The following is a 57,314-nucleotide window of genomic DNA, read 5'->3' on the forward strand; positions in this document are numbered from 1 at the left end:
GCGGGGGCGCCCCGCCACCCGTCCGGGCGGCCCCCGCTGAAACCCCCCCCCCCGGGGGGGGCCCCCGCCGCTCAGCCCCCACAACGAGCGTTTCCACCCAGGAACCAAGGACTTCGAGGAGAGGGCATGTCCCCGCGTACGAACGACAGCGCGCCGGAGAGCGAACGCAGCGCCGAGCCCGTGGACCGCGCCGCGGAGGCCATGCCCGAGGAGAATCCGGCGGGTGTCGAGACGGCAGCGGCGCCGAGTCCGGCCTCCGATGACCTGACCGACGAGGTCACCGAGGTCACCGAGGTCATCAATGAAGCGCCCGACGACCGCGTCGCCGCCGTCCGGCGGCTGTCCGCGTCCGGGCGCCGTTGGCGTGCGGCCCAACTCGCCTTCTGCACATCTGCGTTGGCCGTCGCTCTCACCGCGGGGGCCATAGTGGTCGGGGCCCTCCAGGACGACGGTGGAGCGGCCACCCTCGCGGCGGCGCCCGCCGGCGTCTCGCCGCAGTTGCTCGCCGGCGCGGACCTCGACGCGAGCATCACCTCGTTGCAGGCTCATCTCCGGGCGCAGCCCAAGGACTTCGGCGGCTGGTCGACGCTCGGGCTCGCCTACATCGAGCAGGCCCGCACGAAGGGCGATCCCTCCCGGTACCCGCAGGCACAGCAGGCGCTCGCCCGTTCCCTCGAGCTGCGCCCGGACAACGATCCCGCGCTCGCGGGCCGTGCCGCCCTGGCCGCCGCCCGGCACGACTTCACCGGCGCCCTCAAGTACGCGGACCAGGCGCTCAAACAGAACCCGTACAGCGAGCGCGCCCTCGCCTCCCGTATCGACGCCCTGGTCGAACTCGGCCGCTACGACGAGGCGTCCAAGGCCGCCGACACGGCCGACTCGCGCCGCCCGGGCGTCCCGGTCTTCACACGGTACGCGTACGTCAACGAGTTGGACGGCGATGCGCAGACCGCCCGCCGCGTCCTGGAGCAGGCACTCGACTCGGCGACAACCCGTGGCGACGTCACGTACGTGGCCACCGCGCTCGGCCAACTCGCTTGGAATCAGGGCGAGTACAAGACGGCACTCACGTACTACGCCCGCGCGCTCGCCGCCGACGACACCTATCTCCCGGCCCTCGAAGGCCGCGCCCGCACGCAGGCCGCACAGGGCGAGCGCGCGGCGGCGATCAGCGGCATGGAGCAGGTGGTGGAGCGGTATCCGCTGCCCCAACCACTCGTGGAACTCGGGGAGTTGTACGAGGCGCGCGGCGCGGAGGGCGACGCCCAGAAGGCCCGCGACCAGTACGCGCTGGTGAACGCCTGGGTCTCGCTGGCCCGCGCCAACGGCGTCAACGCCGACCTCGACACCGCTCTGGCCGCCGCCGACCACGGCGACAAGCAGGCCGCGCTGAAGGCGGCCCAGGCCGAGTGGGGCCGCCGCCACACCGTGCACACCGCGGACGCCCTCGCCTGGGCACTGCACGTCAACGGCCGCGACGAGGAGGCCCTGCCGTACGCCGGCGAGGCGACGGCCACCGGCTACCGCAACGCGTCCTTCCTCTACCACCGGGGCATGATCGAGCGCGCCACCGGCCACGAGAAGGAGGCCGACGCCTCGCTGAAATCGGCCCTCGACCTCAACCCGGGCTTCTCACCGCTGGGCGCCGCAGAGGCCCGCAAGGCACTGGAGGCCGACAAGTGACCCCTGGACTCCGCCGCGCGCTCGGCTCCGCAACGGCCGTTCTCGCCGCTGCCTGCGCACTCGTCATCGTCCCCTCCGGACAGGCGAGCGCCCACCCGCTCGGCAACTTCACCGTCAATCGGTACGACGGTCTGGTCGCCGCCCCCGGGCAACTGCGGGTCGACCATGTCGAGGACCTCGCGGAGATCCCGGCCACCCAGGCCGAGCCGCAGATCGAGAAGCTCGGGCTGACGGACTGGGCACGTCAGCGGTGCGAGACGGCCGCGCGGGACAGTGCGGTCACCGTCGGCGGCGGCGAGGTCCCGCTCACCGTCGGCACGAGCGTCGCGCGCGTAAGGCCCGGACAGGCGGGGCTCAACACTCTCCGGGTGGAATGCCGGTTGACGGCGGCGCTCCCCGAACAGGACACCGTGGACGTCGAATTCCGGGGCGCCGGAACCGACAGGGGGCCGGGCTGGCGGGAGATCACCGCGCGCGGCGACCGGATGACACTCGCCTCCTCGGACGTACCCGCGGAATCGGTGTCGCGGCAGCTCACCAAGTACCCGCAGGAACTGCTCTCGTCGCCGGCCGACACCGCCTCCGCGTCCCTGCGGGTGCGGGCCGGTGGCCCCGCGCTGGTCGAGAGTGGCCGCGACGCTCCCGCCGACTCGGTCCTCCCGCGCGGCGCCGACCGCTGGACCCAGGCGCTCGACTCCCTGGTGGCCCACCACGACCTGACGATCGGCTTCGGCGCTCTCGCCCTGCTCATCGCGGTGGGCCTCGGCGCCCTGCACGCGCTCGCACCCGGCCACGGCAAGACCCTGATGGCCGCGACGGCAGCGGCCCGCGGCGGCCGGGCGGGCCTGCGCGACGTCCTGCCGCTGGCCGCCTCGGTGACGGTCACCCACACCCTGGGCGTGGTCGCCCTGGGCCTCCTGATCACGGCCGGTTCGGCCGCGGCGCCCTCCGTGATCGCCTGGCTGGGCGTCGCGAGCGGGCTCCTGGTGACGCTTGCGGGCGCGACACTCGTACGCCGGGCCTGGCGCAACCGGGGACACGGGCACTCCCACGGGAGCGGGCACACGCGCGACCACGGAGACGGCGGCACGCACGACCACGGCCACGCGCACCGCCACGATCACGACCAGGACCATGGCCACGCGCACCGCCACGATCACGACCAGGACCACGCGCACAGCCACCACCACGACCACTCGGAGCACCCGCACGCCGAGCACGAGCATGCGCACGAGCACCCGCACGCCGAGCGGCACGAACGCCACCTGGTCCTCGCGCACGCCCACGCGTCCGCGTCCGTGGAAGCCCGCCCCCGTCCCCAACTCCAAGCCCCCGTCCGCCGGCACAGTCACCCGCACGCCCCCGCCCCACAGGAGAAGCGGGCCCCCCTCGCACACACCCACGGCGGCTTCACCCACACCCATCCCACCGCCCCCACCCTCCGCGGCACGATCCTGCTCGGCTTCGCCGGCGGGCTCGTGCCCAGCCCCTCCGCCGTGGTCGTCCTGGTGGGCGCCGCGGCGCTGGGACAGGCGTGGTTCGGACTGCTCCTCGTCCTCGCGTACGGCGTCGGGCTCGCCCTGACGCTCACGGCGGCCGGGTTCGCCGTCGTGAAGCTGGGCGACGGGGTGAACCGGGCACTGGCCGGGCGCCCGCGGTGGGCCGACGGGCCGATCGTGGCCCTGCTACGCAGGACCGCACCGCTGGGATCGGCGTTGGTGGTCGTGGCGCTTGGGGCCGGCTTGGTGTTCAGGGGGGCGGCATCCGTCCTCGGCTGAGCTACTTTTGGGGAGAAATCACGCGGATGCACAACGGATACGAATGGGGGGACACCCGTGTCCGAAGATCCGGGCAGTGAACGTGTGATCGCCGGGCGCTACCGGCTGCTGTCGCCCTTGGGCGAGGGCGGCATGGGCACGGTGTGGCGCGCCCGTGACGAGGTGCTCCAGCGCGAGGTCGCGGTGAAGGAGGTCCGTGCGCCCGCCGGGATCCCGGCGTATGACGCCGAGCGGATGTACGCGCGGCTGGAGCGCGAGGCATGGGCGGCAGCCCGTATCTCCCACCGCAACGTGGTGACGGTGTACGACGTGGCCACCGATGACGGCCGCCCCTGGATCGTGATGGAGCTGGTCCGCGGTGTCGCCCTCGCCGATCTCCTGGACGCCGAGGGCCCGGTCGACCCGCCGCGCGCCGCGCACATCGGTGCCGAGGTGCTCACCGCGCTGCGTGCCGCGCACGAGGCCGGGGTGCTGCACCGCGATGTGAAGCCGGGCAACGTCCTGATGTCGAACGACGGACGGATCGTGCTGACGGACTTCGGCATCGCCATGGTCGAGGGCAGCTCCGCGCTGACCATGACGGGCGAGGTCATCGGCTCGCCCGAATTCCTCGCCCCGGAGCGGGCGTTGGGCCGGACTCCCGGGCCCGAGTCGGACCTGTGGTCGCTCGGGGTACTGCTGTACGCCGCGGTCGAGGGCAACTCGCCGTTCCGTCAGAACACCCCACTGAGCACCCTGCGCGCGATCGTCGACGAGCCGCTGCCGCCGCCGCAGCGCGCGGGTCCGCTCACCCCCGTCATCGAGGGGCTGCTGGCCAAGGACCCGGCCGAGCGGCTGGGCGCCGAGCAGGCCGAACACGAGCTGCGGATCGTCGCGGCGGGGGGCACCCTGGCCGGCCCCGGCTTCGGTCCGCCGCCCCTGATCGCGGAGGCGCCGACGCTCGCGGGGTTCCCCCAGACCTCCCCAGGATCAACACCGCCGATGCCGTACGGGCCGGCCGACGCCACTGTTGCCTCGGCCGGCACCACGGCCGAGCCCGACCGCAATCGCCGCGCGGCGGTCGTTCTGATCGCGGGGGTGGTGGCACTCGTCCTCGCGCTGGGAGGGCTGACGTACGCCCTGTTGAACCGCGACAACGGCGACGGCGGCGGCGGGGCCGCCGTCAGCAGCGGTTCGGGCGGCGTGAGTTCGACCCCGGAGACCAGCGACAGCGGGAGCGACCAGGGCGCGAGCGGCGGGAGCCCCTCCACCAGCGCGCCGGCCACCGAGAGCCGGACGACCACACCGCCGCCCGCCCAGACCGCACAGGTCACGGTCGCGGGTGCGCACACCGCGTACTCCGGCGCCTGCCCGCCGCCCGACGCGCAAGCACCCACGTTCACGGCGACGTTCACGGTCGGGCGGGTCCCGGCCGAGGTCGAGTACCGCTGGGTGACGGAGACCGGCGAGGTGTCGGACCCGGGCTGGAAGACCCTGTCGTTCCCCGCGAGCGGTGACAGGACCCAGCAGAAGACGGTGATCGTGACGACGTACGACGCGTCGGGGACCTACGAGAACGCGATCGGCGTGGAGATCCGCAGTCCCGTGCATGCGACGTCCAACTCGGTGCCGTTCTCGGTGACTTGCGTGACGGAGACCCCGACGGGCGAGGCCTCCGCTTCCGAGTCTCCCTGAGGCCTGTCCCAGATGGTCTCCCTCAGGCCTGTTCTAGGTGGTCTCCCTAGGACTTGTCCTGGGCGGTCACGCCGCGCTGTTGAACACCGGCAGGTATCCGCCGGACTGTCCCGACGCGGTCGGGTGGTACGACTCACCGATGTTCAGCAGGTTCAGGCTGTGCAGCCAGGCGCTGCCCGAGCAGATCTCGTGACCCGTGAACTTGCTCCTGACGTCGCCGAAGGTGAAGCCGTGGTCGGCGGCGCGCTTGGCGATCGCGGTGTCCAGATAGTCCGCGGCGCCGTTGATCGCGGCTCGCTCGGCCTCGGTGAGGCCGGTCAGGCAGCCGCCGTTGAGCTTGTAGAAGCGGGGATAGCCCAGGACGACCACATGGGCGGACGGGGCCTTCCTTTTGATCGCCGCGTAGACGGTGTCGAGCTTGCCGGGGAGTGTCGAGTCGACGTACGCCTTCGCGGTGGCGATCCGCGCGAGGCAGGAGCTCTGCGACTGGAGCACACACGTCGTCATGACGTCGGCGAAGCCCGCGTCGTTGCCGCCGACGCTGATCGAGACGAGGCCGGTGGAGGAGTTGAGGGGGGTCAACTGGTTGGCGACGACATCACCCGTACGAGCGCCGGAGCAAGCCGTGAAGTTGAACGACGAGGGTGAGTGGGCGGCCGCCCAGAGGTAGGGGTACGCCTTCGTGCTGCGCTTGCAGTTGCCGCTGGAACCGATGTAGCTGCCCGCGCCGACACCGGAGGAGTAGGAGTCGCCGAGGGCCACATAGCCGGTGGCCGCAAGGGCGGGGGACGCCTGCGCCGTCGCCGGCCCGGTGAGGGCGACGCCGAGAGCGAGGAGGAGCGAGGTCACGTATGCCGTAATTCGGGAACGTCTCATGGAACCTCCCTTTAGCAGGATCTCTGCATAACTTTCGTACCAGCTACGCGTGTTGACAGGAAGTGTCCATGCCAAGACTTTCGGGACCTTTTCGGGCCCCATCCTGTGTGTTCTCATTGAATTTGATTGCGTGTTCATGACAGCGTCGTGACAAGGGGTCAACTCCCTTGAGTCGCGCGGGGAGATCACCGAGTCTTTACCTCAGCCCGGGGTGGAACGCGACACTCCGAGCTGTGCGCCCGATCACGTGCACCCCCACACCGCGCGCGCCCCACCCAGGCGCCCGCCGCTCGAGGAGGACTCCCTCGTCATGGCACAACTCCGTAGCAAGAAGATCAGGATCGCCGCGATAACCTCCGTGGCGACCGCCGCCCTTGTAGGCGGATTCACCGCGCTCCCTGCCCAGGCCGCCCCGGCCACGGGCACGGTGCTCGCGGCCGGGTCCCCCACGGCCATCAAGGACAGCTACATCATCACGCTCGAGAAGACGGCCGGCTTCAAGGCCTCCTCGAGCGAGGGCAAGGGTCTGATCAGCGAGTACGGCGGCACGGTGAAGAGGACGTTCGGCGCCGCACTGAACGGCTACTCGGCCACTCTCTCGGCCCAGGAGGCCGCGAGACTCGCCGCCGACCCGGCGGTCGCCACCGTCGAGCAGAACCAGACGGTCCACGTCGACGCCACGCAGTCCAGCGCCCCCTGGGGCCTGGACCGCATCGACCAGACGTCGCTGCCGCTCTCCACCACGTACACCTACCCGGACACGGCGGGCGCCGGCGTGACCGCGTACGTCATCGACACCGGCGTACGCATCACGCACACCCAGATCGCCGGGCGCGCCACGAACGGCTACGACGCCGTCGAGGGTGACAACGTCGCCCAGGACGGCAACGGGCACGGCACCCACGTGGCCACCACCATCGCGGGCTCCACCTACGGTGTCGCCAAGAAGGCGAACATCGTGGCGGTCCGCGTCCTCGACAACGCCGGCTCCGGCACCACCGCCGGCGTCATCGCGGGCATCAACTGGGTGACCAGCAACCACAGCGGCCCCTCGGTCGCCAACCTGTCGCTGGGCGGCGGCGCCTCCACCACGCTGGACACGGCCGTCTCCAACTCCATCGCGAGCGGCGTGACCTACGCGATCGCAGCGGGCAACAGCAACGCCAACGCCTCCTCGTACTCCCCCGCCCGGGTCGCCACGGCGATCACGGTCGGCGCCACCACCAGCACGGACGCCAGGGCGAGCTACTCCAACTACGGCTCGATCCTGGACATCTTCGCCCCCGGCTCCTCCATCCTCGCCGGATACAACACCAGCGACACCGCCACCGCCACGCTCTCGGGTACGTCGATGGCCACGCCGCACGTCGCGGGCGCGGCCGCCATCTACCTCTCGAGCCACACCTCCGCCACCCCCGCGCAGGTCTCCACGGCTCTCGTGAACGGTGCCACGTCCAACCTGGTCACCAGCCCGGGTACCGGCTCGCCGAACAAGCTCCTCAAGATCGTCCCGTAAGTGCTTCAACTCGGCTGAGCCGAGGCACAGTTCCCCGGAGGCGGTCGGCGCCTCCGGGGAACTGCTGTTCGCGGACGGCGGTTCACGAACGGGGGTAGGTCGCACGGACGGCTTCCGCACCTTGACGACCCGCCGTACGCTGCGCGACATTGAAGCCCGGCATCCGGCGCTTCGGGGGGCAAAGTCGCCAATGCAGACCATACGACGCATCAAGGAACCTTCATCAGGCACCACGGAGGGGACGGGGCAGGATCCGGGGAGGGACCTGCTGCCGCTGCTCGGCGGTGCCGCGACGGTCGTCGCACTGGTCGGCGCGGTGCTCGCACTCGCCGACGTGGACTCGCCGCTGCGCGGTCCGTTCACTCTGTTCTTCCTGCTCGCCGCGCCGTCGGTCGCCGTCGCGGCCGCGCTGCACGGCCTGGAACCCTTCGGCCGGCTGCTGGTGTCGGTCGCCGGAGGAGTCGCCGTCAACATGCTGGTGGCCCAGGGAATGCTGGCCCTGCACCGGTGGTCGGTGCCCGGTGGGGTCGTGGCCGTGACCGCGATCAGCACCTTCATGCTCCTGCTGGTACTGGTACGGCGCCTGCGTGGCCGTGCCGCGAGAAGGCGGGCCTCCTGACGTGGACATCAGCGTGTACCGCCCGGGCGAGCTGACCGCCGCCGACCGGGCGGCGTGGACGGCTTTCCAGGTGAAGGCCCATCTGAACGGCTCGCCGGGTCTTGCGAACCCTTTCCTGTCCCCCGAGTTCACGCTCGCGATGGGCCGCTGCCGACGCGGCGTGCGGATCGCGGTCGTACGGGAGAACGGCGAGCCCGCGGCGTACTTCCCGTTCCAGCGCACCGGAGCCGGCATCGGCCGGGCCGTCGGCCTCGGGGTCTCCGACTGCCAGGGCGCCGTGCACCGGCCCGGCTTCACCTGGGACGCCCACGAACTGCTGCGGGCCTGCGGGCTCGCCGTGTGGGAGTTCGATCATCTGGTGGAAGGGCAGGCGCCGTTCGAGGCGGCAGCCTCCGGGACCTTCCCTTCCCCGGTCATCGACATCGACCAGGGTTACGAGACGTTCCTGCGCCAACTGCGCGAGCGGTCACCGAAGTTCACCAAGTCGACGCTGGCCAAGGAGCGCAAGCTCGGCCGGGACACGGACGGAATGCGCTACGTCCACGACGAACGCGACCCCGAGGCACTGCACACGCTGATGGACTGGAAGTCCGCGCAGTACCGCAGGACCGGGCGCAGCGACCGCTTCGCGCACCCCTGGATCAGCCATCTGGTGGAGCAGCTCTTCCACACCCGCTCCGAGCCGTTCGCGGGGATCCTGTCGGTGCTGTACGCGGATGGCAAGCCGGTCGCCGCGCACTTCGGGCTGCGCTCCGAGCGGGTGCTGGCCTGCTGGTTCCCGGCATACGATCCGGCGTTCTCGAAATACTCGCCGGGGCTGATCCTGCATTTGCGCATGGCCGAGGCGGCCGCCGCCGACGGAATCGCCTATCTGGATCTTGGGCGGGGCCAGAAGGAATACAAGGACTCCCTGAAGACACGGGAACTCGCCGTTTCCGAAGGGTGGGTGACACGACGTCATCCGATCGCCATCGGGCACAGGGCGCGCCGCGCCCCGGTCCGGGCACTGCGTAATGCGGTGCTGGCGAGGCCGGAGTTGTTCGAATCGGCCGACAGGATCCTCAAGCGGATGGGAAAGATCCGGTCGAGGGGTTAGGTAACGGTCAAACCAACAAAAACGTGAGGCCTCGTTCCAGGTCTTGCCATACGGTCTCATTCATCAATACCGTCGTACATCTCACCCGCATCGGTTCATCAAGGTATATGCGATCTAGGGGAGGGCTCAAGATCGCGACGATGGTCCGGCGCGGGGCGCGGTAGGGGGGTGCCGTGCTCGGTGACCAGTTGTGCCGAGTCGTCCGCGCGACCGGCTTTCGCGTTTTCCGAAAGCCGGCAGCTTTGCCAGCTCACCCGGCACGCACGGAGATCTATTTCGTTATGCCGTAAGTGAGAACCCCCCTTTCGAACCGGACAAAGAGCCGGACCGCCCAGGGGCGGGCGGTCCACCGGACGAGAGGGACCAGACTCATGAGCTCAGTCCTGCGCCCAGCGATTTCGGGCGAAGATCAGACCGCAGCCGGCAAGTACCGGCCGATCTCCTCTCACCTGGCCATAGCGCCGCCGGTGAGTGTCGTGATTCCGGCCATGAATGAGGCCGAGAATCTCCCGTACGTCTTCAAGACCCTTCCGAGCTGGATACACGAAGTGGTTCTCGTCGACGGCAATTCCACCGACAACACCATCGAAGTGGCCCGTGAACTGTGGCCGGACGTCAAGGTCGTCAAGCAGCACGGAAAGGGCAAGGGGGATGCCCTGATCACCGGTTTCGAGGCGTGCACCGGCGACATCATCGTGATGGTCGACGCGGACGGTTCGGCCGACGGCAGCGAGATCGTGTCCTATGTGTCCGCGCTGGTGTCGGGGGCCGACTTCGCCAAGGGCTCGCGGTTCGCCAACGGCGGCGGCACATCCGACATGACGCCGATCCGCAAGCTCGGCAACCATGTGCTGTGCGCGGCCGTCAACGCCAAGTTCGGGGCCCGCTACACCGACCTCTGCTACGGCTACAACGCGTTCTGGCGGCACTGCCTGGACAAGATCGACCTCGACTGCACCGGCTTCGAGGTGGAGACGCTGATGAACATCCGGGTCGTCAAGGCGGGTCTCAAGGTCCAGGAGATCCCGAGCCACGAGTACCTCCGCATCCACGGGTCGAGCAATCTGCGGGCCGTGCGGGACGGGATCCGGGTGCTCAAGGTGATCCTCAAGGAGCGCTCCAACCGGCGTGCGCTGCGCCGCACACCGCACGCCGCTCAGCTCAACTCGGGCCGGGGAGAGGTGTCTTGAGCGCGCGGAACTTCTCCGTGGTGATCTGCGTGTACACCGAGGACCGCTGGGAGGACATTCTCGCGGCGGTCTCCTCGGTGCGGGCGCAGTCCCTGCCCGCGCTGGAAACACTCCTCGTCGTGGACCACAACACCGCGCTGTTGGAGCGGCTGACCAGGGAGTACAAGGAGACCGACGGGGTGCGGGTGCTCGCCAACGCGGGCCCCCGCGGCCTGTCCGCGGGCCGCAACACCGGGATCGCCGTCGCGCGCGGCGCGATCATCGCGTTCCTCGACGACGACGCCGTGGCCGAACGGGACTGGCTGCGCCACTTCGCGTCGGGGTACGAGGATCCGCGGGTCATGGCCGTCGGCGGCCGTACGATGCCGATCTGGGCGTCGGGTCGCCGGCCCACGTGGTTCCCCGAGGAGTTCGACTGGGTGGTGGGCTGCACGTACAAGGGGCTGCCCCCCGGCCGGGTCCGGGTCCGCAACGTCCTGGGCGGCAACGCCTCGTTCCGCCGTACGGCCTTCGACGCGGCGGGCGGCTTCGCGACCGGCATCGGCCGGGACGGCGACAAACGTCCGCTGGGCTGCGAGGAGACGGAGCTGTGCATCCGTCTCACCCGCGCCCGACCGGACGCGATTCTCCTGATCGACGACCGCGCCGTCATCCACCATCGGGTGCCCAAGGTGCGCGAGCACTTCGCGTACTTCCGCACCCGCGCGTACGCCGAGGGTCTCTCCAAAGCCCTCGTCGCCCGAAGTGTCGGCGCGGAGAAGGGACTTGAGTCCGAGCGCCGCTACGCCACCCGTGTGCTGCCGGCCGGGGTCGTGCGCGGGCTGCGGGACGCGATGCTGGCCCGCCCGGGCGGCGCCGGACGCGCGGGCGCCATCGTGACCGGAGTGCTGACTGCGGCGGGCGGGTACGCACTCGGGAGCATCCGGGCGCGCAGGGGTGGCGCCACCTTCTCCGTCGTGGAGATCGAGGGGGTCTCTCCGGCAGCCGACGACAAGGGGGCCGCGGCATGAACGAGCCGGTGCCGATCCTCATGTACCACTCGATCGCGCGGGAGCCCAACGACGCGACGCGCGAACTGTCCGTCACCCCGGACGACTTCGCCCAGCAGATGGCGCTGCTCGACGCACAGGGGTTCACCCCCGTCGACACGGCTCAGCTGGCTGCAAGTTGGCGTACGGCCGGTCCGCTGCCGGAGCGGCCGGTCCTGGTCACCTTCGACGACGGCTACGAAGGCGTGCACCGGCACGGCCTGCCCGTACTCGCCAAGTACGGCTTCGCGGCCACGCTGTTCGTGTCGACGGGCTGGCTCAGGGGCGCGTACGACACCGGGGGCAGTCTCGACACCATGCTGGACTGGGACCAGGTGCGCAGACTCGCCGCGGAGCAGGTGGAGATCGGCGGGCACAGTCATACGCACCCGCAGATGGACCAGCTCTCCGAGGACGCGCTCCGGTTCGAGGTACGGCGCTGCCGGGAGATCATCACCGGCGAACTGGGCACCCGCCCCGCCTCGTTCGCGTACCCGTACGGCTACTCCAGCCGCCGGGTGCGCGAGGCGGTGCGCGAGGCGGGCTTCGCCCAGTCGCTCGCCGTCGGCAACGCCCTCGCCCGCCGCCGCCAGGGGCCGTACGCCCTGCGGCGCGTCACCGTGCGCCGGAGCACCGGTATCGAGGAGTTCGAGCGGCTGGTCCAAGGCCGCGCGATCGCCCTCAACTTCGCCAGGGACCGCGCCCTCACCAAGGGGTACGCCATGGTCCGAAGAGCAGATCAGGTCCGCCGGAAGGCCATCAGTTCCCGTGTCTGACACGACGACCACCGCCGAGGCTTCATCGCCCACGACCGAGGCGCCCGCACAGCGCACGGGCCGCCGCCTCCGCCTGCCCGGCCGGGGCAGGGGCGGGAGCGGAGGAAACCAGCTGTTCCGCAACGCCTACGCCCTGATGCTCAACACCGGTATCTCCGCGGTGCTCGGGCTCGGCTACTGGCTGATCGCCGCCCGCTACTACACCGAGACCGCGGTCGGCCAGGGCTCCGCGGCGATCGCCGCGATGAAGCTTCTCGCGGGACTCACCGCGGTGACACTGACGGGCGCCCTGGCCCGCTTCATCCCGGTCGCCGGCCGGGCCACGGGACGCCTCATCTTCCGTACGTACCTGGGCAGTTCGGTGGTCGTCGCGCTGGCTGCCGGCGTCTTCCTGCTCACGCTGAACATCTGGGGACCCTCGTACCGGTTCCTGCACGGATCACTGGCCGGCCTCGGCTTCGTCGTCGCGGTGGTCGCCTGGTCGCTGCTGACGCTCCAGGACGGTGTGCTGACCGGCCTGCGCAGCGCGCTGTGGGTGCCGGTGGGCAACACGGTGTTCTCCGCGGTGAAGCTGGTGCTGCTCGTCGTCCTGGCCTCCGTGATCCCCGCGACGGGGGTCTTCGTGTCGTGGGTCGCGGCGATCGCCATGTCCGCGGTGCCGCTCGGCTGGCTGGTCTTCCGGCGCCTGGTCCCCCGCCATGTGAAGGCGACCAAGGACGACACCAAACCGCCCTCGGTGAAGGAGATCGGGCGCTTCCTCGCGGGCGACTACACCGGCTCGCTGTTCTCGCTCGCCGTGGTCTACCTCGTCCCGGTCATCGTGGCCTCGCAGGTCAGCTCCGCGAACAACGCGTACTTCTACATCACCGCGACCATCGGCGGCACGGTCAACCTGCTCGCCATCAACATGGGCGCCTCCCTCACCGTCGAGGGTTCGCACGCCCCGGCACGCCTCGCCGCGAACACCCGGGCCGCGCTCAGGCGGATGGTGCGGATCATGCTGCCGGTGGGCGCGCTGCTGTTCCTCGGCGCGCCGTTCATCCTGCGCGTCTTCGGCCAGGGTTACGCGGACGCGGCGACGCCACTGCTGCGCTGGTTCGCGGTCGGCGGACTGCTGCGGGTCGTCATGGAGACGTACTTCGCGGTCCTGCGCGCACAGAGCCGCACGGCCGGACTCGCCTGGCTCCAGGGCCTGTTGTGCGCCCTGGTGCTCGGTCTGACGGTGGTCCTCCTGCCCCGCATGGGTCTGACCGGCGCGGGTGTCGCGGAGGTCGCCAGCCTCACGGTGATCGTGGCGATCTCCGCACCCCGGCTGTACAGGATTCTGCGGACCGCACCCGCCGAGCTGCCCGCGGGCGCAGCACCGGACGGGGACCTCGCCGACCTGGGGGCGCGCGAGGTCCCCACGCCCAAGCGCGGGCCCACGTGGGCGCTGGACTCGGACACCCTCGCGCTGGGTATCCATGTCGACTTCGACCACCTGGAGCGCCGGCCGGACGTGCGGCCCGGGCCGGGGACGCCGCCCACGGGGACACCGAAGGTACGGCCGGACCACCGCCCGACGTGGGCGCTGGGCAAGCCGGCGGTCGGGTTGCCCGTCGAGGCACGCGAGCCGGGTTCGGAGGCGTCGCTGGGCCCGGCCGAGGTTCCGGCGATAGATGCTCCCTTCGAGGCGGAGGAGGCGGAAAGCGCCCCTTCGGAGGTCCAGGGCAAGACACCCGGCGACTCGGGCGGGTGGGCGCGGCCGGCCACAGGGGTCCCGGTCCCGGCGGACGAGACGGGTGCCCCGCGCAAGCGGTTGATGCCCCCGACCAGACCAGGGTTGATCCTCGGCTGTCTGTTGATCGCCGCCCTGCTCCTCTACTGGGTCCCCGCACTCACTCTCAACGACGGCGCCCTCGACCGAATGGGGGGGCTCGGGCTCATCTCGGTGCTGCCCCTGCCGACCCTCGTCGGAGCCGCCCTCCTGGTCATCGTGTTCGCCTCGCTGCTCTGGACGGTCCGGGAGCACAAGGGGCTGCTGCTCGTCACGCTGCTCGCCACCGTGGTCTCGCTGCACGCGCTTCCCGCGGTGATCGAGACCGAGCCACGGTTCGCGACCGCCTGGCAGCACCTCGGGTTCCTGGACTACATCGACCGCACCGGATCCGCCGTACCCGACCTGGACGCCCGCTGGAGCTGGCCGGGCTTCTTCGCGGCGGCCGCGTTCGTCGCGAAGGCCTGCGGGGTCACCGACCTCACCGAGGTGATCCGCTGGTGGCCGCTGACCATGCAACTCCTCTACCTGGCACCGATGTTCCTGCTCGTCCGCTCGATGCGGGCGAGCTGGCGCGCCAAGTGGACCGGCATCTGGATCTTCGTACTCAGCGGCTGGGTGGGCCAGGACTACTTCTCCCCGCAGGGCTTCACCTATCTGCTGTACCTCGTCTTCGTGGCGATCCTCCTCGTATGGTTCCGGGCACCGCGGGTGCTCTGGACGAAGCGGCGGCCGGGCGAGGCGGAGGTCGAGCCGACGGACCGCCGCCAACAGGCCGTCCTGCTCATGGTGTTGATCGGCCTGTTCGCGGTGACCGTCCCGGCGCACCAGCTCACCCCGTTCGTGATGCTGGGCGTCCTCGCGGTCCTCGTCCTCGTCGGCCGCTCCGAACTGCGCGGCCTGCCCATCCTGTTCGCCGTCCTGGTCGCCGCCTGGGTCGGCTTCATGGCCGAGCCGTACTGGTCGGGCCACTTCGACGACCTGTTCGGCGGGATCGGCGGAGTCGGCGGCAATGTGTCCTCGTCGGTCTCCGGCCGTATCGAGGGCGGCAGTTCGACCCACAAGCTCGTCCTCTACACGCGCGTGCTGCTGGCCGGCGGCGTGATGACCCTCGCCTGCTACGGCTGGTGGCGCCGCCGCGAGAACAAGTACCGCGAACGCTCGCTGCTCGTCCTCACCTTCGTCCCGTTCCTGGGCTTCGGCATGCAGTCGTACGGCGGCGAAATGGCCCTGCGTGTCTTCATGTTCGCCCTCCCGGGCGCCGCCCTGCTCGCCGCACTCGCCCTGTTCCCGCGCACCGGCGTCACCGCGAAGGAACGGGACAGGGACCGTGTCAGCCTCGCGCCGCTCGCGGCTCTCATGGCGGGCCTGGTCCTCATGGGCGGCTTCCTGGTGGCCCGTTGGGGCAACGAGTCCTTCGAGCGGATCAGGCCTGGCGAGGTCGCCGCCATGAACTACGTGTACGCGCACGACGATCCGACCGCACGCCTGCTGTGGATGAGCAACGACACGGTTGAGAACGTGACGCCCTCGATCCCGTGGGGCTCACGGGACATGGAGAAGGTGGAGTATCTGCCCACCCTGGCGCCCGTCGACCCGGTCCTGGTGTCGAGCCTGGTCAAGGCGCTCAGGGACGCGGGCCCCAACTCATATCTGATGATCAACCGCAGCCAGGTGGTCTACCTCCAGCTCGACGTGGGCTACTCGCCGACCTGGGAGTCACGGCTCCTCAAGAACCTCGACCAACGGCCGGAACTGACGAAGGTCTTCGTCAACGACGACGCGACGGTCTACGCGCTGCGCGAGCAGCCCGCGGGCGAGATCCCGAAGGCCGATCCGGGGCCGATCGGGCCTCAGGTGACGTGGACACCGTGGTCGGTGGTGGGCGGCCTCGCGGCCGTCGCGCTCATCCTGATGCTGAGCACGCGGGAAATCGTACGGGTCGCCGTACGGCCCGGCGTGCGGCAACTCCGGTGGCTGCAGAGCAGTTTCTGGTTCGCACTGCCACTGCTGGCGGTACTGCTGGCTTCACTGGTGCAGCGGTTCCTGACGATGAAGTAGTTCCTTGAAGGCGTACGAGGGTGAAGTGGCTCAGCGTGCCAGCCACTTCACCTCGTACGCGCCCAACTCGACCTGCTGCCCGTCGATCTTCGCGTTGATCGACCGGTCCTGCGTGTTGACCACGAGGACCGTCGTGTCGGTGGCGAGGACGCGGACCCGGGGCACGTCGGCGGCGGCGACGGACACCGTCTCGTACGCGGTCCCCGGCGGGAACTCCGCGCCGAACCGGGAGAGGAAGCCGAACATCGGCATCGCCTCGCCCCCGTCACCGCTGCTCGTCGGCGTCCACAGGCAGCCCGCACAGTCGGGCCCCTTCTCCTTCTCCGGGTTCCAGTAGAAACCGGAGGTTGCACCGCCGCGTGCCATCGCGATCAGCCCGGCGGCCTGGACGGCGACCCGGCGTGTCTCGGACCACCCCTTGCGCTCGTCGTTGCCGTCGGCCGGTTCGACGTAGTACTCCGACCACCACAGCGGCAGATCACCCGTCCGCTCCCGCACCCATGCGCCGACGGCCGTGAACTTGTCGGTGGCCGCGAACTCGTCCGGCAGCAGGTCGTCGTCCTTGGTGTAGCTGGAGCCGTCCACGACGACGAAGTCCGCACCCACCTTGTTCATGTTCCAGTAGTCGAAGGCATCCAGGACGCGCTGGTCCATGGTGCCCCAGGTGCCCTTCACCGTCGGCGACGCGTCATGCGTCTGGCGCGGGTCGAGGCTGTCCATGACGAGATACGGCCCGCCGACCATGATGTCCGGGTTGACCTTCTTCAACGCCTTGTAGACCAGGTTGTAGAGCTCGGTGTAACCCTCGTAGTCCCAGCGGGCCTTCTCGTCGTTCCAGAAACCCTTGAACTCGTTCCAGACGATGAAGTGGCGTACGTCCGGATAGCGCTTGGCGACGGTCGCGGCGAGCGCGGCGAAATCGTCGTAGTGGGCGCGGTCCGGGGCGGTCTCCAGGGCGGCCTGGCTCCAGTCGGTGTCGCCGGACTCGCCGCCCTTCATCCAGTCCGGGGAGCAGCACAGGGTGACGACCGGGGTGCCGCCCGAGGCGCGCATGAAGTCGATACGGCGGTCCATCTCGACGAAGTCGTAACGCCCCTTGACCGGCTCGGGGTTACCGGCTCCCCAGCCCATGATGTGCTGGATCTGCGGCAGGGGCTGCCGGGCGAGCAGTCCCTCCACGCGCACGGTGGCCGCCGTACTGCCCTCGTCGGCGCTGAACTGGGTGTGCGTGAAGCCCCAGCCGACCGCCGGCTCCGCCGCCTTCGCCGGGGCGGCGGGGGTGCCGTGCACCTTGTCCCCGTCGAGGGTCGTTCCCTCGGTGCCCGCGCCGTCCCCGGGCAGGGTGTTGAGGAGGGTCACCAGCAGGGCCAGAGCGACCGCTCCCACGCCGAGCACCGCGGTGAGCCGCCACCGCCGAGTCCCCGAATTCCACCCATGCCGTCCCATCAAGGGCAACAGTAATGGCGGGAACAGGCGGTGGAACAGGTTCCGGATGGTCGTGGCCCCGCCTCTTCTCTCCGGCGGTCCTGACACCGGCGAGCGCGCGACGGTCTCTCGGACACCCGGCCGAAAGCCGGTTGAGCTGGGGCCCCTCGCGAAGGACACCCGGACCGGGCAGCGGAAATCCCGTGCACAGGCTCCCCCGGTGACGGATCATGGCGGCATGTCTGCCAACCCACACGACGCTCTGCCGATCCGGCTCAACGTCGATGACAGCGACTCGCCGTCGGACGTCATCGACGCGCTGTTCCTCGGCCGCTTCGCGACGGGCGAGCAGCCTCACTCGCACGCGGTCAACATCGACCGCGTACGGTCCGGGGCGACGCTGCTCCCGAAGGGCGCCCGCGTGTTGCGGTCCGCCCGCGACGACGACCGCAGCGCGACCCTCGCCGAGGGCGACGGCTGGACCCTCCTCGTCTCCCGCTGGAACCGCGGCGCCGACGTCACGGTCACCGCGACCAGCACCGAGCTGGCCGAGAAGATCCTCGACCAGGCGACGACCGGCGCGGCCGACGAGCCCGAACCCCAGCCGGAGAACGTGACGATGGGGTTCTGGTACGTGTCCCCGCGGCGAGGCCCGTACCGCACCACGCGACAGATCTCGGCCGGCACCTGGGACGAGGTCCGGCCGAACTACACCACTCCGGTCGCGGACGCGATGGACACCCTGATGAAGACGACGCCGGAGGACATCGCCGGCAGGCTGCTCCTGCTGCACGGGCCGCCGGGCACGGGCAAGACCTCGGCCCTGCGCACCCTGGCCCGTTCCTGGCGCGACTGGTGCCAGGTGGACTGCGTCCTGGACCCCGAGCGGCTCTTCTCCGACGTCGGCTACCTGATGGACATCGCGATCGGCGAGGAGGACGGCACGGGCAAGGGCCGCTGGCGGCTCCTCCTCCTTGAGGACTGCGACGAGCTGATCCGCGGCGAGGCCAAGCACACGGCGGGGCAGGCCCTCTCGCGCCTGCTCAACCTCACCGACGGCCTGCTCGGCCAGGGCCGCAACGTCCTGGTCGGCGTCACCACCAACGAGGACCTGGAGCGCCTCCACCCCGCCGTCGTCCGCCCCGGCCGCTGCCTCGCCCGCATCGAGGTCGGCCCCCTGACCCGCCGCGAGGCCGTGAACTGGCTCGGCACGGAGGAGGGCGTCGCCCGCGAGGGAGCGACCCTGGCAGAGCTGTACGCGCTGCGCCGGGGAACGTCTCCGACGCAGGTACCGGATCCGCGGGAGGGAGCGGACGCGGGGCTGTATCTGTAGGGACCTCCGGCATCTGTAGGGGCCTACGGTGTCTCTAGAGGCCTTGGGTGTCTCTAGAGGCCTTCGGCGGCGGCCAGTAGCCGACGGCCGTCTCGGACGCTGTGAGGTCGGCGGCCGCTTCGAATCCCGCCAAGGCGGCGCTATTCCTGATCCCACGAAACCGACGCCACCCCCGAACCCCACCAAGGCGACGCCACTCCCTGATCCCACGAAGCCGGCGCCACTCCCGAACCCCACGAAAGCGACGGCCAGTTGCACCCCGTCGCGGCGGCGATCGGCCACGAAGGCGACGGTGGCAGTGCCAGCGGCGTCGACGTCGGCGGTCCGGACTGGGCGGCAGCCACCGGACCCGGCAGAGGCTCCTGGGGCCCCGGGCACCCCATTCCCGTAACGCCGCCCGCCGCCGCGCCCGCGGACGGGCGCTACTCCCCGTAAGCCGCCCGCAGGGCATTGCGTGCCGCGTCCAGTGCGGCGGACTCCGTGAGACCGAGGCGGCGTACGCGCTCGGCGTAGGCCTGCGCCGCGACCGCGGCCTCGCGATCGGCGGCCGAACCGGCGGCAGCCACCAGCGTTCCGTTGCGGCCCCGCGTCTCGATCACCCCGTCCGCCTCCAGGGCCCGGTACGCCTTGGCGACCGTGTTGGGCGCGAGGCCGAGCGACTCGGCCAGCCCCCGCACGGTGGGCAGCCGGTAGCCGACCGGCAGCGCCCCGGACCGGGCCTGCTCGGAGATCTGGGCGCGCACCTGCTCGTAGGGCGCGGCCCCCTCATCGATGTGGATCTTCAACGTCACGGGCCGATTGTCCCGTACCCGGCGGAAAAATGAGAGGCACCCGCACACAGCCCCCGCGTAGCGTCGGACTCCATGACAGTGATCGTTCGCGATGTCCGCCCCGACGACCGGCGGGACGCCGAGGGCTTCGCCCGGGTCCGCACCCTCGCCCTCCCCTTCGTGCTCCACACCCCCGACTCCGTCGGGTACGACGTCACGCACGCCCACCCGGACGCCCGCTACCGGCCCCTGCTCGCCGAGCAGGACGGCGAACTGATCGGCACGGCCCAGGTCGGCATCGTGCACGACAGCCCGGAGCCGGGGCAGGGCTATCTCAACGTGTACGTCGCCCCGGACCGCACTCGGCGCGGCGCGGGCTCGCTCCTTGTTCGGGCCGCCGAGGAGCACCTGACGGCCCTGGGCGCCAAGAAGCTCTTCGCCTGGGTCCTGGACTCCCCCGCCAACCGAGCCTTCGCCGAGAAGCACGGCTACCGCGCGAGCCGCTCCGCGCACTTCCTCCGCCTGGACCTGGCGAACGGCACCCTGCCGCCCCGGCAGGCCCTCCCGCCGGACGTCGAACTCCGCAAGGGCTCCGACTACGCCGCCGATCCGCGACCCCTGTTCGACCTGGACGCGGAGACGATGGCGGACGAACCCAGCGACGTCGCCCAGGAGTTCACGGACTACGGGGCCTGGCTCCAGGAGACCTGGCAGCACCCCCTCTTCAGCCCGGAGCTGACCTCGGTCGCGGTGGTCGACGGCCGCCCGGCGGCGTTCAGCGCGGCCCGCACGGACGGTGGCACCTGCTACGGCACGGTGATGACGGGCACCGCCCGAGCCCACCGCGGCCGCGGCCTCGCCAAGCTCGCCAAGAACGACTCCCTGCACCGGGCCCGCGCCGCCGGCTTGACGCAGGCGTTCACGGGCAACGACTCCGGCAACGAACCGATGATCGCGATCAACAAGTGGTTCGGCTACGAGATCTGTGCCACGGAGGTGCGCCATGTCCGCGAACTCGGCTGATACGAAGCAGCAGTTGGAGATCAACTTGGTCAAGGCGGGTCGTACGAAGATCCGTTACCCCGCCGAGCTGCTCGCCGACGACGGCACCCGCGTCACCGTCCGCGCGCCGTGGGCGGGCGACGGCGTCCGCGACTTCGGCTTCGTGCGCTTCGAGCCGGGCGATGTCTTCACCGAGTACTACTGGCGGGACCGCTGGTACGCGGTGAAGGAGGTCCGCGACGCCGAGGGCACCCTGAAGGGCTGGTACTGCGACATCACCCGCCCGGCCGTCGTCGCCGGCACCGAACTGCTCGTCGAGGATCTCGACCTGGACCTGTGGCGCTCCGCCGACGGCACGGCCGTACTCCGCCTGGACGAGGACGAGTTCACGGCGAGTGGCCTGGCGACGACGGATCCGGTGGCCGCGGCCGCCGCCGAGAACGCCCTGGACGAACTCGAACTCCTCGCCCGGAAGGGTGACTTCGAGGGCCTGCTCGGCTAAATGAGGGCCACCACCGCGTACCGCTCGTCCTCGACCTCCCTCCCCCACAACCGCGAGTCGTCGGAAAGCCGCTCCACCCGGACGTCGGCCGCGAGGGGTTCGAGGAGGGCGGTGAGCCGGTCGGCGGACATACCGACCGGGCTCAGCGTCCCCCACACACCCTCGACCAGAACGAGCCGCCCGCCGGGGCGGAGCAGGCCGCACCAGTGCCGCAGGACGCGACCGGGGTCGGGCAGCGTCCACAGCACATGGCGGCAGAGCAGAGCGTCGAACCGCTGCTCACCGACGGGCGGTGCCGCCGCGTCACCGACCAGGAACACCGCGTCACGTCCGGCGAGCTTGGCGCGGGCGAGGCCGACCATGCCCGGCGAGAGGTCGACCCCGGTGACGTGATGCCCCCACCCGGACGCGAGGAGTGACAGGCTGCCGGTGCCGCAGCCCAGGTCGAGGACATCCGCGGCCCGCTCCGGCAGCCAGGCCCGCAGCCGGGCGGCCCACGCCTCCCGTACGAGGGGATCACGCAGCCCGTGGTCCGGCTCCTCGTCGAAGGTGACGGACTCGGCGTCCCAGTCGACGCCAGCCCCCGGAATCACTGGATTCATCTCGTTGTTACTCGCCATGCGCACCAGGGTGACAGTCACCACTGACAGTCGAATCGTGACTGGCACCACAGACAGATCGCGACCGATGAGGAACTCTCCCCGAAAGGGTCTACCTCCGTATCACCATGGACATAGGTAGACGCAAGGAGGCAGCCATGCGCCGCGTAACCCTGCAGAAGCCCCTGAGGAAGTCGGACTCCCGCCGCGTGCGGGACGAGGCCGACCAGCTCCCGACCGAGCGCCCGGAGGTCCGAAAGGACATCCACCGCACGTGGTGGCCGGACGGGTGAGCGGCGCCTGCCCACCCGGCCATGAGAACCGTGAGCGGTGTCGGGCGAGCCGCTTGCGGTAGTGGACGCCGTCGTACGGGCCGTCCACGCGCCGCTCCACGAACGTCGGCAGTCGTCGCCCCACGCCCTTGCCATGGGTGTCGGGACGGACGGCGACGCCGTCGAGGAACAGATGGTCGGAGCATCTGTCTCCCTCTGGGGCTCTGCCATGGTGCGAACGCCGCCTACCTGATCGCAGTCTCAGCGCTCCCTTAACGGCGCCATAAGGATCTCCTTCTCCTGCCTCCAGCAGGCGATTCCGCGGTTTCTTCGGGCTAGCTTGCTGATCACCCCCACGGGTTCAGCCCAAGCTTCCGGGACCGTTTCGAGGAGTTCCCCCATGACCGCCGCCCTGCCCCTGCGCCGCAAGGCCGCCGCGATCGCCGTCGTCGGCATCGCCCCGCTCGCCCTGACCGCGCTCGCCGCCGGGCCGGCCGCCGCGCACGGCACGATGGGAGACCCCGTCAGCCGGGTCTCCCAGTGCTACGCGGAGGGTCCGGAGAGCCCCAAGTCGGCCGCCTGCAAGGCGGTCGTAGCGGCGGGCGGCACCCAGGCCCTCTACGACTGGAACGGCATACGCATCGGTGACGCGAACGGGCAGCACCAGGCGCTGATCCCGGACGGCAAGCTGTGCAGCGCCAACAGCGACGAGTTCAAGGGCCTGGACCTGGCCCGCGAGGACTGGCCGGCCACGAGCGTGAGCAGCGGCTCGTACACCTTCAAGTACCGGGTGACCGCGCCGCACAAGGGCACCTTCAAGGTGTACGTCACCAAGGCAGGTTACGACCCGTCGCAGCCGTTGGCCTGGGACGATCTGGATCTCCAGAATCCGGTCGCCACGGCCACCGATCCGGCCGCGGCGGGTGGCTTCTACACCTTCTCCGGCACCCTCCCGCAGCGCTCCGGCAAGCAGTTGCTGTATGCGATCTGGCAGCGCTCGGACAGCCCGGAGGCCTTCTACTCCTGCTCGGACATCACGTACGGCGCCACCACTGGCGCCGCCGACAGCGGCAGCGGTACGACCACCGGCTCCTCCCCGGCTCCCGCCCCGACCGCCTCCGCGCCCTCCGAGGAGCAGATCGAGGCCGGTGCCGACAAGTCGACCGTCGAGCACAACGGCCACGGCGACAACGACGCCAGTACGTCCGCGGAACCCACCACGGCCACCACGGATCCGGCAACCGACGACCCGAACACCGAGGCCCCGGAAACCACCGCGCCGGCCAACCAGACCGAGGTCCAGGCGGCCGGCACCTCGGAGAACCTCGCCGAGACGGGCGGCGACGGCACCACCCCGTACCTCGCTGTCGGCGGCGCCGCCGCCCTGGCGCTCGGTGCGGCGACCCTGTTCGCCTCGGTCCGCCGCCGCGCGGTGAGCGGCGGACGCCACGGCCGCTAGGTGTATTGATCACGAGCGACTCCGGGGTCTGTCCGGCGGCTCAGGCCGGACAGGCCCCCGCCGCGTGCTCGGCCTCGGCCTCAGCCGAGCCCCGACGCGCAGGTGGTCGGGGTGGCGTGCGCCGGATCGAGCGCGTTCGCCACCTCGTGGAAGGCGATGCGGTCGAGCAGGCCGATCGCCACATGCTCGGAGAGGTCCAGGGCGCACAGGTTCTGCAACAGGACGTTGTTGACGTCGGAACCGGTGAGGAACTGTGAGCGGTACGGCGTGACCACCTCGTCGTACCTGGTGGCGATGACCGTGTAGTGGACGCCCGCGACGGTGTCGCCGCCGGCGTTGAGTTTGGCCAGGAACGCCGAGCCGACGACCTGGTCGGCGAGTGCCGGGGTCGCGGTGGACAGCAGATCCTGGGCACCGGGGAAGGACGGCAGCAGGTGGGTGAGGCCGTTGAGGTCGGTGCCGTGGTTGTCGGGCGCGATGCCGACGAGGGCGTTCACCTTGGCGGCTCCGCCGAGGAACTTGAGGTAGTAGCGGGGCATCATGCCGCCCTGCGAATGGCCGACGAGGTCGGCCTTGGCGGAGCCTGTCGCGGCGAGCACTTTGTCGACGTAGACCTGGAGCTGCTCGGCCGACTTGTCGATCGGACCGAGGCCGTTGAAGAGCGGGACGCCGGGCAGTTGCCCGTAGTCGAGGGAGTAGACGCAGTAGCCCCTGGTCACCAGGTAGGGCGCGAGGGCCAGCCAGTTGTCGACGGAGTTCCCCAAGGTGCCGTGAACGAGGACGACGGGGCGAGGGTGTGCGGTGGAGGGCTTGCAGGAGTAGTCATTCCAGCCGCGGCTCGGCGCGGCGGCCTCGGCAGCGGTGACGGTGGCAGCGGGGGCGATGACGACCGTGGCGGTGAGCAGGACTGCGGCCAGCGGTCTGAGCAGGCGCTTCCAGGGCAGCATCGAGTGATCTCCTTGCGGCTCAAGGGAGTTGCGACGACGTACGCCCTGTGATCCGGATCACGAGGATGCTGTTCACTCTTCAAGTTACGAGTGAGTAGTCCAAGTGTGAAGTTACGCGTCAGTAAAAACTTCCAGCGGTAGTCAGGAGCCGTGATAAGGCAACCGACGAACCGTCACCAGGCGGGCTTGATGGGACCGTAGGGCGCAATCTGCGCCAAACGGTCGCGCAACGCCCGAACTTCACCCTCACCGAGCAGTTCGACCCACGGTCGAACGGCCTCCGCCGCCGCTTCTTCCGCGGCACGCGTGCAGGCCCAGCCGCGTTCGGTCAGTACGAGCAGCCGGGCGCGCGCGTCATCGGGGTGCGGCCGCCGCTCGACGTACCCCTTGCGCACCACCTCGTCGACGAGCTGACTCGCGGCCTGCTTGGTGACCCCGAGGTGCGCGGCGAGGTCGGTGACCGTCGCCCCGCCCGGCGCGAGCCGCGCGAACGCGAAGCCGTGCGCGGGCCGCACCCCCTCGAATCCCCGGGCGACGACACCCTCGTGGATACGTTGCGTCAGCTCACCGGCGGCGGCGAGCAGCACGACGGACAGGGCCATGGCCTCGGATTTCTGCACGCAGGCATTGAAACACCCTTGACGTATTGGTCAAGTAGGTTGACCATATAGTCAACCTACTTGACCATCCAGAGGGAGATCCGCCGTGCCCGTCATCCACCCGTCCCAGGCCGTCGTCCACGAGATACACGGCGCCCGCTTCGTCTCGTACGCCACTCCCCTCAGCGGCAGCAGGGAGCTGTGCGCCTGGCGGGGCGAGATCCCGGCGGGCACCAAGGCCCCGGTCCACACCGTCAGTCGAGAGGAGATCTTTCATCTTCTCTCCGGCGAACTGCTGATCACCCTCGACGGCCACACCGAGCGGATCACCGCGGGCGACACGGTGATCATCAACCCGGGCGCGACGTTCGGCGTCGAGAACCCCACCCAGGAGACCGCGATCTCCTGGGTCACCACGTCCATCGGCCTCACCGCGGAGCTGGCCGACGGCTCGGTCCTCACTCCGCCATGGGCCAACTGACCCGACGGGCGGGCTCGGAGCACGTCAGCTCCGGGAACCGGCCGATCCGAGTCCGTCCAGTTCCGGTGTGGGGAACCGATTCAGACCAGCACGTCCGCCGGTAATCCACGGGTAGTTGAGCACGTCAACTTGCCGATGGCTCCAGCCAGTTCAGCAAGTTCTGAGCGTTGCGGCGATTCCCAACCCGAGTCGGCGGCGTTGACGACCCCGCGCTAGGCTCAGGTCATCGGGGGAATGTCGACGGGGTGGAGGACGACGTGCCGGACGCGGAGCCGTTGAACGGCGACCCGATCGCCCCGCAGTGGACGCCGCCGACGATCGACCCGACCGTGGCCACGTCGGCGCGCATCTACTCGTATCTGCTCGGCGGCAAGGATCACTTCCCGGCCGATCGCGCGGCCGCGGAGAAGGCCCTGGAGGCGATGCCGGTCCGGGACTTCGCCCGCGTCAACCGCGCTTTCCTGACCCGCGCCGTACGGCACCTGGCCGAGATCGGCCTGGATCAGTTCCTGGACATAGGCGTCGGTCTGCCCGCCCCCGGCGGCACGGCCGAGACCGCGCTGTCGGTGCGGCCCGACGCGCGGATCGTGGGCGTCGACAACGATCCGATAGTCCTGGCGCACGCTCGCGCTCACGGCGAGGAGCCCGCGCCGTCCCCCGCGACGATCGTCGCGGGGGATCTCCGCCGTCCGGCGGAGATCCTGGAGAATCCCGAGGTACGCGGCCGCCTGGACTTCGACCGGCCCGTCGTGGTGCTGCTGGTCGCGGTCATGCACTTCGTCATTGATGAGGACGACCCCTACGGCGCGGTGCGCACCCTGATGGACGCCGTCGCCCCGGGCAGTGTGCTGGTGCTGTCGCAGGTGACCGCCGACCTGGACCCGGAAGGGATGCGCGCGACGGCGAAGGCCTACGCCCGATCGTCGGTGAAGACCGCCGTGCGAAGCGGCAAGGAGATCGCCGCGTTCTTCGACGGCCTGGAGCCGGTCGACCCCGGCCTGGTGATGCTGTCGCAGTGGCGGCCGGACGAGCAGGTCCTCGCCGGGGACGACCGGATCGGGATGTACGGCGGAGTGGCACTCAAGCCCTGAGCACTGGCTGGTGCGCGCTGCGGCGGTCAGCCGGTGAAACCCCGGATGCGCAGGAACTTCGCGACATCGCGGGCGATCGAGACGATGCTCTGCCGGCCGCGGATCCGGTCCACACCGTGCAGGTGGCGGCGCCCGTCGTGGTGGAGCCCGAACGGCCGGCCGGCCTCGGGGGCGTACGCCACGGCTTCGCCCGCATCACATGAGCCGAGCGAAACTGCCCCATTGACCTGTCGACAGTGCTGCCGTCCAACGCCCGCAGCGAGACCAGCGCATCCCCGACCTCACCGGATGAGGCCGACACCCTCCGTGCCGGAGCCCTGCCCGACTCCATCGTCTGGACACCCACAACTTCCCCTCGCGGCAGAAGCTCCCATAGCTTCCATGGCAGGAGAACTGCGGCACAGGGACCGCATCCATGCGCCGGTTGAGCCCGGTCCATCAAGTTGAGTGGCAGCGATCCATCGAGGTTTCAGACTGCTGAACCACTCAACTCTGCTGGCTCGCTGCTGAGATGGGGCGCCGTTTGCTGAACTAAATCGGACCCCTGCATCCGGGCAGCCGAGCCACTCGGTCATCGCCCCGATGACGTGGGGCGTGAGCCAGCGCCGCGGGGTGCACGGCCCCCGGCCCGAAGCGGCGGCGGGCCCGGTCCGCGGCTGCTTCGGCGGCGCGGGCACGGTCGTCACCGGGGTCCAGGGTGAGTTGGCGATGGGCGTCGCCGGCCGGCCGCAGATCGTCGGCACGGATCACGAAGGCACGGACCCTTGCCCGTTGCAGTCCGAGGGAGGCCAACAGTCCCAGGGCAGCCGCGGCGAGGGCGGGCGAGTGGCCGGTGGATTCCGGCAGCGGACGCGTGCGCGTGGTGGAGCTGCGGTCGGCGTACCGGACCGTGAGGGTGAGCCGGCCGGCGACCTGGTTCTCGCCGCGCAGGCGGGCGCCGATCTGTTCGGCCAGGCCGAGGACGGCTCGGTGCTGTTGTGCCGGATCGAGGCAGTCCCGGTCGAGCAGGAGATCGGCGGCCAGATGAGTCGCCGGTTCCGCGGGGACGACCGGACGGAGGTCGTGACCACGGGCCCGTTCGGCCAACAGCCGTGCCTGGCCGGCGCCGAGGAGACGTTGCAGGGTCGCCGCGGGTATGTCGGTGATCTGGCCGATGGTGTGCAGGCCGTACCTGGTGAGGGTGGTCGCCGTGGCGCGGCCGATCCCGGGCAGTGCGGTGAGCGGGCGGGGGTGGAGCCAGTCGGCGGCCCGCTCGGCCGGGACCCAGGTGGTCTCGCCGGGCGCGGACGCGTCGGCCGCCATGGCCGCCAGCATGCGGTTGCTCGCGAGGCCTGCGCTGCTGTCGATGCCGCAGTGGGCCCGCAGTCTCATCATCACCGTCTGAACCATGTCGTAGGGGGACAGGTCGAAGTATCTGAGCGCCGAAGTCAGGTCCAGCTGAAGGGCGTTGGGTGGGATGGCCTGCACATGGGGCGTAATACCAGACATCAGTTCGATTATGTCATCGTACTGATCCTCGGTCAGCGCGGTGTGCAGATGAAGGTGGGCGATATGCCGCTGACGTGTGGTCATCCCGCGCTCCCGGGGCTGCGATGGCCGAACTTCTTCAGGTCGGCCGAGCGGGTACCGGCCGGCTGGAGATCGGCGTACGGGTGCAGGCGGGCGCCGGTGGTGCCGTTGGCCAGGGTGCGCTGCGGCTGGGTGGGGGCGGCGGGCGGCGGCTGTCCCGGAGCCGGTTGGGCGGGGGTCGGGTGCGGGCGGCCGGCGCCGAGCAGGGCGAGGGCGGCCCCGGGGCCGTCGTCCCGGCGGGCGGCGGCGATCTCGTCCAGGTCCCAGGCCATGGTGCCGACGACGGTACGGCGGGTACCGCGCACCTGGACCGTGCCGCGGACCAGGAGCAGACCGCTGTGGAAGACGGTGTGCGCGCAGGCCGGGTGGGAGTCCTCGAAGAAGGCGAGGTCGACCAGCCCTGAACCGTCCTCCAGGGTGACGAAGATGATCCGCTTCCCGCTGGCGATCGGCGGGGTCTGCGTGGAGGCCCGTACACCGGCGACCAGGACCTGCTGATTGGCGCGCAGCCCGGCCAGGTGCGCCGCGTCGGTCGCGCCGATCTCGCGCAGCAGCCGGTGGTGATGCTCCATCAGATGCCTGGAGACGTCGATACCGAGGGCGCCCAACTCTGCGCTCAGGGCCTCACGTCCGGTCATCTCCGGCAGACCGCTCGGCTCCGCTCCCCCAACTGCGTCTACTTCGATGGGCAGTTGGCCCTTGCCCGCGGACCGGGTGCGGGAGGCCCGGTGGAGTTCGGCGATCTGAAGCAGCAGATCGCGGCGCGTGAGACGCCCGTCATGGAGAGGGCTCAACGCGCCGATCTCCGCGAGGCGTTCGGCGATCGGCCGGCTGGGGTGGGCCCGCTGCCAGAAGTCCGACAGTGATCCGTACGGCTGCCCCTGCTCGATCCGCGCGCACTCCTCCTCGCTGATGCCGTGCACCGCGGACAACGCCAGCCGTGCACCCCACTGCTCCCCGTCGGTCTTCTCCACGGTGTGCTTCACCTTGGAGCGGTTGATGTCGACGGGCAGGACCTGCACCCCGCGCCGACGGGCGTCGGAGACCAGGACGCGCTTGGGCCACATACCGGGGTCGTGTTCGAGAAGACCTGCCAGCAGGTACGCCGGGTGGTGGGCCTTGAGCCAGGCGCTCTGCAGGGCCGGTACGGCGAAGGCGACCGCGTGGGCGCGGCAGAAGCCGTACGCCCCGAAGGCCTCGACGGTCTTCCACACCTCGTCCCGGACGGTCGCGCTGTAGCCACGTACGCGTGCCTTCTGGTGGAACCAGTCCTTGATCCTGGGCAGTTGGTCCTTGTCACCGAGTGCTCGTCGGGTGATCTCCGCGAAGGCCCGGTCGCAGCCGGTCATCACATGCAGCGTCTCGATGATCTGCTCGTGCCAGATGGTCACGCCGTAGGTGTCGGCGAGCACGGGTTCGAGGTCCTGGTGGGCGTAGTCCGGTGTGCCGCCGTGCCGGGCGGCGATGTACCGCTCGGGCATGCCGCCGGCGACCGGCCCGGGGCGGAAGAGGCTGATGTCGGCGATGACGTCCTGCGGGTCGCGGGGCTGCAGCCGGGACAACAGGTCCTGCTGGCCGGGCGACTCGAGCTGGAACAGGCCCAGGGTCTGGCTCTCCTGGATGAGCTTGAACGCGAAGACGTCGTCGAGCGGCACCTGCTCGGGGTCGTCCAGATCGATGTGGTTGCCGGTCGTCCGTTCGATCTCGGCGACGGCGTGGGCCATCGCGGACTGCATCCGTACGCCCAGGACGTCGAGTTTGATGTTGCCCAGCGCCTCGATCTCCTCCTTCGCCGCCATCGCCATCGGGTAGTCGCCCTGCGGAGTGGGCTGCACCGGCAGCCGGTCCAGGAGCGTCGCGTCGCTGATGACCACGCCGCAGGGGTGCATGGCCATGCCGTGGACCAGCGAGTCGAGGCCTTCGGCGAGCTCCCAGAGTGGCCCGTAGCGGCCTGCTTCGGCTGCCAACTGCCGCAGTTCGGGCAGTTCGGCCAGGGCGCCGGTGATGTCGGAGGCGCGGAGGTGCGGGAAGCTCTTGGCGATCCGGTCGACGTCGGCGGGTGCGATCCCGAGGGCCAGGCCGGTGTCCCGCAGGGCCCGGCGGGCGCGGTAGGTCTCGGGCATCGCGGTGACCGCCACTCGCTCCCTCCCGAACCGTTCGAAGATCGTGTCGTAGCACTCCAGCCGGCGGGCGGACTCCACGTCGATGTCGATGTCCGGCAGCGATTCGCGGCGCTTGCTCAGGAAGCGTTCGAACAGCAGGCGATGGTCGAGCGGGTTGGCGGTGGCGATGTCCAACGCGTGGCAGACCAGCGAACCGGCGCCCGAACCGCGGGCCGCGACCCGGATGCCCTTGGCCCGGATGTCGGTCACGACCTGTCCGACGGTGAGGAAGTACGAGTCGTAGTTCCAGTGGGAGATCACGTCGAGTTCCTCGTCCAGCCGGTCGAGTGCCGCTCGGTCGCGGTCGAGGCCGCGTCGGGCCAGGCCGTCTTCGCACCTCCGGCGCAGCAGCCGGGCCGTGTCGCCCGCTCCGGGCCCGACGCCGAAGAGCGACGGTTCCGGGAGGTGGGGTGTGCCGAGGCCGAGGTCGGCTCGGGGGTCGAGGGTGCAGGCGGCCGCCGTGGCGGCGGTGTCCGCCATCAGACGGCGGGCCCGAGGGATGTCCCCTCCGGCGCATTCGACGATCATTCGCGCGACGGTCTCCATTCCTCGCTCGTCCTTGAGCCAGCGCTGTCCGCTGTCCAGCCGGCGCCGGTCGATCGGTCGCAGCAGCCTCGCCGCGTCCAGGACATCGGCGAGGCGGTGCTGGTCGGGGTCGGCGTAGCGGACGGCGTTGGAGAGCACCGCGGTGGTGCGGGTGCGGTCGGCCAGCGCCAGGGTGCGGGCGGCCAGGCGGAGTGATCCCGGTCCCGTGCTGAAACGTTTCTGCGCGGCGATCTCCAACCGGACCCCATCCCCGAAGACCTCCCGCCACGGCTCCAGCAGCTTCATCGCGACGTCTTCCCGGCCCACCGACAGCGCCCGCACCGGCTCCGAGAGCGCACCGAGCAGCACGATCAGACCGGGGCCGCCGTACTCGCGCAGCGCCTCCCACGGCACCACGGGCGCCGTACCGGACACGGCGCCGACATGGGCGGCCGAGGTGATGCGGCACAGCCGTGCCCAGCCCGCCCGGTTCTGTGCGAGGAGAACGAACCGCAGCGGCGGCTCGACGACATACGCGCCGCCGCGTGCCGGAGTGCGTCGGCGCCGGACCGGCGGCGGAGGCGCCAGGGCCTCGGCGGCGAGGTCGATGCCGAAGAGCGGCCGGATCCCCTCCTTCTCGCAGGCATGCGCGAAGCGGACGGCGCCGGTGACCGTGTCCCGGTCGGTGAGTGCGAGGGACGCCATGCCGCGGTCGGCCGCCCGTCGGACGAGCTGCTCGGGGTGTGAGGCGCCGTAGCGGGCGGAGTAACCGGACGCGACGTGCACATGGGCGAAGCCCGCCATGCCGCACCTCCATCACTCCGCCCCTTTTCAGCCAGAAGCCCGATATCTTCGTCGTACGTTAGTTCGATTACTCTAACCTCATCAGCACCGGTCAGCGACTTGATTCGAACACATCGACGAATACTTGGCGAGATGGGCAACGGCCGAAACAGGGCTGCCCCGCCATCTCCCTGGCGGGGCAGAGCAGTTGGGAAGTGAGTGACGGATTGCGGTAATCAAATTACTTTGCGTGACGACTCGGTCTATTCGGGCTCGGGAGTGTCTGTCGTGTCTGTCTCGGCGGCTTCCGGTTCCGCGGCGATCGCCTGGGCTGTGATCGCGGTGGTCGTCGCGGTGGTCGTCGTGCGCTGCGCGGTCTCCAGGGCGTGCAGGCGGCGCTTGATGTCCCGGAGTTCGGTGAGGAGGGTGTCGGGGCGGTTGATCCTGGTCACGGTGTACTCCTGGGTCAGGGGGTGTGCGTGGTGGGTGTCACCGTCAGCTGGACCTGCTCCTCCCCCGCGTCGCTGCCCGGGGTGACCTCGATCCCGGTGATCCGTACGTCGAAGTGGGTGCCCTCCGGGAAGAACACGTCCTTGATGACGACCGTGGCGTCGTCGCCGACCTGATAGGAGCCGAGTACGGGTTCCAGGTCGGCGCGCACGGTCAGTTCGGGCAGGACGACGGGGGCCGAGACCGCAGCGAGGGCCGAACGGGCCTGGGAGCGCAGGAGGTTGACGTCGGTGAGGTTGACGTAGGAGACCTCGGTCTCGGTGAGAGGGCGTCCGGTGGCGCGGTCCTCGGCGACGGCGACCAACTGGCTGGTCTCGCCCTGCTCGCCGAGGGCGAAGACGCGGCTCGCGGTGGAGGCGCCGTCGACCGGCCAGGCGTAACCGATGAGGTTGGCTCCGTACTCCCACACGTGCGGGGTGCCCTGCTGGCCGAGGTGGGGTGTGCCGACGCGGAGTCTGCGGACGGGGCGGCCGTCGGTGCCGTACGCCATGTCGAAGAGGAAGTCCGGGCCGTCCTCCAGGCTGGCCAGTTCGCGCAGTGCCTCGCCGGTGCTCTTGAGGCCGGTGCCGGGGTAGTCGAGGGTGCGGGTGATGCCGGAGGGGGCCGTGGACTCGGGGCGTACCTGGATGTTGCCGCCCGGGTGGGCCTGGGCGACGGCGACGAGGGTGCGGGCGATGTCGGACTGGTCGGCGTTGGTGAAGGAGACGTCGACGGAGGCCAGGTCGGTGGCGTTCGGGTCGAAGTCGGCGGGCAGGACGCGGCGGTGGTCGAAGTAGGAGAGGAAACCGGCCGCCCCGATCTCCAGGTGCTGGTCTGCGGAGGTGTACTTGGCGGTCCAGATCACCCCGCCCCAGACGAGCACGCCGTCGCGCTCGACGTAGAGGGCGGCCCGTCCGGGTTCGGTGAGTTCGCGGGGGCGGTGGACGGTCACCCGGGGGTCGCCGAGGGGCAACCGGGCGCGGAATTCGCCGGCTTCGTTGAGCTCCGTGCTGAACGTGGTGTCGTACAAAGGGAGTTCGTCGGTGATGGCGCCGGTGGCGAGGTCGGCGGTGTAGTAGGTGTAGCGGGTCGGGCGGGAGGCCACTAGCCCACCAGCCAGGTGGTGTTGAGGTAGAGCAGCTGGTTGGCCGGGAGGGGCGTGTCCTGGGGGAACACTCCTACGGTGCCGTCGGTGCGGAACATGAGTTCGAGGCCCCGCGTCACCCCGCCCAGCACGGCGTACCAGTGGTGTCCCATCGTCGGGCGGACCCCGGCAGGGAGGCCGGTGAGGATGGAGGTGCCGTTGACCGAGACGGCGACGGAGGTGCGGATGGCACCGCGCAGGTGGACAACGGATCCGATCCGCCGTACGGCCGGTGTCTCGCCGTTGTAGACCGTCCAGTTGGGGAGCAGCGGGAGCGTGGTCCAGCCGGTGTCGTCGTTGACCGCCCGCCAGTTCGCCGAACTGTCGTACCACTCCAGGTGGTTGGTGTCCAAGCGGTGGATGTACATGCCGCTGTAGGGGTACGTGGGCCGGCCGCCCTCGCCCCAGACCCGCAGGATGCCGCCGGCGGCCGTGGTCCAGACACGCAGGTCGTCGATGTCGGTGGCGGCGACGGAGGCGGCGTTCTTCGCGATCCTGAGCCGGGCGAGCGGGATGTAGTCGCCGGTCACCGCGGGGTCGGTGGGAGTGGCGGCGGCGGTTCCCTTGACGAGTTCGACGGTCATCGCGGTGGTGGTGTCGCCGTACTGCGTGTCGCGCTGCCGGGCGATGATCAGGTCGTTGCGCGGGTTGGCCGAGTCGGCGGGGTTCGTGCCGAGTGCGTCGAGGGTCTTCTGCTGGTCGAGCGTGACGAGGTAGGCGCCGGTCGCGGTGGCCCTGGTCCCCTGGATCACGCCCTGGAAGGGGCTGACGGTGACCTTGCCGGACACGGTGGCGGTGGGCTGGACCTTGCCGGGGTCGGCGGTGGCCGGCCGGATGCCGCTGCGGGCCTGGACCGGGCTTGCCCCGGGCGCGGCGAGCACGCCGGTGGCGAGCCGGGCGTCCTCCGCGTCGACGACACCGCCGGAGATCCAGCCGGAGTCGCGTTCTGGGGTGGGCGTACTCATGGAAGTGCCTCTTCCGGTCGGAGGGTCACAGAACGGGGAACGCCAGGACGCGCAGGCCGGTGTAGTGCGCGGCGGCCGAGAACACGGACGCGGTGCCGGTGGTGACGCCGCCGCCCCGGCCGAAGGACTGCGTCACCACCAGCGGTGTCGCCGCGGGGAGCAGCCGGTGGCCGCTCGCGACGCTGGTGATGATCTTCGTGGGGCCGCCGTGGAAGCAGGCGAGGGCCGAGACCACCCCGTCCAGGCCGCGCGCCACGTGGTCCCACCGCTCGTCGGGGCCCGAGGTCTGCACGGTCACCTGCGCCGTGATCAGCAGCATCCGGGGGTAGGGCGCGGTCGGCACGGTCACCTGGTTGAAGGTGTACGAGCCGGCACCCGCCGAGCCACCGGTCTGCGGCCAGCCCGCGTCGGCCGGGCCGAAGAACTCGATCGCACCGGTCGCCGCGGGACGCCAGGAGGTGCCTCTGCGGACCATGTCGAGCCCTGTTTCCAGGTCGTACAGGCGCTGTCCGGAGTAACCGTCGGCCGGTAACGACTCCTGGACCTGGAGGGGAAGCACCCCGCCGGCGGCGACGGTGTACGCACGCAGGTCCTTGATGTCCGCGGGGGTGACGGACCCCGCGTTCGCCCGGACGGTGATCTCGGCGAGCGGCATCCAGTCACCGGTCACGGTGGGCGGCACCGGCGTCACCGCGGGCTCCCCGGCCACGACCCGCACGAGCATGCCGTCGCTCTCGTCGCCGTACTGCCGGTCCGTCTGCTGGGCCACGACGAGGGCGATGCGCGGGTTGGACGCGTGGGCCGGGGCCGCGGTGAGCACGTCGAGGGTCTTCTGCTGGGCAAGCGTGATCAGATACGCGCCCGCGGCGGTGGTACGAGTGCCCTGGATGACCCCTTGGAAGGGACGTACCGTCACATTGCGCGAGGGGGTCGAGGTCGCCTCGACATTGCCGGGGCTGCCGGGGCCGGGTCTGATCCCTGTGCGGGCGGCGATCGGGTTGCCGGGGTTCGCGGACGCCGCGGCGAGCACGCCGGTGGCGAGGCGGGCGTCCTCGGCGTCCACGACACTGCCGGAGAGCCATCCGGAGTCACGCTCGAAGTCAGCCATGCGGGGGCGTTCCTTCCGTAGCCGTTTTCTGGGCGGTCTCAGAGCCAGGCGTCGCGCCATTCGGCGGTCAGCCGGGCGGCCGGGGCATAGTCGCGGGCGCGGAAGAGGACGGGCGTGGCGCCCGGCCGGAGAGGGAACCAGTCCGAGCCGGGCCGCAGGGTGGAGCGGCGGGAGGCCGTTCCCTGGAGCAGCACCGAGCGTGCGTCGGTGTCGATGAGCAGGAACTCGCCTTCCTGGAGGGTGAGTTCGAAGGCGAGTTCATCGCCGGTCGCGGTGTTGGTGATCACCGGCTGAACGCAGGGCCCGGCGATCCGCCAGGTGGGCCAGGTGGGGGCGGTGCCCTTGTTCTCCAGCAGCAGCCGGCCACCGGAGGAGCCGGGCCCGAAGTTCAGAGGGAAGGAGAGCGGGAAGGTGACACCGCCGCTGGAGGAGGGCAGCGGGCAGGTACTCGCGTTGAGCCCGTACGAGTACCGCAGCGGGTCAGGCGCGGTCATGGTCAGGGAGAACTCGAAGGAGCCGGACTTGCGATCGACGATCTTCGTCTCGGCGGTGAGCCGGACCAACGCCCTGCGGGTGCGGTGCGGTTCGGTGACGACGAGCGGCAACAGCGCGCTGCCGTCGGCCAGTACGGCGGCCAGCCGGTCCTTGGCCGCTTCCCGTGCCATCCGTTCGGGGGCGATGGCGGTGCCCTCCAGGGTGATCACACGAGAGCCTCGATATGAGGGCGCGTCGAACGCGCCGTGCCGTTCGGGGCGATCGATCAGGGTGAGCCGGACGGGCGGGGTGGACGCCCAGCCCTGCTCGCTGGTGACCCACCATTCGACGCCGGCGTCGTCGACTGTGTTCCCGGCCCAGCCGTCCACCTCGAACACCGGCTGCTGGAGCTGCTGTCCGGTCATCGCTTGGCCGCCCAGGCGAGTTCGCGGGCGGTGATCCGGCCGATCTCGTACTCGGACTGTCCGGGGCGGGGGTGGACGTTGACGGTGACGGGCGCGGACGCGGCGGCGGCGCCGGTACGGGTCCCCGACCGGGCGGCGGTGCCGGCGAGGCTGTAGCCGGGGCCGATCGCACTGCGCGCGGTGGCGGTGGCGAGCCTCCCGGCGGCGCCCGCCACCCGGTTCCCGGCGCCTTCCATACCCAGGGCGAGGCCTTCGCCGATGTCCCCGCCGAAGCCCATCATCACCTTCGAGGGCGAGGAGATGCCCAGCGCGCTGCGGATGGGGCCGGGAATCTTGTCGACGATGAAGTTCTTGACGGCGGAGAGGACGGCGGAAGCCTTGTCGCGGATGCCGTTGATGAGGCCCTGGACGATGTCACCGCCCATGTTCCTGAGCTTGCCGGGCAGTTCGGCGAAGAAGCTCACGATCTTCCCGGGTACGCTCCGCAGAAAATCGACAACGGAGTTCCATTTGTCGACGATCCAGTTACGGACCGACCCGACCGCCTCCTTGATCCGGTCCCAGTGCTTCACGATCGCCATGACGGCGATGCCCACCGGGCCGGTGAGAACGGCCACGAGCAATGGCCAGTTGGCCTTCAGCCAGTTGACGACGCTCTTCCCCGAGTCGATCAGCCAGCGGATCGCGACCGACGCCGCCTTCATGGCCACGCCCACTACCTGGCCGATGATTTTGAACGCCGCCTGCATGACGGCCTGCACGGTCTTCGACTGCATCGCCATGTCGATGAGCTTGCTGATGAGGGGCATGATGAGGGCGAGGATCGCGCCCATGATGTTGGCCTTCATCGCGGTGTTCAGGCCGCGTTGGGCGGTGGTCGCGGTCCGCAGTCCCTGACTGAACCGGTTGAAGAGGCCGCCGCCCGACGCCGCGCTCTGGCCCGCCCGTTGGACATCACTGGAGGCCCGGACCGCTGCGGTCCGCATCTGGTTGAGGCCGGCGCTCGCCTGTGTGGCCGAGGTCCGCAGCCGTCCGGTGGCCGTGCCCGACTGAGTCGCCGCGGTCCTGAGCCGGTCGACCGAGCCGGTGGCGCCGGTGACCGCGGTACGCATACGCGTGACGGCACCGCCGGTGTTGGTGGCGGCGGACCTCATCTGGTTCAGCGCCCGGGTGACCGATACGAGTGACGTCTGCATGGTGGGTTGGCTCCGTCGGTGTCGCCGTTGGGGTCGGTGTCGTGCGGGTCGCTATCGGCGTAGGGTTTGTTCGAGGGATTTGAGCGCGTTGTCCAGGCGATAGACGGAGCCGCGCGTGCTTGTGGTCTCTTCGTCCAAGTCGCTGATTTTCTGCAGGCCCTTCCTGACCGCGCGGTCCAGGACTCCAACTTGCTTGAGGGCCTCCTGAGTCCTGATCCGCACGGACTTGCTGCGCTGGTCCGCGGCGTTGGCGACCTGGCTGACCTTGCCGATCCTGGCGCTGAGGGCACTGAGCTGGGTACGCAGACGTTGATCGTCCGCGGTCAGCTTTCGGTGGATGCCACCGATCGCGTTCTGGAGGGCGGTGCCCCTTTTGGTCAGCCGCTGCTCATCGGCCTGGAGGCGGCGGATGTCGGCCGTGGCGGCGTCCAGGGTCCGCTTCACCGCGCCGAACAGGTCCTGGGTGGCCACGGCTCTGATGGTGAGACCGTGAAGCCGTCTGTCCTGCTCGTTGTCCACCTTCTCCTGAGCCTTACGCTCAAAGATCTTGTTCAGATCGATGGCCGCGGCCTCGTGCTTGACCAGGCCGTACTCGGCCTGGACCCCGAACACGCTGAGCGTGCCGGCGTTGGCTTCGGCCTTCGCTCCGGAGACTTCGGCCTTCGCACCGGTGACCGGCACGTTGTCGGCAAGCCACTTGGCGTCCACGACTTTTCGTACGGCGTCCTTGAAGGATTTGGACGTCACATAGTCGTAGAGCCACAGGGGAATGGTTCCGGTCTGCTCCGAGGGGGGCAAAGTTCTCCTCCTTTCATGCGGGCGAGCTCAGGAAGGCCACGATCGCCGCCGCCGACGCGCCGTGCTCCGCAGTCGGACTCCCCTGTTCAGGGCCCCCGTTGCTGCCGTCGCCCGGTCGCGGCACGACCTCCGGATAAGGCGCCGGCTCCGTGTCCTCGTCGCGGTTGACCGTCGCGAACATCCAGTTGGCGACCGCCAGTTGGTCGACGACCGAGGCCAGCAGGTGGTCGGTGATCGTCCAGTCCGCCTGTTCGCCGTGGACGGCTCGGGCGAAGGACGAGTCGGCCGGGAGGTGTTCGATCAGGACGCGCAGGCGGCGCGAGGAGAGGCGGCCCCGGTGCCAGTCGAGGAGGTCGACGCCGTAGTGGCGGAGCAGGTCCGCCTCCAGGGCCTCGGCGTGCTCGTCGACCAGCGCGCCGAGGCTCAGCCTTCCCCCAGCGTCATCCCCGTCTCGCTGCCGTACGCCTCCAGGATCGCGGAGACGTCCTGGACACTGACGTCGTACTTGCCGAACCGCTCGAACTGCTCGGGCCCGAGCAGCAACGCGAGCAGACCGTCGATGTCGTTGTCCTCCAGCGTGGCGATCTGCTTGGCGATGCTGCGCGGGAACTCGGTGGGCAGGCGGAACACATCCGTGTCCACCTCGAACTCCCAGTCCTTCCCGACGGTTTCGAGGCGCTGGGCGCGGGCGGCGTTGACGTTGAAACGGGCCATGACGGGGAGAGCTCCTCACAAGGGACGGGCAGGGGGATCGCTCAGGCCGCGCTGAAGCTCGGGTCCTTCATCAGGAACGTCGCGAGCGGGGCGCCGTTCACCGTGGCCAGCGCCGTGAATGTGACGCCCAGCTTCACGGGGGCCGTACGGACGAGGGAGATCTCCTCCGTCTCGGTCACCTGGCCGCGGGCGACGATCAGGCGGTACGACACGTCGGTCCCGTCGACGAACTCCAGCCCGAGCATGCGCTCGTCGAACTTCGGCTCGGCCTCCAGCTCGTACTTGTACAGCCCGGACCCGGTCGCCGTCTCCTTCACCGACCCTCCGCCGAAGAAGAACGGCATGGTGTCCTCGTTGAGTTGAAGGAGCTGGAACTTGAAGCTGAGGTCGCGGTCGGAGTAGACGAACCGCGCCGCGCTGACGCTCTGCCAGGTGTCGACGGGGTCCAGCTTGTCCTTCTTGGTGATCTTGACCCCGTCGGTGCTGGTGTAGCCGAGGTCTTTCCAGGCCGCGCCCCACGCCGCGCTGGTATCGGCGGGTGGTGCGGTGGCGAGTGGGGCGATGAGGACCCGGCCGCTGCCCGCGACCCTGATCTCCTTGGCGTTCGTTCCGGCCATCACTGCTCCTTGGTGGGAGTGGGACATGACGTGCTGCGGATGCGTGCGGACGATGCGCGGGGCGCCGGGTGGAGCGGGCGCCCCGCGACGGGAGTGCGTTCGGAGCCGGCGGTCAGGCCGGGCGGACCACCAGACGGGTGGTCGAGACATAGCGGTTGGCGGTTGCGTGCCGGTAGTCGGGCAGCCAGCGCGGGCCGTCCTCCTCGACGACGTCCACGACGGTCGCCTCGCCGTACACCGCTCCCCGGAGCTGGAGCACCAGGGCGCGGGCGACCAGGGAGACGGTGTGGGCCGCGGCCTTGGACGGGCCGTACACCTCCAGGTCGACCAGCGGGTTGTCCAGCCGGGGATCCTCCGCCCAGGCTCCGCCGACCCGGGAGACCAGTACCGCGCGCTGCGAGCCGTCGAAGCCGGAGGGCGGCTGGACATCGACCAGGACACCGGCCAGCTCACTGCGGTCCTTCAGGAGATCTACGACCAGCTGCTCGACGTCCGGGAAGGTGATGTACGGCTCGGTCATCGCCGGGACTCCGGCTCGGTATCCGACGCAGCGGCCGGCTCGGCATCCGACTCAGGCGCGGGCAGGGCGATCACCCCGAGGACTTCCCGCGCGGTCGCGTCGTCCAACTCGACGACGTCGCCGGGCTCATGCCCGTTCCACCAATAGGTCAGCTGGATTCTCTGCACAGCACTCCCCCGATGATCGGCTGTACGACTCCCGCGCGGAGACCGACGACGAGAACTGGTCGAGAACTCGACGAAGGGAACTAATGGAAGGTCAACTTCCGCTATCGCCATGGAAGTTGCTGCCCCGCGGGCCCCAAATGTAACCAGCACCCCAACAGCAGCGTGAGTCGTCTGAAGTTTCGAACACGTAACAATTACGTAGCGCATGCGCACGACTACCATCCGACCGTCTCCCACCCGCGGAAACCGCTCCCCGCGCGGACCATGGCGACATGACACGGCACACCGGCTTCCGCTCCGAGGTGAAGGACGCCGTCACCCCGCGGGCCATCCCCTCGTCCTCGGCGCGACCGCCCTACAGCTGTTGTTCATCACCTCCCACGTGGGCGCGCTGCGCAGGGCGTCTTCAGGATCGTCGGCATCGGCGTGGCCACCCTGCTGGTCGTGATCGCGGGCAACCCGAGCGCGGGCTGCGCCGCCACCCCTCCACCCCGTAGGTCGCCACCCCTCCCCCGTGGGCCGCCACCCTCAACCCCGTAGGCCGCCGCCCCTCACGCCCCACAGAGGCGACGCCGCACGGACGAGAGCCCCGCCCCCGCAAAAGCGGGAACGGGGCTCCGACACACACCGCAGCCGTCAGCCGATGGCCGCCCCGAAGGCCGAAAGCGCCTCGGTGACCGGCTGGAAGAACGTCGTGCCACCCGAGGTGCAGTCACCGCTTCCGCCGGAGGTGAGTCCGATCGCGGTGGAGCCCGAGAAGAGTGAGCCGCCGCTGTCGCCGGGCTCGGCGCAGACGTTGGTCTGGATGAGCCCGTTGACGATGTCGCCGTTGCCGTAGTTCACGGTGGCGTTCAGGCCGGTGACCGTGCCGCTGTGCACCTGGGTCGTCGAACCGCTGCGGGTCACCGACTGGCCGACCGTCGGGTTGCCCGCCTGGGTGATGGCCTGCGCGGACCCGTTGTAGAGGTCGACCTCGCTCGGGTGGGCGACGCTGGAGGTGTACTGGACCAGGCCGTAGTCGTTGTCCGGGAAGCTGGATCCCGCGTTCTGGCCGATCACGTTGCCGGACGAGTCCGACCAGGTGGAGATGGCCTCGGTGCAGTGGCCGGCCGTGATGAAGTACGGCGCGCCGTCCTTGACCACGTTGAAGCCGAGCGAGCAGCGTCCGCCACCGCCGGTGATGGCGTCGCCGCCCGCAACGAAGGGCTTGAACTCCCCCTTCGTACGCTGGAGTTCGGCCGTGGAGCCGAGCCCGTCGACGACCTCGGTCAGCTTGGCCAGTTCGGCCTTGGAGACGGTGCCGTCCGCGGTGACGACGACCTTGTTGGTCTCCGGGTCGGTCGCCCATGAGGTGCCGGGGATGGTCGCGTCCTTCTGGAGCGTCGTATGGGCGCTCGTCAGCTCGGCGAGGGAGTTCTCGACGATTCTCGCCTGGGCGCCGGTCGCCTGGACGGTCTGCGCGGCGCTTTCGTCGAGGACGTTGACGACGAGACTCCTGGTCTTCGCGTCGTAGTACGTTCCCGCCGCGTCGGTGCCGAGGTCCTTGCCGAGGGTCGAGGCGAGCTTTCCGGCCGCCTCGATCGAGAACGTCCGCGGAGTCGGGGTCTCGCTGGCGTTCGCAGTCTGGAAGGTTACTCCCGCGGCGATCAGTGCGGTGATTCCCGCGCCCGCGATGGCGGCACGCCGCCTGGATATGCGTCGGTGCTTCAACTTACGTCCTCCTGTGGGGGGCCGGCCTGGAGGTTGTGGGGACCTCTTCGGCCGGAAGGTGTACGGACATGAAGCCGCGGTACAGCAAAAAGCCGCGTCCATGCCAATAGTTCGATGCCCACTATTCCGAGGCTTACCGGGGGCACACAAGGTCGACTTCAGGACTCGCGTGCGCCAAGGGGCGTACGCCCCCTATGTGTTGACTGTGGGTGGTCACTCCACCTGGGTTCCCGGTGCAAACGCTGCGTGCGCGTACCCGTTGCGCAGCCTGTGAGGTCTAGTCCTGTCCGGTTTTCGACCCCTCGGGGTCCGATTCCACCGGGACCTCGCCGGGCGGGAGTTGCTCCTGCACCGGTTGCTGAGGCACCGCCGCCGCCGGTTGCGCACTCGGCGTACCCGGCTGCGCCCGTTCCAGGAACCGCAGCAGCTCCACCGGGAAGGGCAGTACGAGCGTGGAGTTCTTCTCAGCGGCGACGGCCACCACCGTCTGTAGCAGGCGTAGTTGGAGTGCGGCGGGCTGTTCGGACATCACCTCGGCGGCCTCCGCCAGCTTCTTGGACGCCTGGAGTTCCGCGTCGGCGTTGATGATCCGGGCGCGGCGTTCGCGGTCGGCCTCCGCCTGCCGGGCCATCGAGCGCTTCATCGTCTCCGGCAGGGACACGTCCTTGATCTCGACGCGGTCGATCTGCACACCCCAGCCGACCGCCGGGCTGTCGATCATCAACTCCAGGCCCTGGTTGAGCTTTTCGCGGTTGGAGAGCAGATCGTCGAGATCGCTCTTGCCGATGATCGAGCGGAGCGACGTCTGCGCCATCTGCGAGACCGCGAACTGGTAGTCCTCGACCTGGATGACGGCGTCGGCGGCGTCGATCACCTTGAAGTAGATGACGGCGTCCACCCGGACCGTGACGTTGTCCCGCGTGATGCCGTCCTGCGCGGGCACCGGCATCGTCACGATCTGCATGTTGACCTTACGCAGCTTGTCCACGAAGGGCACGATCATCGTGAACCCGGGGCCGCGCACCGACGAGCGCAGTCTGCCGAGCCGCAGCACGACACCCCGTTCGTACTGTTTGACGACACGGGCCCCGGCCATCACATAGACCAGCCCCACGGACGCGACGGAGACTCCCGCCGCCACCAGCTCCTCCACCATTACGGCCCCCAGGGTCCGAAGTGGGCGCATCAGGCATGTACGTCGACGGTAACTCCGTCACCCGAGCAAGGGCGAGCCCCCGCACGTCAGTTGCGTGCGGGGGCTCGCCTTCTGCTGGCTGCAAGGTCAGGTCGTGCGACAGCCGGTGGGGGGTGAGTACCGGCCTAGAAGACGCTGACGCCGTAGGCGCTCAGGGCCTCCACGACGGGCTGGAAGAACGTCGTGCCGCCGGAGGTGCAGTTGCCGCTACCGCCGGAGGTCAGACCGTAGGCGATACCGGAGCTGGAGTAGAGCGAGCCGCCGGAGTCGCCGGGCTCGGCGCAGACGTTGGTCTGGATCATGCCGTAGACGATGTCGCCGCCACCGTAGTTGACGGTCGCGTTGAGGGCGGAGACCCGGCCGCTGTGCGTGCCGGTGGTCGAGCCGTCGCGGTAGACCGTGGCGCCCACGGCCGGGGTGCCCGCGCTGGTGATGTCCACGCCGCCGGCGGTGCCCGCCTTGGCGACCGTGGTGTTGGTGTAGCGCACCAGGCCGTAGTCGTTGGTCGGGAAGCTGGAGCCCGCCGTGGTGCCGAGCGTCGTGGTGTGGGTGGAGTTCGACCACCAGGTGCCCGCGCCGTCGGTGCAGTGACCGGCGGTCAGGAAGTAGTACGTGGTGCCGCTGCGGACGTTGAAGCCGAGGGAGCAGCGCCAGCTGCTCGCGTAGATGGCGTCGCCGCCCTGGATCAGCTTGTTGAACTTGCCGGGGACGTGCTTGATCTGCAGGGCGCCGGCGTTGTCGGCCGCGGTCGCCCTGATCTCCGCGATCTCCGTCGCGGAGACGGTGCTGTCGACGGTGACGACGACCTTGTTGGTCTTCGCGTCGACCGCCCAGGCGGTGCCGGGAACATCGGCCTTGAGCACCGAGGCGCCGGCGCTCTTCAGTTCGGACGCGGTGAAGGGCTCCGCGCCGCTCGCGCTGGAGGTGGGGATGGTGACAGCAGCTGCGGCCACGAGTCCGGTGGTGACGGCGATCAGCCGGACCCGTCTCGCTATACCGCTGCGGGGGGTGGTGCGCTTGATCCTCACGTTCGTCCCTCCGAGGGGGGTGTCGGGGGCCCGCGTGGGGTCGGGGCCCGTGAGGCGCAGCCAGGGACACCCCTGCCCGGATTCCGGACAAGCCGTGCTCCTGGGAAGCGCTGTGGGGGAGTATTCGACCGCGCGACCAATCTCCGCAAGGGCACCTTTCGGTCATGCGGGGTTCAACTGACCAACGACACAAGTAGGTTGATCTTGTATCGAAGACACCCCCGAGCTACGCGTGTTGACAGGCATTGACCATGTCACCGCAGTGCCCCCCGGCGAGCGCCGCCCTCGGCGGCCGCGGCAACCCGGCGAGCGGGCCACTGGCCGAGAATGGCGTGTTCCTGCCATGTGCACAGCCGTCTCACAGAGAGATACGTCCGGCCCCGCGAACGCGCGCCGACGAAGACCACCGCCGGCGCGCGCAGGCCTGGGACCGGACGACTCAGAGCAGGTTCCGCTCCCCCGCCGCGATCGCCGCAACCAGGGTGTTCCCGGGCGGCGGGAACGGGCAGATGAAGTGGTCCGCGAAGGCGCACGGCGGGAGCACGGCCCGGTTGAAGTCCACCGTCGTACGCCCCTGGGCGTCGGGCGCCGCGGGCCGCAGGAACCGGAAGCGGTAACTGCCCTGCCCGCTTGTGGAGTCGGCGAACACGGCCCACAGCGAGCCGTCGCTCTCCACCGAGACCTGGAGTGTGAGGTCCTGTCCATCGAGGGTGAAGGCGAGCACCCCGCCGAGCCCCAGACCGCGCGCTCGCCCGTCCGCGTTCTCCACGCGTACGGTGCGACTCTCGCCGTACGGCGTGAAGTGACCCGGCACCGACCAGCGCGGGTCGTGGTCGGTCGCCTCGATGCCCTTGAAGGCCCGCCGCGCGGGTGAGTCGGGGTCGAAGTCGCGTACGCCCCAGATCCCCTCCCGCACGAGCACGACGAAGCGGCGCTCGCCGTGCCCGACGCGGGCGCCGTCCGCCGGACCGAGGTCGGCACCGAGCGTGACCTCACCGGTGAAGAGCTCCCCGCCGAGCGTGAGACCGTCCTCGGCCGCCGCCGTCAGTACGACCGCGTCACCGCCGACTGCCCAACGCCCAGGGATGCCTGGAAGCTGCCCCTCCGGATAGTCCTCGATCCAGTGGGTGCCCGTGAGCGCGAGCGGTCCATAGGTCGCGGACACCGTCTCACTGCGGTGCTCGTGCCAGTGCTTCCAGTCCTCGGATGCGTCCGTCGTCATGTGATCAACCCTTCCACACCGGATCCCGCAACCCGAGGTGTGAGCGCAGCGTCGTGCCTGTGTATTCCGTACGGAACGCGCCGCGCTCCTGGAGCAGCGGCACCACCCGGTCCACGAAGTCGTCCAGGCCGCCGGGTGTCAGATGCGGTACGAGGATGAAGCCGTCGGCGGCGTCCTTCGTGACGAACTCGTCGAGCTCGGCGGCGACGGCCTCCGGGGTGCCGACGAAGGACTGCCGGCCGCTCGCCTCGATCACGGTCTGCCGGATGGACAGCCCCTTCTCGCGCGACAGGGCCCGCCACTTCTCGGCGATCGCGAAGGGGTCGGCGACTTTCACCCGCCCCTGGACCAGGGTCGATCCGAGCTCCGGGTCGATGTCCGGGAGGGGCCCGTCGGGGTCGTACGAGGAGAGGTCGACGCCCCAGACCTGCTCCAGCGCGAGGATCGCGTTCTGCGGCGAGACCTGTAGGCGGCGGATCTCGGCGGCCCGCTCCTGAGCCTCGGCGGCGGTGTCGCCGAGCACGACGGTGACCCCGGGCATGATCTTCAGGTCCTCGGGCGCCCGCCCGTACTTCGCGAGCCGCCCCTTTACGTCGGCGTAGAACTCCCGGCCCGCCTCCAGAGTCCCGTGTCTCGTGAAGATCACGTCGGCGGTGGACGCGGCGAACTCGCGGCCCTCCGGCGAGTCCCCGGCCTGGATGACGACCGGATACCCCTGCGGGGAGCGCGGCACGGTGAACTCGCCCGCGATGTCGAAGTGTTGACCCCGGTGCGCAAAGGGACGGGGCAGTCCGTCGGGCGTCCAGGAGTCCCACAACTCCCGTGCGGTGGCGACGAATTCAGCGGCGCGTGTTATGGGGGTCCCCCCGCTCGAACGAAGTTGAGAGTGGGGGAGGTCGGCACGGTCCAGGTAGCCGCCGCGCCGGAAGTTCTCCCCGGTGAAGGCGTCCGAGGAGGTCACCACGTTCCAGGCGGCCCGGCCGCCGCTCAGGTGGTCCAACGTGGCGAACCTGCGGGCGAGTTCGTACGGCTCGTTGAAGGTCGCGTTGACCGTGGCAGCGAGCCCGAGCCGCTCGGTGACGGCCGCGAGCGCGTTGAGCACGGTGATCGACTCCGGCCGTCCCACCACGTCCAGATCATGGATACGTCCCCGGTGCTCACGCAGCCGCAGCCCCTCCGCGAGGAAGAAGAAGTCGAAAAGACCGCGCTCGGCGGTGCGCGCGAGATGCTCGAAGGACGCGAAGTCGATCTGGGACCTCGACCGGGGATCGGCCCAGACGGTGGTGTTGTTGACGCCCGGGAAGTGGGCGGCGAGGTGCACCTGCTTGCGTACGGTCATGACGTTCCCCCTGCCACGGCGTACTGGTTGGCGGGCCGGCCAAGCCCCAGGTGTTCCCGGAGCGTGCTGCCCGGATAGAAGGTGCGGAACAGGCCGCGGTGCTGGAGCAGCGCCACCGTGCCGTTGACGAGCCGCTCCAGGTCACGGAGGGGTTCGACGGGCGTGAGGTGGAAGCCGTCGGCGGCCTCGGCCTGGTGCCAGGAGGTGATCAGCTCGGCGAGATCGACCGGACCGCCCCGGTACAGCGGGCCCTGCGCGGTCTGCCGGGGTCCCCCGCCGCCATGGCCCGGCACGGCCGCGTGCTCGCCGTCACCGAGGTCGACGGAGAGCCCGGCGAGGACGCGCAGGCCGTCCGGGTCGCGGCCGAACCGCGCGGCTCCGTCCCGCAGTTCGGCCCGTACGGCACGGGCCTGCGCCGGGCCCGCGACCCGGACGAGCGCCACGTCGGCGTACCGGGCCGCGGTCTGCCGGGCGTGCCCCTCGGTGGCGTCGACGACCCGGACGGGGTGACCCTGCGGAGGGCGCGGCACGATCGAGGGGCCCTTCACCGAGAAGGTCGGGCCCTCGAAGTCGACGTGGTGCAGCTTGTCCCGGTCGACGAAGCGGCCGGTCGCCTCGTCACGTATCTCGGCGTCGTCCTGCCAGCTGTCCCACAACCGGGCGGCCACGTCGGCGACTTCGCCGGCCTCCCGCCACAGCCCATCGGCGGGCGCGGCGTGTCGGCGGCCGAAGAGCCGTGCCTCGCCCTCGGACGTCGACACCTCGATCTGCCAGCCGGCCCGGCCACGGCTGACCCAGTCGAGGGTCGCCACGGCCGCCTGCACATGGAAGGGCTCGGTGTGTGTGGTGGTCACGGTCGGCACCAGCCCGACTCTGCGGGTGACGGGCGCGACCCGCGCGAGGACGGCGAGCGCGTCGGGTCCCGGACGCGCGAAGGTGTCGCCGAGCGTCACGAAGTCGAGCGCCCCGCGCTCCGCGAGCTGCGCCAGCTCCACATGGGAGGCGGCATCGTAGGCCGCCTGCTGATCGAGGGCGGCGGCCAGGTGCAGAAGCCCCCGGCCGTTCGGTGCGGTCATGGAGTGGGACCTTTCAGCGGGGAGCCAGGGGGTGTCGTTCGGATCACCTCGGATCAGGCCGCGGCGCATGGGGCGTGCGTCGCAAGGCGGATCATGACCCGCGTACTGGGCGTACTCGGGTGATGCGACAACGCGGCGAGGTGCCGTACCGGACGTCGCGGACCCGAGGTGATCCGAACGACACCCCCTAGGAGAGCGGCGGGATCTGTGCGGATCCCGCCGCTCTCGGGTGGACTACGACTCGGTCTTCGGCAGACCCGGAGGGTTGATCTCGGACTTCTCGACGGCCTCGCTCGTCAGCCCCCAGCGCTTGAGCACCTCGGCGTACTGGCCGTTCTCGATCACGTGGTCGATGGCGGCGGCGTACGCGTCCACCAGGCCGCTGTCCTTCTTCGTGGTGGCGGCGATCTTGCCCTGGAGCTTGTCACCGGCACCCGAGAGCGTGCCCACGATCACGGTCTGGCCGGCGGACGCGACGTGGTACGCGGCGGACGGGCTCGGGCCGAGATAGGCGTCGATGCGTCCCGACTGGAGCGCCAGGTAGTAGTCCGTGTCCTTCTGGTAGTACTTGATGTCCACGGGCTTGAGACCGGCGTCCTCGTTCTGCTTGCTCCAGTCGACGAGGATCTTCTCCTGGTTGGTGCCGGAGGACACGGCGATGGTCTTGCCCGCGACGTCCTTGGGCTCCTTGACCGTCCAGTCGACGCCCTTCTTCGCCTCGAACGCGATGTTGTCGAGTCGGTAGGTCGCGAAGTCGTACTTCTCCTTGCGCTCCTCGGTGACGGTGACGTTCGAGAACACGGCGTCGAACTTGGCGCTGTCGAGCCCGACGAAGAGGTTTTCCCAGGAGACCTCCTCGTTGTCGAGCTTGAGACCGAGGGTGTCCGCGACCAGCGTGGCGATATCGATCTCCGAGCCGATTCTGGTTTTGTCGTCGGTCGCGTAGAACCCGAGTGGCGGCGAGGCGTCGGCACTCTGGCCGAGCTTCAGCGTGCCGCGCTCCCGGATGGCCGCCGGCACGAGCGCGGCGATCGAGTCGACCTTCTTGCCGCGGATGCGGTTCTGGTCGGGGCCGATGTTGATGTTGCCGACCTTCTTGGTGTCCGAGCCGCCCGTCCCGGTGGCCGCGTCACTGTCACCACCGCAGGCGCTGAGCAGCGGTGCGGCGACAAGGGCGGCGATGGAGGCTGCGAAGGTACGTCGGGACAGCATGGGCGAACTCCTATGAGGATTAAGGGATGTGACGGGCCGTCTCAGAAAGAACGGGGCTTCAGAGGACCTTGGACAGAAACGCCCGGGTCCGTTCGTGCTGCGGATTGTCGAGTACGTCGCCGGGGGTGCCCTGCTCGACGACGCGGCCGTCGTCCATGAAGACGACGGTGTCGGCCACCTCGCGGGCGAAGCCGATCTCGTGCGTGACCACGATCATCGTCGTGCCCTGGTGGGCCAGGTCCTTGATGACGTCGAGGACCTCACCGACCAGCTCGGGGTCGAGCGCGGAGGTCGGCTCGTCGAAGAGCAGCAGCTTCGGTTCCAGGGCCAGCGCGCGGGCGATGGCGACCCGCTGCTGCTGACCGCCGGACAGCTGCTTCGGGTAGGCGTCGGCCTTGTCGGCGAGCCCCACCCGGTCGAGCAGTCTCCGCGCGTTCTCCACGGCGTCCCTGCGGGGCCGCTTCAGCGCGGACACCGGCGCCTCGACGATGTTGTCCAGCACGGTGAGGTGCGGGAAGAGGTTGAAGTTCTGGAAGACGAAGCCGATCTGGGTACGCTGCTTGAGGATCTCCCGCTCGCGCAGTTCGTACAGTTTGTCGCCGGAGCGCCGGTAGCCGACGAGGGTGCCGTCGACGCTGATCCAGCCCTGGTCGACCTTCTCCAGGTGGTTGATGGTGCGCAGCAGCGTCGACTTGCCGGACCCGGACGGGCCGAGGATGACGGTGACCTCCCCGGTCCGCACTTCGAGGTCGACGCCCTTGAGTACTTCCAGCGAACCGAAGCTCTTGTGCACGGACTTGACGTCCACCATCGGTGCCGTGCGGTCCTGCGTGCCCTCGTCCTGCGTGCCCTCGTCCTGCGTGACCGTGGCGCTCATCGCGTGGCCCCCTTCGAGAAGTGTCGTTCGACGTAGTACTGGAGGATGGAGAGCGCGGTGGTCAGGAGGATGTACCAGGCGGTGGCGACCATCAGGAGCGGGACGACCCGGCCGTTGCGGCCGTAGATCACCTGGACCTGGTAGAAGAGCTCGCCGATCGCCATCACGGAGACGATCGAGGTCCCCTTGAAGAGGGAGATCACCTCGTTGGCGGCGTTCGGCAGGATCGAGCGCATCGCCTGCGGCAGCACGATCCGCCGGATCTGCCGCAACCTCGGGATGCCGAGTGCGGCGGCCGCCTCCAACTGCCCGCTGTCCACGGCCAGTACACCGCCGCGCACGATCTCCGCCGCGTACGCCGCCTGATGCAGCGCGAGGCCGAGCACGGCCGCACTCATGGCACCGACCAGGTCCATCGTCGGGAAGGAGAAGAAGCCGGGCCCGAACGGGATGCCGAACTGCAACTCCTGGTAGAGGTAGGCCAGGTTGAACCAGAAGAGCAGCTGCACGATCAGCGGGATCGAGCGGAACGCCCAGATGTAAGCGAAGGCCACGGCCTTCAGGAACGGGCTGGCCGACAGCCGCATGAAGGCGAGCACGATACCCAGCGCGAAGCCCAACGCCGTTCCATAGAAGGTCAGTTGGAGGGTGACCCAGACCGCCTTGAGGACCACGTCCGCCGCGAAGTACTCGGCGAACACATCCCACTCCCAGCCGGCGTTGGTGGCGAGTCCGTGCGCGAACTGCGCGAGCAGCACGGCGGTCGCGATCACGGCGGCCCAGCGCCAGGGGTGCCGGACGGGCACGACCTTGAGCGCGCCGAGATCCTCGGGTTCGGGGGCCGATTTCGTGCGGGGTGGATCACTGGTCAGGGACATGAGGGTTCCTCGGGGGCGTGATGGGACGTGAGCGGAAGACCGGGCGGGTGGTGGAGCGGCAGGGTCCGAAGAGGCGTCGGGGCCGGAGCCTCAGGCCGCTGCCCGACAGGAGAGCGCGCGCAGGAACGCCAGCACGGCACGCGCCGCCGCGTCGTTCTGCCGGAAGGCCGGCCCTCCGGTACGCGGCCGGGTGAACGCCCCCGAGCCGCGCGCGTCGGTGTGCGGGCCGAGTGCGAAGCGCCGGGGGTGCGGGGTGCCGGAGCGGTCCAGGACCCGGCCGTCGGCGGGGTCCACGGCGAGCAGTCCCTCGGGAGTCGCGGCGGCTCCGCCGGCGTACAGCTCGCGCAGCAGCAGGTCGCTGGTGCGCTCGACCGTGGGGTGCGGCAGCCGCGCCTCGACGAGCGCGCGGGCCTCGACCGTCGCGCCGGGCACGGTGGCACTGCCGCCCCGGAAGACGCCGTCCTCGGCGGCGACGGTCATGTCGGCGCCCACGAACCTCAGGATCCCGGCCCGCGACAGCGCCAGCATCTGCCGCAGCCGGGGCCCGGGCGGCCCCGACGCGAGATAGCTGAAGAAGCCGTGCCACCACGGGCCGATGTCACCGAGCCGGACCAACTGGCCGTACACGGAGAGCAGGCCGAGGAAGACGGCCAGGTCAGGGCTGTTCGACGGGTCGTGACGCCGCGTCAAATCCCCTTCGATGTAAGCACGCAGGCCTGTCTGGAGTTCCTCGTACGAGGTGTGCCGCACCCCGTCGAGCGGATGGTCGAGGGCGGTGAGGTCGAGCCGGTGGGCCGGATCGGGCACAGCGGATGCCACCAGCGCCTGGACCTCGACGGCGTCCGAGGCCGCGTACTTCTCCTCGAAGTCCGTCCAGGCCATCCGCGTCCGCTCGGGGTGCGCCGCGAACAGCCGGTGGTAGTGCGCGAACCCCAGCTCCTTCTCGACCAGCGGCTGGACATCCCGCCGGAAGTCGAAACCGTCCGGCCGCGCGAGCAGCCCGTCGATCTCGGCGGGCCCCAAGAACCTTGGCAGCGGCGGCGGTTCCCCCGCCCAGTCGTAACCGATCTTGGAGTGGTAGGGAACCCCGCGCCGGGAGCCGACATACAGGATCGGCTCGCGTCCGGACGGGATGTACGTCTCTCCCTCGTGGCGTCCGCCGCGCCCCTCCGTCAGCAGCACCATCAGGTCGACGAAGGCGAGCCCGAAGCCGCGCACCAGAACCGGTTCGCCCGCCTCCAGCGCGGACAGGTCGCTGTCGGCGGTGAAGTCCGGCGGCAGATGCACCAGCCCGTGGCGTTCGGCGTATGCCGCCAATTCCCGCTGCTCGTCGTCGAGTTCGGCGTCGAGGTGACCGAGCGCCAGGACCACCAGGTCGGCGTCGAGCGGCCGCGGCAGACCCTCCAGCCAGACCTGCTGGCGGCCCCCGCGAGGCCCGTCGACACGCAGGGCCCGGCGCGGGTGATGGTGGACCCGGACGCCCGACGGCAGGGCGGCCACGGCCCGTTCGTACACCCAGCGCAGATACGTGCCCTGTCGCTGCCGGTCCGCGAAGACCCGCCCGTCGAGGCCCGCCCACTCGTGCAGCGTGGGGCCTTCGAGCACCGGCCCGTCCATGGCCACCGTCTCGTCGGTGAACATCGTGACGTCCTGGGCCTGCGAGTTCATCCACAGCAGCGGCGACTGCTCCTCGCGCCAGATGCGTCCGGCGCCGGGCGGATAGGGATCGACGAGATGGATGTCGAAACCCCCGGAGCCCACCGTGCCCTGCGTGCCCTGGGTGCCCTGATTGCCTGAATCCCCGTACAGCTCAGGCAGGTTGGCGGCAATCCGCTCCAGGACACCGGCCCCCCGCGGCCCGGCGCCGACGATCACCAGGGAGGGCCGTCCGGCGCTCATCGGGTGCGCTCCGAACCGCGGGCGTAGTGCCGCTCGACGTAGTACTGGCCGACACTGAGCACCGAGGTGACGATGATGTACCAGAGCGTGGCCACCATCAGCAGGGGCATGACCTGGTAGGTGCGGTGGTAGACGAGCTGGACCGAGTAGAGCAGGTCCTGTACGGCGATGACGCTGACGATGGAGGTGCCCTTGAGAGTGCCGATCAGCATGTTCCCGGCCGGCGGCACGATGGAGCGCATCGCCTGTGGCAGCACGATCTTCCACCAGCGGCGCCACCTGCTCAGGCCGAGCGCCTGGGCGGCCTCGATCTGGCCGCGGTCGACGGAGAGGATGCCGCCCCGCACCACCTCGGCGGCGTACGCGGCCTCATGCAGGGTGAGGCCGACGATGGCGACGGTGACCGGGCCGAGCAGGTTCACCGTCCTGATCCCGAGGATCTCCGGGTACAGCACTCCGATGTTGAACCAGAACAGGAGCTGCACCAGGATCGGCATCGACCGGAACAGCCAGACATATCCCCAACTCACCGCCCGCAGCACGGGGTTGGTGGAGAGCCGGAACGCGGCGAGCAGAGTGCCGAGGGCGAAGCCGAGCACCATGACCAGCGCGGTCAGCCAGAGGGTGAGCCAGAGTCCGCGCAGCACCGAGGCGGTCGTGAAGTAGTCGCCCACGACGTCCCACTGGAACGCGTCGTTGCGCACTACGGAGTTGAGAGCGAGTCCGAGCAGGATCAGGACGGCAACGGCGGCGGTCCACTGGCCGAGACGGCGCTGCGGGACGATGCGCAAAGGCACCGCGTCTTCCGGTGCGGCCACCTTGGTAAGGGTGTCGGACGACATGCGAAGGCTCCGTGATGCGTCGAGTCGAACACGGTGATGCCTTCACACGGGGCCGTACGGCCACAGGGACCGGGCAGGCCACACAGCGCGTCACGAGGACGCCCCCACGGCCGAGCCCCTCAGCATGGCCGTCCGTCGAGAGTACGGGGGCGTTTCCCGTCCCTGTCAAGGGTGTCCACACTGTGAGCGGTACGTCTCATGTCAGTTGACGCGGAAACGGATGCCTGTTCCACTTGCCCCATGCATTCGCAGCAGTGGCTGGTCACGCGCTCCCACATCGACTTCGGTCGAGTGTGGTCCTCTTCCTGTTGAGCTGACCTCTTGCGCCCTTTCTGACGGGCGCTTTCTGCGTTTTCCGGCGCCGTCCGAGCGCCGTTGCCCACGCCTTCACACGCGTATCCCGCGCCCCCCTCGCGCACAGCTCACTTTCCTCACCGCTGCCTGCCTTCCGCCTGCTCAGGAGATCCGCACGCCATGAGTACGCCCTCGCGACCGCGTCGCCGTCATTTCATCCCCTTTGCCCTGATAACTTCCGCGACGCTGCTGCTCACGGCATGCGGCTCCGGTGACTCGGGAGGCACGGGTTCCGGCGGAACCGACGCCCAGGCCGCGGTCAACAGCGACGGGATCCCGACGACCGACGTGGTCTCGGCCGTCAAGAAGGACACGGCGTCCGCGAAGTTGCTTCCCTCCGGGGTCAGCGGTCTCAACATCGCGGTCAGCGTCTCGGGCCAGCCGCCCGGCACCTCCTACCTGGCGGACGGCAAGACCCTCGCCGGTCAGGACGTCGACTTCGCGAACGCGGTCGCGAAGACCCTCGGCATCGAGCTGGACTACGAGGCCGCGAGCTTCGAGGCGATCCTGCCGGCCCTCGACAGCGGCAAGTACGACCTCGGCGTCGGCAACTTCGGCGTGACCGACGAGCGCCGCAAGACCATCGACTTCGTCACCTACGTCAACGACGGCCAGGGCTTCGCCACCCGCGACGACAGCGAGCTGACGAAGATCACCGACCTGAAGCAGCTGTGCGGCCTGAACGTCGCGACCACCGCGGGCACGACCTTCGAGGCGACGCTGGAGGACAACAAGAAGGTCTGCACGGACGCCGGCAAGGACGCGTACAAGGTGCAGACCTACAGCGAGCAGGGTGCGATCTGGTCCTCGCTGCAACAGGGCCGCAGCGACATCGTGATGAGCACCATCAACGGCCTGCGCTACGCGGTCGCCCACCAGGAGGGCGTCAAGTTCCTCAACGAGTACCACCGCCTCGACGTCGGCTTCGCCTTCAAGAAGGGCACGAAGCTGGCGCCCGCCTTCCAGGCCGCGGTGAACGAGCTCATCGCCGACGGGACGTACGAGAAGATCCTCAAGAAGTGGGGCACGACCGGCTCGGAGATCGAGCAGTCGCAGATCTCGCCGCCGGAGTTCAAGGACTGACGCGGTCGCCTTCCAAGGAACCCGTTGGGGGCGCGGGAAGACACCCGTTGCCGGTGACAGGCCACCCGCCCCCAGCCGGCTCCGGCGGAGGAGGGCGTCCCTCAGCAGCCGCAGTCACACCCGCAGTCGCACCCGTCGCAGCAATTGCCGCAGCAGTCACCGCACTCACAACAGTCGCCGCACCCACTGCAGTCACAGTCGCACTGACTGCAGAACCCTTGTTTGCGCTCCCGGCTCCACGGGTCCTCGTGCTCGCCACAGCACATCTGGCACGTACAGGCCAGCCCCGCCCACACCAGACAGCCGGCGATGAGCCCGCGCCGGTCGCGGCGCGGCGGCTCCGGGGGAAGCGGCGAGCCGCCCGGGCCGCCGGGCGGCGCGTACGGTCCGGCCGGCGGGCCGTATACATCCACCCGGTGTCCGCACGAACTCGTACCGAAGGCGCGGTCCACGGAGTTCCGCAGCTCGTGCACGAGCAGGATGTGCGCCAGCCTGCCGTCCGTGCCGTGCCCTTCGGGGGAGCGACCCCCGGACCCCCAAGCGACCTCGCGCAGCGCCAGCCGTATGCCGTGCAGCGCGTCGTCGGCGAGCCGCCGCGCCTCCGCGAGCGACGTACCGGTCGCCGCCAGCGGGTTCCAGGCGCCCGACGCGGCGTCAGTTTCCCTGTCCTCCACGGCATCCAGGAGATGGGCGAGCCGCCCGAAGAGTCGTCCGGCCTCGGCGAGCGGCACGGCGTTGCCGGGGCGCCCGGCGAGGACGGCCGTGTGTGCGAAGGCCGCGGCGGTCGCGGTCTCGGTCGGCTCGGTGACCGTCAGAAGCGGCGTACCGAGCCCGGCCAGCGCCTCGACATCGATCTGCCGGTCCACGGCGTCGACCAGCACAGCGGTGTCGAATCCGACCTCCGCGCCGGTACGCGCACCCGCGCGCCCCCAGCTCCTGGCGACCCGGCGCGCCGCGAGCGCCACCGGCCTGCGCGCCAACAGCCCGTCCCCGTCCGCCACGTGATCGCGCACCTTGGCCGACGCCAGCACCAGCGAGACGGCGGCGGCGAGCCGCGCGCCCTCGCCCTGCGCGACGGACGCCGTCCGCATACCGCGCAGGGGACAGGGCCCCGCCGTACGCCGCCATCCCGTGGTGCGCTCCGCCTGAGCCTCCGTCAGAACCGATACCAGCAGCCCGTCATAGTTCGTGACCACCCGGGCGAACTGGCCGTGGTCCCCGCGCAGCGCGAGACACAGTCCGCACAAATGCGCCATCCACTGGGCCTTGAGTCCTTCACCGAGGCGATGGCCGCAAGGCCGCACTATCCCGAACACGACACTCCCCCGTGATGTGTACGAAGTTGAGGTGCGGCATCGTATCGACCACCCCGTTCACCCGTACGCACCACCCGTCACCCAAACGCCGTCGAGAATCATATTTCACTCTCAGTCAGCAGCCGTACACAGCAAGACCCTTGGGAGACGCGGGCTCTCGACGTATTCGCTGTGCACCAGTACCGTCACGAAACCCCCGCGCGGCGTCTATCCCCTTGGCGCTACATCCGCATCATGGACGACCATGGGGATGCGGAAAGCAAGACAGACCGCTGTGAGAGGAGGCGTCCATGGGATCGGTGCGCAAGGCGAGTGCCTGGCTTGGCCTCGTAGACGACAACGATGACGAGCGTTACTACGACGACGACAACTACGCCGAGAGCCAGGAGACCGGCAATGCCTGGGTCACCGACCCTCGCGTGAAGGTCGCGTCCGAGACGGCGGAGGAGAAGGGCCGCCGGATCGGCACGGTCACCCCGGACAGCTTCCGGGACGCACGCGGAATCGGCGAACTCTTCCGGGACGGCGTCCCGGTCATCATCAACCTCACGTCCATGGAGCCCGCCGACGCCAAGCGCGTGGTGGACTTCGCGGCCGGCCTTACCTTCGGCCTGCGCGGCACCATCGAGCGGGTCGCCACCCGCGTCTTCCTGCTGACCCCTGCCAACACGGAGATCGTCAGCGGCGAGGCCGCGAGCCGTCCTGCCGACGGTTTCTTCAACCAGAGCTGAGGCAGGGCCGCTCACCGGCCCTGCCTTGCCGGGGTCCTTGCGGGTTCTTCCGGGGTCGTGGGTTCCTACCGGAAGGCATCGAGTCCGGTGAGCGCCTTGCCCAGCACGAGTTGATGCATTTCCACGGTGCCCTCATAGGTGAGCACCGACTCCAGGTTCGTGGCGTGCCGCATCACGGGGTATTCGAGCGAGATGCCGTTGGCCCCGAGAATGGTGCGGGCGGTCCGGCAGATCTCGATCGCCTCCCGCACGTTGTTGAGCTTGCCGAAGCTGACCTGCTCCGGGCGCAGCCGCCCCGCGTCCATGCGCCGCCCCAGGTGATGGGCGAGCAGAATTCCCTTGTGCAGTTCGACCGCCATGTCG

General features: G+C 70.0%; 52 protein-coding genes and 1 pseudogene (1 of these 53 running past the window's edge). 19 read left to right on the forward strand and 34 right to left on the reverse strand.

What is annotated here, in order from left to right:
- Positions 1-126: 126 nt before the first annotated feature.
- The 3 genes from ACFWP7_RS21125 to ACFWP7_RS21135 are packed head-to-tail and all read left to right on the forward strand — an operon-like array spanning position 127 to position 5,135.
- Complete coding sequence (locus ACFWP7_RS21125) at positions 127-1,683, forward strand: tetratricopeptide repeat protein (protein ID WP_384383081.1); 1,557 nt, start codon at positions 127-129, stop codon at positions 1,681-1,683.
- Complete coding sequence (locus ACFWP7_RS21130; protein WP_384383082.1) at positions 1,680-3,461, forward strand: nickel transporter; 1,782 nt, start codon at positions 1,680-1,682, stop codon at positions 3,459-3,461. The genes ACFWP7_RS21125 and ACFWP7_RS21130 overlap by 4 nt, the downstream gene beginning before the upstream one ends.
- 57 nt (positions 3,462-3,518) lie before the next feature.
- Entirely contained in the window at positions 3,519-5,135 is a 1,617-nt protein-coding gene (locus ACFWP7_RS21135; protein ID WP_384383083.1) for a serine/threonine-protein kinase, read from the forward strand.
- 66 nt (positions 5,136-5,201) lie between these two features.
- Here ACFWP7_RS21135 and ACFWP7_RS21140 read toward each other — a convergent pair whose 3' ends face one another.
- Positions 5,202-6,011, reverse strand: coding sequence for an SGNH/GDSL hydrolase family protein (locus tag ACFWP7_RS21140; protein ID WP_384383084.1), 810 nt, complete (start codon positions 6,009-6,011; stop codon positions 5,202-5,204).
- A gap of 310 nt (positions 6,012-6,321) precedes the next feature.
- On the opposite strand from ACFWP7_RS21140, the gene ACFWP7_RS21145 reads away from it, so the two are divergent.
- The 7 genes from ACFWP7_RS21145 (at position 6,322) to ACFWP7_RS21175 (ending at position 16,053) form a co-directional block, all read left to right on the forward strand.
- Complete coding sequence (locus ACFWP7_RS21145) at positions 6,322-7,527, forward strand: S8 family peptidase (RefSeq protein ID WP_384383085.1); 1,206 nt, start codon at positions 6,322-6,324, stop codon at positions 7,525-7,527.
- 190 nt (positions 7,528-7,717) lie between these two features.
- On the forward strand, positions 7,718-8,146 hold the full coding sequence (locus tag ACFWP7_RS21150) for a hypothetical protein (RefSeq protein WP_384383086.1): 429 nt from the start codon (positions 7,718-7,720) through the stop codon (positions 8,144-8,146).
- Between the two features lies 1 nt (position 8,147).
- Positions 8,148-9,242, forward strand: a complete 1,095-nt coding sequence (locus ACFWP7_RS21155; protein ID WP_384383087.1) for a GNAT family N-acetyltransferase — start codon at positions 8,148-8,150, stop codon at positions 9,240-9,242.
- 371 nt (positions 9,243-9,613) lie between these two features.
- Complete coding sequence (locus ACFWP7_RS21160) at positions 9,614-10,432, forward strand: glycosyltransferase family 2 protein (protein WP_384383088.1); 819 nt, start codon at positions 9,614-9,616, stop codon at positions 10,430-10,432.
- The gene (locus tag ACFWP7_RS21165; protein ID WP_384383089.1) at positions 10,429-11,442 is read left to right on the forward strand and encodes a glycosyltransferase family 2 protein; all 1,014 of its coding nucleotides are present in this window, start codon (positions 10,429-10,431) and stop codon (positions 11,440-11,442) included. The genes ACFWP7_RS21160 and ACFWP7_RS21165 overlap by 4 nt, the downstream gene beginning before the upstream one ends.
- A complete protein-coding gene (locus tag ACFWP7_RS21170; RefSeq protein WP_384383090.1) occupies positions 11,439-12,236 on the forward strand; it encodes a polysaccharide deacetylase family protein in 798 nt (265 codons plus the stop codon). The genes ACFWP7_RS21165 and ACFWP7_RS21170 overlap by 4 nt, the downstream gene beginning before the upstream one ends.
- Complete coding sequence (locus ACFWP7_RS21175; protein WP_384383091.1) at positions 12,229-16,053, forward strand: lipopolysaccharide biosynthesis protein; 3,825 nt, start codon at positions 12,229-12,231, stop codon at positions 16,051-16,053. Before ACFWP7_RS21170 ends, ACFWP7_RS21175 begins: the two co-directional genes overlap by 8 nt.
- A gap of 30 nt (positions 16,054-16,083) precedes the next feature.
- Here ACFWP7_RS21175 and ACFWP7_RS21180 read toward each other — a convergent pair whose 3' ends face one another.
- Complete coding sequence (locus ACFWP7_RS21180; RefSeq protein ID WP_384383092.1) at positions 16,084-17,499, reverse strand: xylan 1,4-beta-xylosidase; 1,416 nt, start codon at positions 17,497-17,499, stop codon at positions 16,084-16,086.
- Between the two features lie 217 nt (positions 17,500-17,716).
- Here ACFWP7_RS21180 and ACFWP7_RS21185 point away from each other — a divergent pair, with 217 nt between their 5' ends.
- A complete protein-coding gene (locus ACFWP7_RS21185) occupies positions 17,717-18,811 on the forward strand; it encodes a DUF5925 domain-containing protein (RefSeq protein WP_384383093.1) in 1,095 nt (364 codons plus the stop codon).
- Between the two features lie 422 nt (positions 18,812-19,233).
- On the opposite strand, the gene ACFWP7_RS21190 is transcribed toward ACFWP7_RS21185, so the two are convergent.
- The gene (locus tag ACFWP7_RS21190) at positions 19,234-19,602 is read right to left on the reverse strand and encodes a GntR family transcriptional regulator (protein WP_384383094.1); all 369 of its coding nucleotides are present in this window, start codon (positions 19,600-19,602) and stop codon (positions 19,234-19,236) included.
- Between the two features lie 72 nt (positions 19,603-19,674).
- Between ACFWP7_RS21190 and ACFWP7_RS21195 the strand changes: the two genes are divergently transcribed.
- Together ACFWP7_RS21195 and ACFWP7_RS21200 are read left to right on the forward strand one after the other, a co-directional pair.
- A complete protein-coding gene (locus tag ACFWP7_RS21195; protein WP_384383095.1) occupies positions 19,675-20,604 on the forward strand; it encodes a GNAT family N-acetyltransferase in 930 nt (309 codons plus the stop codon).
- Entirely contained in the window at positions 20,585-21,085 is a 501-nt protein-coding gene (locus tag ACFWP7_RS21200) for a DUF402 domain-containing protein (protein WP_384383096.1), read from the forward strand. Before ACFWP7_RS21195 ends, ACFWP7_RS21200 begins: the two co-directional genes overlap by 20 nt.
- Here the strand turns inward: ACFWP7_RS21200 and ACFWP7_RS21205 are convergent.
- Complete coding sequence (locus tag ACFWP7_RS21205; RefSeq protein WP_384383097.1) at positions 21,082-21,705, reverse strand: class I SAM-dependent methyltransferase; 624 nt, start codon at positions 21,703-21,705, stop codon at positions 21,082-21,084. The two genes, ACFWP7_RS21200 and ACFWP7_RS21205, sit on opposite strands and share 4 nt — an antisense overlap.
- Positions 21,706-21,842: 137 nt before the next feature.
- On the opposite strand from ACFWP7_RS21205, the gene ACFWP7_RS21210 reads away from it, so the two are divergent.
- Entirely contained in the window at positions 21,843-21,977 is a 135-nt protein-coding gene (locus ACFWP7_RS21210; protein WP_384383098.1) for a hypothetical protein, read from the forward strand.
- Positions 21,978-22,023: 46 nt separating this feature from the next.
- On the opposite strand, the pseudogene ACFWP7_RS21215 reads toward ACFWP7_RS21210, so the two are convergent.
- Positions 22,024-22,155 (reverse strand): annotated as a pseudogene (locus ACFWP7_RS21215) (GNAT family N-acetyltransferase); the annotation flags it as partial.
- Positions 22,156-22,368: 213 nt separating this feature from the next.
- Here ACFWP7_RS21215 and ACFWP7_RS21220 point away from each other — a divergent pair.
- Positions 22,369-23,415: a lytic polysaccharide monooxygenase gene (locus ACFWP7_RS21220; RefSeq protein ID WP_384383190.1), complete on the forward strand. Its 1,047-nt coding sequence runs from the start codon at positions 22,369-22,371 to the stop codon at positions 23,413-23,415.
- A gap of 80 nt (positions 23,416-23,495) precedes the next feature.
- Here ACFWP7_RS21220 and ACFWP7_RS21225 read toward each other — a convergent pair whose 3' ends face one another.
- Complete coding sequence (locus tag ACFWP7_RS21225; RefSeq protein WP_384383099.1) at positions 23,496-24,362, reverse strand: esterase/lipase family protein; 867 nt, start codon at positions 24,360-24,362, stop codon at positions 23,496-23,498.
- Positions 24,363-24,535: 173 nt separating this feature from the next.
- Positions 24,536-24,982, reverse strand: a complete 447-nt coding sequence (locus tag ACFWP7_RS21230) for a MarR family winged helix-turn-helix transcriptional regulator (protein WP_384383100.1) — start codon at positions 24,980-24,982, stop codon at positions 24,536-24,538.
- A gap of 85 nt (positions 24,983-25,067) precedes the next feature.
- On the opposite strand from ACFWP7_RS21230, the gene ACFWP7_RS21235 reads away from it, so the two are divergent.
- Positions 25,068-25,442 carry a cupin domain-containing protein gene (locus ACFWP7_RS21235; protein WP_384383101.1) on the forward strand — a complete coding sequence of 125 codons (375 nt, stop codon included), beginning with the start codon at positions 25,068-25,070 and terminating at the stop codon, positions 25,440-25,442.
- 245 nt (positions 25,443-25,687) lie between these two features.
- A complete protein-coding gene (locus ACFWP7_RS21240) occupies positions 25,688-26,533 on the forward strand; it encodes an SAM-dependent methyltransferase (protein ID WP_384383102.1) in 846 nt (281 codons plus the stop codon).
- A gap of 26 nt (positions 26,534-26,559) precedes the next feature.
- Here ACFWP7_RS21240 and ACFWP7_RS21245 read toward each other — a convergent pair whose 3' ends face one another.
- The 25 genes from ACFWP7_RS21245 to ACFWP7_RS21365 all read right to left on the reverse strand — a co-directional run bounded on the left by ACFWP7_RS21245 (position 26,560) and on the right by ACFWP7_RS21365 (position 53,467).
- The gene (locus ACFWP7_RS21245) at positions 26,560-26,715 is read right to left on the reverse strand and encodes a hypothetical protein (RefSeq protein ID WP_384383103.1); all 156 of its coding nucleotides are present in this window, start codon (positions 26,713-26,715) and stop codon (positions 26,560-26,562) included.
- Positions 26,716-27,064: 349 nt separating this feature from the next.
- The gene (locus ACFWP7_RS21250; protein ID WP_384383104.1) at positions 27,065-28,105 is read right to left on the reverse strand and encodes an ImpB/MucB/SamB family protein; all 1,041 of its coding nucleotides are present in this window, start codon (positions 28,103-28,105) and stop codon (positions 27,065-27,067) included.
- The gene (locus ACFWP7_RS21255) at positions 28,102-31,593 is read right to left on the reverse strand and encodes a DNA polymerase III subunit alpha (protein WP_384383105.1); all 3,492 of its coding nucleotides are present in this window, start codon (positions 31,591-31,593) and stop codon (positions 28,102-28,104) included. Before ACFWP7_RS21255 ends, ACFWP7_RS21250 begins: the two co-directional genes overlap by 4 nt.
- Positions 31,594-31,835: 242 nt before the next feature.
- A complete protein-coding gene (locus ACFWP7_RS21260; protein ID WP_384383106.1) occupies positions 31,836-32,024 on the reverse strand; it encodes a hypothetical protein in 189 nt (62 codons plus the stop codon).
- A 14-nt stretch (positions 32,025-32,038) separates the two neighbouring features.
- Positions 32,039-33,166 (reverse strand): hypothetical protein, encoded by a 1,128-nt coding sequence (locus ACFWP7_RS21265; protein WP_384383107.1) that lies wholly within the window; start codon positions 33,164-33,166, stop codon positions 32,039-32,041.
- Positions 33,166-34,170 (reverse strand): hypothetical protein, encoded by a 1,005-nt coding sequence (locus ACFWP7_RS21270; protein WP_384383108.1) that lies wholly within the window; start codon positions 34,168-34,170, stop codon positions 33,166-33,168. Before ACFWP7_RS21270 ends, ACFWP7_RS21265 begins: the two co-directional genes overlap by 1 nt.
- Positions 34,171-34,195: 25 nt before the next feature.
- The gene (locus ACFWP7_RS21275; RefSeq protein ID WP_384383109.1) at positions 34,196-35,278 is read right to left on the reverse strand and encodes a hypothetical protein; all 1,083 of its coding nucleotides are present in this window, start codon (positions 35,276-35,278) and stop codon (positions 34,196-34,198) included.
- Positions 35,279-35,316: 38 nt separating this feature from the next.
- A complete protein-coding gene (locus tag ACFWP7_RS21280) occupies positions 35,317-36,177 on the reverse strand; it encodes a phage distal tail protein (RefSeq protein ID WP_384383110.1) in 861 nt (286 codons plus the stop codon).
- The gene (locus ACFWP7_RS21285) at positions 36,174-37,373 is read right to left on the reverse strand and encodes a hypothetical protein (RefSeq protein WP_384383111.1); all 1,200 of its coding nucleotides are present in this window, start codon (positions 37,371-37,373) and stop codon (positions 36,174-36,176) included. The genes ACFWP7_RS21280 and ACFWP7_RS21285 overlap by 4 nt, the downstream gene beginning before the upstream one ends.
- A gap of 51 nt (positions 37,374-37,424) precedes the next feature.
- Positions 37,425-38,171 carry a hypothetical protein gene (locus ACFWP7_RS21290; protein ID WP_384383112.1) on the reverse strand — a complete coding sequence of 249 codons (747 nt, stop codon included), beginning with the start codon at positions 38,169-38,171 and terminating at the stop codon, positions 37,425-37,427.
- A 423-nt stretch (positions 38,172-38,594) separates the two neighbouring features.
- Positions 38,595-38,885 carry a hypothetical protein gene (locus ACFWP7_RS21295; protein ID WP_384383113.1) on the reverse strand — a complete coding sequence of 97 codons (291 nt, stop codon included), beginning with the start codon at positions 38,883-38,885 and terminating at the stop codon, positions 38,595-38,597.
- 41 nt (positions 38,886-38,926) lie between these two features.
- Positions 38,927-39,502 carry a phage tail protein gene (locus tag ACFWP7_RS21300; protein ID WP_384383114.1) on the reverse strand — a complete coding sequence of 192 codons (576 nt, stop codon included), beginning with the start codon at positions 39,500-39,502 and terminating at the stop codon, positions 38,927-38,929.
- 112 nt (positions 39,503-39,614) lie between these two features.
- On the reverse strand, positions 39,615-40,022 hold the full coding sequence (locus ACFWP7_RS21305; protein WP_384383115.1) for a hypothetical protein: 408 nt from the start codon (positions 40,020-40,022) through the stop codon (positions 39,615-39,617).
- Positions 40,019-40,189: a hypothetical protein gene (locus tag ACFWP7_RS21310; RefSeq protein WP_384383116.1), complete on the reverse strand. Its 171-nt coding sequence runs from the start codon at positions 40,187-40,189 to the stop codon at positions 40,019-40,021. Before ACFWP7_RS21310 ends, ACFWP7_RS21305 begins: the two co-directional genes overlap by 4 nt.
- Before the next feature lie 636 nt (positions 40,190-40,825).
- Entirely contained in the window at positions 40,826-41,899 is a 1,074-nt protein-coding gene (locus tag ACFWP7_RS21315) for a S1 family peptidase (protein ID WP_384383117.1), read from the reverse strand.
- A 277-nt stretch (positions 41,900-42,176) separates the two neighbouring features.
- Positions 42,177-43,055, reverse strand: a complete 879-nt coding sequence (locus tag ACFWP7_RS21320; RefSeq protein WP_384383118.1) for a slipin family protein — start codon at positions 43,053-43,055, stop codon at positions 42,177-42,179.
- Positions 43,056-43,219: 164 nt separating this feature from the next.
- Positions 43,220-44,122 (reverse strand): S1 family peptidase, encoded by a 903-nt coding sequence (locus ACFWP7_RS21325; protein ID WP_384383119.1) that lies wholly within the window; start codon positions 44,120-44,122, stop codon positions 43,220-43,222.
- Positions 44,123-44,561: 439 nt separating this feature from the next.
- Positions 44,562-45,344 carry a DUF1684 domain-containing protein gene (locus ACFWP7_RS21330; protein ID WP_384383120.1) on the reverse strand — a complete coding sequence of 261 codons (783 nt, stop codon included), beginning with the start codon at positions 45,342-45,344 and terminating at the stop codon, positions 44,562-44,564.
- 4 nt (positions 45,345-45,348) lie between these two features.
- Positions 45,349-46,683, reverse strand: coding sequence for an NtaA/DmoA family FMN-dependent monooxygenase (locus ACFWP7_RS21335; protein ID WP_384383121.1), 1,335 nt, complete (start codon positions 46,681-46,683; stop codon positions 45,349-45,351).
- Positions 46,680-47,759, reverse strand: coding sequence for an LLM class flavin-dependent oxidoreductase (locus tag ACFWP7_RS21340; RefSeq protein ID WP_384383122.1), 1,080 nt, complete (start codon positions 47,757-47,759; stop codon positions 46,680-46,682). Before ACFWP7_RS21340 ends, ACFWP7_RS21335 begins: the two co-directional genes overlap by 4 nt.
- Positions 47,760-47,993: 234 nt before the next feature.
- On the reverse strand, positions 47,994-48,971 hold the full coding sequence (locus tag ACFWP7_RS21345) for an ABC transporter substrate-binding protein (protein WP_384383123.1): 978 nt from the start codon (positions 48,969-48,971) through the stop codon (positions 47,994-47,996).
- 58 nt (positions 48,972-49,029) lie between these two features.
- Positions 49,030-49,782 (reverse strand): amino acid ABC transporter ATP-binding protein, encoded by a 753-nt coding sequence (locus ACFWP7_RS21350; protein ID WP_384383191.1) that lies wholly within the window; start codon positions 49,780-49,782, stop codon positions 49,030-49,032.
- Positions 49,783-49,844: 62 nt separating this feature from the next.
- Positions 49,845-50,726 (reverse strand): amino acid ABC transporter permease, encoded by an 882-nt coding sequence (locus ACFWP7_RS21355; RefSeq protein ID WP_384383124.1) that lies wholly within the window; start codon positions 50,724-50,726, stop codon positions 49,845-49,847.
- A gap of 90 nt (positions 50,727-50,816) precedes the next feature.
- Entirely contained in the window at positions 50,817-52,625 is a 1,809-nt protein-coding gene (locus tag ACFWP7_RS21360; protein ID WP_384383125.1) for an FAD/NAD(P)-binding protein, read from the reverse strand.
- Positions 52,622-53,467, reverse strand: a complete 846-nt coding sequence (locus ACFWP7_RS21365; protein ID WP_384383126.1) for an amino acid ABC transporter permease — start codon at positions 53,465-53,467, stop codon at positions 52,622-52,624. Before ACFWP7_RS21365 ends, ACFWP7_RS21360 begins: the two co-directional genes overlap by 4 nt.
- Before the next feature lie 474 nt (positions 53,468-53,941).
- Between ACFWP7_RS21365 and ACFWP7_RS21370 the strand changes: the two genes are divergently transcribed.
- Complete coding sequence (locus ACFWP7_RS21370; protein WP_384383127.1) at positions 53,942-54,904, forward strand: ABC transporter substrate-binding protein; 963 nt, start codon at positions 53,942-53,944, stop codon at positions 54,902-54,904.
- A gap of 101 nt (positions 54,905-55,005) precedes the next feature.
- Here the strand turns inward: ACFWP7_RS21370 and ACFWP7_RS21375 are convergent, their stop codons facing one another.
- Positions 55,006-56,220, reverse strand: a complete 1,215-nt coding sequence (locus tag ACFWP7_RS21375) for a DUF5685 family protein (RefSeq protein WP_384383128.1) — start codon at positions 56,218-56,220, stop codon at positions 55,006-55,008.
- A 290-nt stretch (positions 56,221-56,510) separates the two neighbouring features.
- Between ACFWP7_RS21375 and ACFWP7_RS21380 the strand changes: the two genes are divergently transcribed.
- Positions 56,511-56,951 (forward strand): cell division protein SepF, encoded by a 441-nt coding sequence (locus tag ACFWP7_RS21380; RefSeq protein ID WP_365435121.1) that lies wholly within the window; start codon positions 56,511-56,513, stop codon positions 56,949-56,951.
- A 65-nt stretch (positions 56,952-57,016) separates the two neighbouring features.
- Here the strand turns inward: ACFWP7_RS21380 and ACFWP7_RS21385 are convergent, their stop codons facing one another.
- Positions 57,017-57,314, reverse strand: partial view of an acyl-CoA dehydrogenase family protein gene (locus tag ACFWP7_RS21385; protein ID WP_384383129.1) — the end only. 893 nt of this gene lie beyond the right edge of the window; 298 of the gene's 1,191 nt are visible here — the last part of the coding sequence; the start codon falls outside the window, past its right edge — the gene reads right to left on this strand; it ends in the stop codon at positions 57,017-57,019.

This window comes from Streptomyces sp. NPDC058470, assembly GCF_042721055.1.
In the GTDB taxonomy this organism is placed as follows: Bacteria; Actinomycetota; Actinomycetes; order Streptomycetales; family Streptomycetaceae; genus Streptomyces.

Bases quoted from the DNA above. Each gene is read 5' to 3' on its own strand.
- ACFWP7_RS21140 (WP_384383084.1), bottom strand. From the start codon at position 6,011: ATGAGACGTTCCCGAATTACGGCATACGTGACCTCGCTCCTCCTCGCT.
- ACFWP7_RS21150 (WP_384383086.1), top strand. From the start codon at position 7,718: ATGCAGACCATACGACGCATCAAGGAACCTTCATCAGGCACCACGGAG.
- ACFWP7_RS21345 (WP_384383123.1), bottom strand. From the start codon at position 48,971: ATGCTGTCCCGACGTACCTTCGCAGCCTCCATCGCCGCCCTTGTCGCC.
- ACFWP7_RS21380 (WP_365435121.1), top strand. From the start codon at position 56,511: ATGGGATCGGTGCGCAAGGCGAGTGCCTGGCTTGGCCTCGTAGACGAC.
- ACFWP7_RS21225 (WP_384383099.1), bottom strand. From the start codon at position 24,362: ATGCTGCCCTGGAAGCGCCTGCTCAGACCGCTGGCCGCAGTCCTGCTC.
- ACFWP7_RS21205 (WP_384383097.1), bottom strand. From the start codon at position 21,705: ATGGCGAGTAACAACGAGATGAATCCAGTGATTCCGGGGGCTGGCGTC.
- ACFWP7_RS21300 (WP_384383114.1), bottom strand. From the start codon at position 39,502: ATGGCCGGAACGAACGCCAAGGAGATCAGGGTCGCGGGCAGCGGCCGG.
- ACFWP7_RS21125 (WP_384383081.1), top strand. From the start codon at position 127: ATGTCCCCGCGTACGAACGACAGCGCGCCGGAGAGCGAACGCAGCGCC.
- ACFWP7_RS21195 (WP_384383095.1), top strand. From the start codon at position 19,675: ATGACAGTGATCGTTCGCGATGTCCGCCCCGACGACCGGCGGGACGCC.
- ACFWP7_RS21270 (WP_384383108.1), bottom strand. From the start codon at position 34,170: ATGAGTACGCCCACCCCAGAACGCGACTCCGGCTGGATCTCCGGCGGT.
- ACFWP7_RS21170 (WP_384383090.1), top strand. From the start codon at position 11,439: ATGAACGAGCCGGTGCCGATCCTCATGTACCACTCGATCGCGCGGGAG.
- ACFWP7_RS21255 (WP_384383105.1), bottom strand. From the start codon at position 31,593: ATGGCGGGCTTCGCCCATGTGCACGTCGCGTCCGGTTACTCCGCCCGC.
- ACFWP7_RS21335 (WP_384383121.1), bottom strand. From the start codon at position 46,683: ATGACCGTACGCAAGCAGGTGCACCTCGCCGCCCACTTCCCGGGCGTC.
- ACFWP7_RS21285 (WP_384383111.1), bottom strand. From the start codon at position 37,373: ATGCAGACGTCACTCGTATCGGTCACCCGGGCGCTGAACCAGATGAGG.
- ACFWP7_RS21360 (WP_384383125.1), bottom strand. From the start codon at position 52,625: ATGAGCGCCGGACGGCCCTCCCTGGTGATCGTCGGCGCCGGGCCGCGG.
- ACFWP7_RS21305 (WP_384383115.1), bottom strand. From the start codon at position 40,022: ATGACCGAGCCGTACATCACCTTCCCGGACGTCGAGCAGCTGGTCGTA.
- ACFWP7_RS21330 (WP_384383120.1), bottom strand. From the start codon at position 45,344: ATGACGACGGACGCATCCGAGGACTGGAAGCACTGGCACGAGCACCGC.
- ACFWP7_RS21200 (WP_384383096.1), top strand. From the start codon at position 20,585: ATGTCCGCGAACTCGGCTGATACGAAGCAGCAGTTGGAGATCAACTTG.
- ACFWP7_RS21355 (WP_384383124.1), bottom strand. From the start codon at position 50,726: ATGTCCCTGACCAGTGATCCACCCCGCACGAAATCGGCCCCCGAACCC.
- ACFWP7_RS21185 (WP_384383093.1), top strand. From the start codon at position 17,717: ATGTCTGCCAACCCACACGACGCTCTGCCGATCCGGCTCAACGTCGAT.
- ACFWP7_RS21340 (WP_384383122.1), bottom strand. From the start codon at position 47,759: ATGACCGCACCGAACGGCCGGGGGCTTCTGCACCTGGCCGCCGCCCTC.
- ACFWP7_RS21210 (WP_384383098.1), top strand. From the start codon at position 21,843: ATGCGCCGCGTAACCCTGCAGAAGCCCCTGAGGAAGTCGGACTCCCGC.
- ACFWP7_RS21280 (WP_384383110.1), bottom strand. From the start codon at position 36,177: ATGACCGGACAGCAGCTCCAGCAGCCGGTGTTCGAGGTGGACGGCTGG.
- ACFWP7_RS21370 (WP_384383127.1), top strand. From the start codon at position 53,942: ATGAGTACGCCCTCGCGACCGCGTCGCCGTCATTTCATCCCCTTTGCC.
- ACFWP7_RS21275 (WP_384383109.1), bottom strand. From the start codon at position 35,278: ATGGCTGACTTCGAGCGTGACTCCGGATGGCTCTCCGGCAGTGTCGTG.
- ACFWP7_RS21250 (WP_384383104.1), bottom strand. From the start codon at position 28,105: ATGACCACACGTCAGCGGCATATCGCCCACCTTCATCTGCACACCGCG.
- ACFWP7_RS21160 (WP_384383088.1), top strand. From the start codon at position 9,614: ATGAGCTCAGTCCTGCGCCCAGCGATTTCGGGCGAAGATCAGACCGCA.
- ACFWP7_RS21320 (WP_384383118.1), bottom strand. From the start codon at position 43,055: ATGGTGGAGGAGCTGGTGGCGGCGGGAGTCTCCGTCGCGTCCGTGGGG.
- ACFWP7_RS21365 (WP_384383126.1), bottom strand. From the start codon at position 53,467: ATGTCGTCCGACACCCTTACCAAGGTGGCCGCACCGGAAGACGCGGTG.
- ACFWP7_RS21350 (WP_384383191.1), bottom strand. From the start codon at position 49,782: ATGGTGGACGTCAAGTCCGTGCACAAGAGCTTCGGTTCGCTGGAAGTA.
- ACFWP7_RS21180 (WP_384383092.1), bottom strand. From the start codon at position 17,499: ATGGGACGGCATGGGTGGAATTCGGGGACTCGGCGGTGGCGGCTCACC.
- ACFWP7_RS21295 (WP_384383113.1), bottom strand. From the start codon at position 38,885: ATGGCCCGTTTCAACGTCAACGCCGCCCGCGCCCAGCGCCTCGAAACC.
- ACFWP7_RS21145 (WP_384383085.1), top strand. From the start codon at position 6,322: ATGGCACAACTCCGTAGCAAGAAGATCAGGATCGCCGCGATAACCTCC.